This is a genomic window from Acidaminobacter hydrogenoformans DSM 2784 (genome assembly GCF_900103005.1).
GTDB lineage: Bacteria > Bacillota > Clostridia > Peptostreptococcales > Acidaminobacteraceae > Acidaminobacter > Acidaminobacter hydrogenoformans.
This window is the reverse complement of the sequence record NZ_FMWL01000011.1, coordinates 1-57,671: the sequence shown is the minus strand read 5'-3', so window position 1 is coordinate 57,671 and position 57,671 is coordinate 1. Positions and strand designations below refer to the sequence as shown.

Annotated in this window: 44 protein-coding genes (1 of these 44 running past the window's edge); 14 read left to right on the top strand and 30 right to left on the bottom strand. The window is 46.3% G+C overall.

Annotated elements, in window-relative coordinates; translation table 11 throughout:
* From BLP63_RS10695 to BLP63_RS10685, 3 genes are all read right to left on the bottom strand, one after another.
* On the bottom strand, nucleotides 1-337 hold the beginning of the coding sequence (locus BLP63_RS10695) for a nucleotidyl transferase AbiEii/AbiGii toxin family protein (protein ID WP_170829414.1). Its footprint begins 497 nt before the window's first position; the window shows 337 of its 834 coding nt (coding positions 1-337); it begins with the start codon at nucleotides 335-337; its stop codon lies off the left edge, out of view.
* Nucleotides 334-924: a type IV toxin-antitoxin system AbiEi family antitoxin domain-containing protein gene (locus BLP63_RS10690; RefSeq protein ID WP_170829413.1), complete on the bottom strand. Its 591-nt coding sequence runs from the start codon at nucleotides 922-924 to the stop codon at nucleotides 334-336. Before BLP63_RS10690 ends, BLP63_RS10695 begins: the two co-directional genes overlap by 4 nt.
* A gap of 179 nt (nucleotides 925-1,103) precedes the next feature.
* On the bottom strand, nucleotides 1,104-1,448 hold the full coding sequence (locus BLP63_RS10685; protein WP_170829412.1) for a hypothetical protein: 345 nt from the start codon (nucleotides 1,446-1,448) through the stop codon (nucleotides 1,104-1,106).
* Nucleotides 1,449-1,616: 168 nt separating this feature from the next.
* Here BLP63_RS10685 and BLP63_RS10680 point away from each other — a divergent pair, with 168 nt between their 5' ends.
* Nucleotides 1,617-1,892 (top strand): metal-sensing transcriptional repressor, encoded by a 276-nt coding sequence (locus tag BLP63_RS10680; RefSeq protein WP_092591383.1) that lies wholly within the window; start codon nucleotides 1,617-1,619, stop codon nucleotides 1,890-1,892.
* Nucleotides 1,867-2,772 carry a DMT family transporter gene (locus tag BLP63_RS10675; RefSeq protein ID WP_092591381.1) on the top strand — a complete coding sequence of 302 codons (906 nt, stop codon included), beginning with the start codon at nucleotides 1,867-1,869 and terminating at the stop codon, nucleotides 2,770-2,772. Before BLP63_RS10680 ends, BLP63_RS10675 begins: the two co-directional genes overlap by 26 nt.
* Before the next feature lie 125 nt (nucleotides 2,773-2,897).
* On the opposite strand, the gene BLP63_RS10670 is transcribed toward BLP63_RS10675, so the two are convergent.
* The 3 genes from BLP63_RS10670 to BLP63_RS10660 form a co-directional block, all read right to left on the bottom strand.
* Complete coding sequence (locus tag BLP63_RS10670) at nucleotides 2,898-4,673, bottom strand: alpha/beta hydrolase-fold protein (RefSeq protein WP_092591379.1); 1,776 nt, start codon at nucleotides 4,671-4,673, stop codon at nucleotides 2,898-2,900.
* A 604-nt stretch (nucleotides 4,674-5,277) separates the two neighbouring features.
* Nucleotides 5,278-7,188 (bottom strand): PHB depolymerase family esterase, encoded by a 1,911-nt coding sequence (locus tag BLP63_RS10665; RefSeq protein ID WP_170829411.1) that lies wholly within the window; start codon nucleotides 7,186-7,188, stop codon nucleotides 5,278-5,280.
* A 525-nt stretch (nucleotides 7,189-7,713) separates the two neighbouring features.
* Nucleotides 7,714-9,297 carry an alpha/beta hydrolase gene (locus BLP63_RS10660; RefSeq protein ID WP_092591375.1) on the bottom strand — a complete coding sequence of 528 codons (1,584 nt, stop codon included), beginning with the start codon at nucleotides 9,295-9,297 and terminating at the stop codon, nucleotides 7,714-7,716.
* Nucleotides 9,298-9,684: 387 nt separating this feature from the next.
* Here BLP63_RS10660 and BLP63_RS10655 point away from each other — a divergent pair, with 387 nt between their 5' ends.
* Together BLP63_RS10655 and BLP63_RS10650 are read left to right on the top strand one after the other, a co-directional pair.
* Nucleotides 9,685-12,027 (top strand): helix-turn-helix domain-containing protein, encoded by a 2,343-nt coding sequence (locus BLP63_RS10655; protein WP_170829410.1) that lies wholly within the window; start codon nucleotides 9,685-9,687, stop codon nucleotides 12,025-12,027.
* A gap of 4 nt (nucleotides 12,028-12,031) precedes the next feature.
* Entirely contained in the window at nucleotides 12,032-13,600 is a 1,569-nt protein-coding gene (locus BLP63_RS10650; protein ID WP_170829409.1) for an extracellular solute-binding protein, read from the top strand.
* A 125-nt stretch (nucleotides 13,601-13,725) separates the two neighbouring features.
* On the opposite strand, the gene BLP63_RS10645 is transcribed toward BLP63_RS10650, so the two are convergent.
* From BLP63_RS10645 to BLP63_RS10635, 3 genes are all read right to left on the bottom strand, one after another.
* Nucleotides 13,726-14,118 carry an HIT family protein gene (locus BLP63_RS10645; RefSeq protein WP_092591369.1) on the bottom strand — a complete coding sequence of 131 codons (393 nt, stop codon included), beginning with the start codon at nucleotides 14,116-14,118 and terminating at the stop codon, nucleotides 13,726-13,728.
* Nucleotides 14,119-14,197: 79 nt separating this feature from the next.
* On the bottom strand, nucleotides 14,198-16,531 hold the full coding sequence (locus tag BLP63_RS10640; protein WP_170829408.1) for a DEAD/DEAH box helicase: 2,334 nt from the start codon (nucleotides 16,529-16,531) through the stop codon (nucleotides 14,198-14,200).
* Nucleotides 16,532-16,806: 275 nt separating this feature from the next.
* On the bottom strand, nucleotides 16,807-20,070 hold the full coding sequence (locus tag BLP63_RS10635; RefSeq protein WP_092591365.1) for a DUF3427 domain-containing protein: 3,264 nt from the start codon (nucleotides 20,068-20,070) through the stop codon (nucleotides 16,807-16,809).
* Nucleotides 20,071-20,492: 422 nt separating this feature from the next.
* On the opposite strand from BLP63_RS10635, the gene BLP63_RS10630 reads away from it, so the two are divergent.
* On the top strand, nucleotides 20,493-20,780 hold the full coding sequence (locus BLP63_RS10630) for a hypothetical protein (RefSeq protein ID WP_139159811.1): 288 nt from the start codon (nucleotides 20,493-20,495) through the stop codon (nucleotides 20,778-20,780).
* Between the two features lie 245 nt (nucleotides 20,781-21,025).
* Here BLP63_RS10630 and BLP63_RS10625 read toward each other — a convergent pair whose 3' ends face one another.
* The 7 genes from BLP63_RS10625 to BLP63_RS10595 all read right to left on the bottom strand — a co-directional run bounded on the left by BLP63_RS10625 (nucleotide 21,026) and on the right by BLP63_RS10595 (nucleotide 29,438).
* Complete coding sequence (locus BLP63_RS10625) at nucleotides 21,026-22,795, bottom strand: MBL fold metallo-hydrolase (RefSeq protein WP_170829407.1); 1,770 nt, start codon at nucleotides 22,793-22,795, stop codon at nucleotides 21,026-21,028.
* 271 nt (nucleotides 22,796-23,066) lie between these two features.
* Nucleotides 23,067-23,369 carry a type II toxin-antitoxin system RelE/ParE family toxin gene (locus BLP63_RS10620; protein ID WP_242870879.1) on the bottom strand — a complete coding sequence of 101 codons (303 nt, stop codon included), beginning with the start codon at nucleotides 23,367-23,369 and terminating at the stop codon, nucleotides 23,067-23,069.
* Nucleotides 23,362-23,625, bottom strand: coding sequence for a type II toxin-antitoxin system Phd/YefM family antitoxin (locus BLP63_RS10615; protein WP_092591357.1), 264 nt, complete (start codon nucleotides 23,623-23,625; stop codon nucleotides 23,362-23,364). Before BLP63_RS10615 ends, BLP63_RS10620 begins: the two co-directional genes overlap by 8 nt.
* 248 nt (nucleotides 23,626-23,873) lie before the next feature.
* On the bottom strand, nucleotides 23,874-24,170 hold the full coding sequence (locus BLP63_RS10610; protein WP_092591355.1) for a hypothetical protein: 297 nt from the start codon (nucleotides 24,168-24,170) through the stop codon (nucleotides 23,874-23,876).
* Nucleotides 24,171-24,251: 81 nt separating this feature from the next.
* Nucleotides 24,252-25,850 (bottom strand): HAL/PAL/TAL family ammonia-lyase, encoded by a 1,599-nt coding sequence (locus BLP63_RS10605; RefSeq protein WP_242870878.1) that lies wholly within the window; start codon nucleotides 25,848-25,850, stop codon nucleotides 24,252-24,254.
* Between the two features lie 54 nt (nucleotides 25,851-25,904).
* The gene (locus BLP63_RS10600; protein WP_092591353.1) at nucleotides 25,905-27,470 is read right to left on the bottom strand and encodes a BCCT family transporter; all 1,566 of its coding nucleotides are present in this window, start codon (nucleotides 27,468-27,470) and stop codon (nucleotides 25,905-25,907) included.
* Nucleotides 27,471-27,758: 288 nt separating this feature from the next.
* On the bottom strand, nucleotides 27,759-29,438 hold the full coding sequence (locus BLP63_RS10595) for a sigma-54 interaction domain-containing protein (RefSeq protein ID WP_092591351.1): 1,680 nt from the start codon (nucleotides 29,436-29,438) through the stop codon (nucleotides 27,759-27,761).
* Between the two features lie 367 nt (nucleotides 29,439-29,805).
* Between BLP63_RS10595 and BLP63_RS10590 the strand changes: the two genes are divergently transcribed.
* Complete coding sequence (locus BLP63_RS10590; protein ID WP_139159810.1) at nucleotides 29,806-30,888, top strand: NAD/NADP-dependent octopine/nopaline dehydrogenase family protein; 1,083 nt, start codon at nucleotides 29,806-29,808, stop codon at nucleotides 30,886-30,888.
* Complete coding sequence (locus BLP63_RS10585; protein ID WP_092591347.1) at nucleotides 30,885-32,798, top strand: cobalamin-binding protein; 1,914 nt, start codon at nucleotides 30,885-30,887, stop codon at nucleotides 32,796-32,798. The genes BLP63_RS10590 and BLP63_RS10585 overlap by 4 nt, the downstream gene beginning before the upstream one ends.
* An 87-nt stretch (nucleotides 32,799-32,885) precedes the next feature.
* Here BLP63_RS10585 and BLP63_RS10580 read toward each other — a convergent pair whose 3' ends face one another.
* The gene (locus BLP63_RS10580) at nucleotides 32,886-34,523 is read right to left on the bottom strand and encodes a CotH kinase family protein (RefSeq protein WP_170829406.1); all 1,638 of its coding nucleotides are present in this window, start codon (nucleotides 34,521-34,523) and stop codon (nucleotides 32,886-32,888) included.
* 119 nt (nucleotides 34,524-34,642) lie between these two features.
* On the opposite strand from BLP63_RS10580, the gene BLP63_RS16875 reads away from it, so the two are divergent.
* The 4 genes from BLP63_RS16875 (at nucleotide 34,643) to BLP63_RS10565 (ending at nucleotide 38,152) form a co-directional block, all read left to right on the top strand.
* Nucleotides 34,643-34,798 carry a hypothetical protein gene (locus tag BLP63_RS16875; protein ID WP_170829405.1) on the top strand — a complete coding sequence of 52 codons (156 nt, stop codon included), beginning with the start codon at nucleotides 34,643-34,645 and terminating at the stop codon, nucleotides 34,796-34,798.
* A 329-nt stretch (nucleotides 34,799-35,127) separates the two neighbouring features.
* Nucleotides 35,128-36,255, top strand: coding sequence for an IS200/IS605 family element RNA-guided endonuclease TnpB (tnpB, locus tag BLP63_RS10575; protein WP_092591343.1), 1,128 nt, complete (start codon nucleotides 35,128-35,130; stop codon nucleotides 36,253-36,255).
* 107 nt (nucleotides 36,256-36,362) lie between these two features.
* A complete protein-coding gene (locus BLP63_RS10570) occupies nucleotides 36,363-36,653 on the top strand; it encodes a hypothetical protein (protein ID WP_092591341.1) in 291 nt (96 codons plus the stop codon).
* A gap of 335 nt (nucleotides 36,654-36,988) precedes the next feature.
* Nucleotides 36,989-38,152 carry a M20 metallopeptidase family protein gene (locus tag BLP63_RS10565; RefSeq protein ID WP_242870877.1) on the top strand — a complete coding sequence of 388 codons (1,164 nt, stop codon included), beginning with the start codon at nucleotides 36,989-36,991 and terminating at the stop codon, nucleotides 38,150-38,152.
* Between the two features lie 209 nt (nucleotides 38,153-38,361).
* On the opposite strand, the gene BLP63_RS10560 is transcribed toward BLP63_RS10565, so the two are convergent.
* Nucleotides 38,362-39,744: a tryptophanase gene (locus tag BLP63_RS10560; RefSeq protein WP_092591337.1), complete on the bottom strand. Its 1,383-nt coding sequence runs from the start codon at nucleotides 39,742-39,744 to the stop codon at nucleotides 38,362-38,364.
* Between the two features lie 136 nt (nucleotides 39,745-39,880).
* On the opposite strand from BLP63_RS10560, the gene BLP63_RS10555 reads away from it, so the two are divergent.
* Entirely contained in the window at nucleotides 39,881-41,212 is a 1,332-nt protein-coding gene (locus tag BLP63_RS10555) for a winged helix-turn-helix domain-containing protein (RefSeq protein ID WP_092591335.1), read from the top strand.
* Between the two features lie 88 nt (nucleotides 41,213-41,300).
* Here BLP63_RS10555 and BLP63_RS10550 read toward each other — a convergent pair whose 3' ends face one another.
* A complete protein-coding gene (locus BLP63_RS10550) occupies nucleotides 41,301-42,191 on the bottom strand; it encodes a LysR family transcriptional regulator (RefSeq protein ID WP_330387140.1) in 891 nt (296 codons plus the stop codon).
* A 123-nt stretch (nucleotides 42,192-42,314) separates the two neighbouring features.
* Between BLP63_RS10550 and BLP63_RS10545 the strand changes: the two genes are divergently transcribed.
* Nucleotides 42,315-43,196 carry a DMT family transporter gene (locus BLP63_RS10545; RefSeq protein ID WP_092591333.1) on the top strand — a complete coding sequence of 294 codons (882 nt, stop codon included), beginning with the start codon at nucleotides 42,315-42,317 and terminating at the stop codon, nucleotides 43,194-43,196.
* A gap of 64 nt (nucleotides 43,197-43,260) precedes the next feature.
* Here the strand turns inward: BLP63_RS10545 and BLP63_RS10540 are convergent, their stop codons facing one another.
* The 7 genes from BLP63_RS10540 to BLP63_RS10510 all read right to left on the bottom strand — a co-directional run bounded on the left by BLP63_RS10540 (nucleotide 43,261) and on the right by BLP63_RS10510 (nucleotide 50,396).
* Entirely contained in the window at nucleotides 43,261-44,064 is an 804-nt protein-coding gene (locus tag BLP63_RS10540) for an REP-associated tyrosine transposase (protein WP_330387141.1), read from the bottom strand.
* 341 nt (nucleotides 44,065-44,405) lie between these two features.
* Nucleotides 44,406-45,107, bottom strand: a complete 702-nt coding sequence (locus BLP63_RS10535; RefSeq protein ID WP_092591329.1) for an RraA family protein — start codon at nucleotides 45,105-45,107, stop codon at nucleotides 44,406-44,408.
* 22 nt (nucleotides 45,108-45,129) lie between these two features.
* Entirely contained in the window at nucleotides 45,130-45,999 is an 870-nt protein-coding gene (locus BLP63_RS10530) for an NAD(P)-dependent oxidoreductase (protein ID WP_092591327.1), read from the bottom strand.
* Between the two features lie 85 nt (nucleotides 46,000-46,084).
* Nucleotides 46,085-47,575 carry a tripartite tricarboxylate transporter permease gene (locus tag BLP63_RS10525; protein WP_092591325.1) on the bottom strand — a complete coding sequence of 497 codons (1,491 nt, stop codon included), beginning with the start codon at nucleotides 47,573-47,575 and terminating at the stop codon, nucleotides 46,085-46,087.
* 16 nt (nucleotides 47,576-47,591) lie between these two features.
* Nucleotides 47,592-48,065 (bottom strand): tripartite tricarboxylate transporter TctB family protein, encoded by a 474-nt coding sequence (locus BLP63_RS10520; RefSeq protein ID WP_092591323.1) that lies wholly within the window; start codon nucleotides 48,063-48,065, stop codon nucleotides 47,592-47,594.
* Nucleotides 48,066-48,219: 154 nt separating this feature from the next.
* Nucleotides 48,220-49,236 (bottom strand): tripartite tricarboxylate transporter substrate binding protein, encoded by a 1,017-nt coding sequence (locus BLP63_RS10515; RefSeq protein ID WP_092591321.1) that lies wholly within the window; start codon nucleotides 49,234-49,236, stop codon nucleotides 48,220-48,222.
* A gap of 26 nt (nucleotides 49,237-49,262) precedes the next feature.
* On the bottom strand, nucleotides 49,263-50,396 hold the full coding sequence (locus tag BLP63_RS10510; RefSeq protein ID WP_092591319.1) for an amidohydrolase family protein: 1,134 nt from the start codon (nucleotides 50,394-50,396) through the stop codon (nucleotides 49,263-49,265).
* A gap of 335 nt (nucleotides 50,397-50,731) precedes the next feature.
* Here BLP63_RS10510 and BLP63_RS10505 point away from each other — a divergent pair, with 335 nt between their 5' ends.
* Nucleotides 50,732-51,709 (top strand): LysR family transcriptional regulator, encoded by a 978-nt coding sequence (locus tag BLP63_RS10505; protein ID WP_092591317.1) that lies wholly within the window; start codon nucleotides 50,732-50,734, stop codon nucleotides 51,707-51,709.
* Nucleotides 51,710-51,820: 111 nt separating this feature from the next.
* On the opposite strand, the gene BLP63_RS10500 is transcribed toward BLP63_RS10505, so the two are convergent.
* From BLP63_RS10500 to BLP63_RS10485, 4 genes are all read right to left on the bottom strand, one after another.
* A complete protein-coding gene (locus tag BLP63_RS10500; RefSeq protein WP_092591315.1) occupies nucleotides 51,821-53,026 on the bottom strand; it encodes a hypothetical protein in 1,206 nt (401 codons plus the stop codon).
* Nucleotides 53,027-53,066: 40 nt separating this feature from the next.
* Nucleotides 53,067-54,476 (bottom strand): M20 family metallopeptidase, encoded by a 1,410-nt coding sequence (locus tag BLP63_RS10495; RefSeq protein WP_170829404.1) that lies wholly within the window; start codon nucleotides 54,474-54,476, stop codon nucleotides 53,067-53,069.
* Nucleotides 54,477-54,805: 329 nt separating this feature from the next.
* Nucleotides 54,806-56,878 (bottom strand): sigma-54 interaction domain-containing protein, encoded by a 2,073-nt coding sequence (locus BLP63_RS10490; RefSeq protein ID WP_170829403.1) that lies wholly within the window; start codon nucleotides 56,876-56,878, stop codon nucleotides 54,806-54,808.
* Between the two features lie 232 nt (nucleotides 56,879-57,110).
* Nucleotides 57,111-57,671 (bottom strand): group II intron maturase-specific domain-containing protein (locus BLP63_RS10485; protein ID WP_278278130.1); only part of this gene is annotated, 561 nt, incomplete at its 5' end.

Here is a 57,671-nt window from a genome sequence, read left to right as displayed (position 1 = left end):
CATCCTCTAAGCGAATTCGTTCAAGATTGTAAATTTCACAGACAACTTCAGGGATAGCCCCTGACAAACAGATCTGAGAGGCTATCTTTCTAACGTTTACCTCTGATAGCTCCAATCCATGTATCAGCATATCAATATCTACGGTTGTTCTGGTATTCACCCCAATCACATTCGATAATAGAAAACCACCTTTAAAAATCAAATTACATTGAACATCCTCATAAACCATTTTTTTAAGAATGGTTTCTAAGAAGAAATAAGTTAAAACAGCATTAAACGAAATACCAGTTCGTTCAGTAATCCCATGAGCTTTATACGTCACAGCCGCCTTGTTCACAAAAGCACCTCCATGATTTCCTGAACTTTTTTTAGGCATTTCATTTTTTTTGCATATGAAAAAAGTTTGTTCAAATTTAAATCATTTTCTTTCACACATGATTGTAGCGTTTTTGCAAAAAGCTCAGCATCTACTTTATTCCGATTACAGATCAAATCACAAACTGTTCTTTCCATGTCATAGCATTCAACTGAATTTCCCAAAGGCGTCTCAACAAAGATTTTCCCAAGATCGAGCAGTTCCTTTGTAACATAATGTACGATTACATCATCTGGAAAATGAGCAGCATTATATCCTGTGTAGACCGATACCTCGATCAAATGAGGGACAAAATCAGTTCTGCCAAGCAAATAAAGCGAACTGCTATAGGAAAAAATAGCTGCTTTATTCTTCAAATGGAATATATTAAAATCATCGTAATCATATTCACTTAATGAATAGATGCCGCGTTCAACTCTATGGAGTTCTCCATCTTTCACCATGCGTGAAAGATATACCGTTGGTATACCTTCTTTAACACACCAATTAGAAGTTACAATACCATTATTATCGTCAGCATAGTCTAATATTATCTTTCTGTAACCCATTCCCTCACCTCCATTTGTAACTTTCACGCTTAATTTTATCATTTCAAAAGCGTAATTGCAACACGTGTTCAATTCCACTTCTACCAAAATAAATACCAAGACCATTTTTGACAGTGGTCTTGGCTCTATTACTTTTCCAGATTATTCTCAAAAGCCTTTGAAACTTCTGTAGCCTACCCTTAATTCATACCCTTACCCACATCCAGCTTAAACGCCACATACTCAATAATCATGCCATACAGCACACCTGCTAAAAAGCTTACCGTATCCGTAAAACCAATTGAACTATAAAAAGCAAAAGACACCACCAGCCCCAGCGCCGCCCCCCGAACTACTGAACCAGGCAGGTTCAAACCTCTTCCAGTCAGTCCAATAACCAGCCCCAGGATCACCCGGTTATACCACAAAGCAAACAGAAAATAAACCTCACTCTGAAAGCCCGACCTGACAGAGGCGCCAACAATACAAACCACACCCAGCAGTGCCCCCGTAATTAGACAGATTTTCATGCGTTTCGACAGCATGTGGATCACCTCACTTATAAAATGTCCTTCTATGCCATCTATACCCAATTTCGTGATGATGACAATCTTTCCCTGAAACTATGCCTTTTACTCCAAACTATGTTAGAATAGAATTATCCCCCCCAGGGGGTTGTTGCCTAACACCCTATCAATAAAGGAAGTCATATTATGCAGCTCGAGCACAAGCACACCGAAACAAAAAACGTCGTCAACCGACTCTCCCGGGCCATAGGACACCTCGAAGCCGTTAAAAAAATGGTCATTGACGGCAAAGACTGCACCGACATCCTCATCCAGCTCTCCGCGGTCAACGCAGCGATCAATAACACAGGCAAAATCATTCTGGTAGATCACATTAGACACTGTGTGGCAGACGCAGTGGAAAAAGAGGATCACACCGTACTGGATCAGTTAGAAGATGCCATCAACAAATTCATCCGCTAAAAGCCTTAAAGCTGAAAAAACCAACCAATCTGCCATTCTTTTCGCTTTTATTGCCGCAGCCTTTTACGCTTTGAGCACACCGTTCTCAAAGCTGCTGCTTACTAATCTCGACGGCACCATCCTCGCCGGACTCCTCTATTTAGGCGCCGGCATTGGGATGCTTGCTATTTTACTGGTTTATAAAGCCTTCAACCTCGACTCAAGCGAAATCTCCCTTGGAAAGTCAGAGTTGAAGTACATAATCGCTATGGTCATCCTGGATATAGCCGCGCCTATTTTTCTGATGGCTGGCCTGAAAATGTCCTCCGCCGCCAACGTGTCGCTCCTCAACAACTTCGAAATTGTCACCACCACCATGATTGCCTCACTGGTGTTTCATGAAAAGATCTCGAAGACCCTGGGTACAGGCATAGCCCTCGTCACCCTGTCCACTATGATCCTGAGCTTCCAAAGTGAAGGCAGCCTTTCTTTCTCCGTAGGCTCAGCCTTTGTCCTCATGGCCTGCCTCTGCTGGGGCCTTGAAAACAACTGTACCCGGATGCTGTCCAGCAAGGATCCTAAGCAAATTGTAGTAATCAAAGGCTTCGGATCAGGCCTTGGCGCCCTTGGCATAGGCCTGATTATAGGCAAAACCCTGCCGGAACCAAAGCTTCTGATCTCTGCTTTAATCCTCGGTTTTATTGCTTATGGCTTCAGCGTGTACCTTTATGTTCTGGCCCAGCGGACCCTTGGCGCGTCTAAAACCAGTGCCTTTTACGCCGTCGCGCCGTTTATTGGCGCCGCAGCTTCCATTGTGGTTTTCAGAGAGCTGCCAGGCCTTAACTTTTGGGTAGCGCTCGCAGTCTTAGCAGTGGGTACATATTTTACGAACAAGGGTTGATACCGGCGAAAAACATCGCAACGGACAAGCCCCTGAATTTTCCCCCCAAAAAAACCTAAAGAGCCAAGACCAGTCTATGCCGATGGTCTTGGCTCTTTCACATTATCCCTATCTAACTGTGATCATCAATTAGCTGCCCTGCCTTCAAATTCAATATCTCCATTTTCATTACGAATGTACTTGCTGAAAAACTCGTCCCATAACATCCAGGCTTCAGACGGCAAACAGAGATGCCCTTTCTGATCGACGACTGAATAACGGACCATTGGTGTATTATTGTCGTTGACAAACATGAAGTGATTATAGGCGCCATTTTTATAATAGGAGCCTTGATCCACGGTGACGGTTTGGTTCCGCTCAATCCAGTATTCAACTGTCGTTTTAGCAGCTGCGTTTTGAGCCAAGGACCCACCACCTATGTCATTCTGTCCCATTATAATCCAAACAGGAATTTCATAGTCAATGTTCACATCTGTCAGTTCATACATAGCAGGATTTATTATGACACCTGAGGTCGAGCCTGAAGCCGTAAAAATGTCAGGCAATGCCATTGCGGCGCGCAGGCTCATCATGGAGCCCATAGACTGTCCGGTACAGTATACTTTGCCTTGATCCACGTTGTATCTGCTTTCCACATTTTCGATCATGCTTTTAGTAAATTCAATATCATCCGGCGCTGTCGGAACAGCCGCGACATTCCATGATGGATGCGGAATGCCGTTGCGCTTCAGAGGGTAGCCCTGTGGCATGACCACAATGAAATTGCGCTCTTCAGCGATTTTATACCACTGCAGGTAATCAATATAAGCAGTGCTGGTTTGGGAGCCGCCGTGGTAGACGACGACCACGGGAAGAGGCTGATCTGGATTGCTTTGGGCTGAGGTCGGAACATACTCGTACCATGTCCGCTTGTAGCCATCCACAACCAGTCTTTGCTCGGCCATGCCTGCGCCCTCTTCGCCAAGGAGCGCACGAAGATTCGTGTTGGTAATGCCTGCGAATCTGCCAACTTTGCTCAAAAACTCATCCCAGACTTGTTCGTTGAATTCAGGGTCATATTTAACTGTATTTTTCTTGGTAAACTGCACCTTTGCAACCGGTTGGGTGTCGATCATTCGGTCGACTGTCGTCAATTCAGGCATATAAACGAAAGTGTCGTCAAGCGTATAAGCTTGATCGCTGACATTGTTCGCAGCCATCCAATACGCCAAAGTCGCTGACGCCGAATCATTAAGCTTATTCGAGATCATCCACACCGGTACTGGCACTTCAGATAACGCCACTTGCGGATCGTTGGAAGCCAAGCCAGCGGTCTCCATCATAAACGCCTCAGTAACATTGATTTCTCCAAACGTCGCAAGGCCCGCCCAGGAATTTGGCGTCCTCATAGCAGCCTGTTGCGCCACCGTGGCACCTTCCTGATATCCCAAAATATACATATTGCCAGGGTAAGGATTGTAATAGATTCGCTTCGCGGTCTCAGCCACAACGGCTTTAATATAGTCAACTTCTGTGCCATCTTGCTTCCACTCGCCTTCAAAAGGTTCAGGAACAAACAAATAGAAGCCATTTTTATCCGCGATCTCCATCCAGCCGCTGCCCTCAATAAAGTCGGCGGCAGTTTCACCATTCGGCGGAAGAATAAAGACACTCGAAGCGCAGTGGACGCCGCTTTCAGGTATGTACGCCTTAAAAGTTCTGGTAAGATTGCCGATGGTCACCGTCTGCTCATATAATCCCGTATAAGGCAGCTTCATGGGATCCAGCGGATCGAGCTGATTCGTGACTTCCTCAAAGTTCGTTGGAAACGCCGGAACCGTAGAATTCGCCAAATTTGGAATGCTGACGAGTGAAATTGCAATGACACAAATCATTAGGAAAGACCAGAAACGTCGCTTCATAAAATGCCTCCTATTGTCATAATTGTCGGTCGGCCTGCTTTCAATAGCAAATGCGCATTTTTACTATTTAATATAAGATGATAATTTTGGATTCGTAATCAATGTCACCTCCCGATTTAATATAAAACACATAATACGATCATTCGCTATCTGCAGACGCGCACTGCTCTTATGCCTAAATTTAAAGCATTTTGAGCGTTGTAAATAGTGACAAAGCCTGTTTCGATGTTTCAATTTGGACTTGGTCATGTTTCATTTGAAGTCAAACTGTATCAACTTTCTGGTTTTTGAGCAATTTCAATTCATGACTATTCAAAAGTATGTTATGCCAACTGCGCTTTATGCTATAATATTTATAATATTTAAAATTCCATCTAATGAAATAACGTGTCTTCAATCGGAATAAACGTCAAGCAAGCGGAATTTCAAGCAACTTATTGGAGAATCACTTTTCCGTTTTAAGCGTTTAAGGGTTACCCTCATAAACCGCAAATAAAAAAGGAGCAAAACAACGCTGTTTTGCCCCGGCTCCACTTAGGAGCAGTCTTGGGTAGGATTCGTCAACGTAGATCAGGTGCGAATTCGGAAGTTTTCAGATCCATAATTACTCCTGTGAGGAATAGATTTGAATTTGGTCATTAGGAACTGTGAATCCTGATGGGCTATAGAATCGAACGACGTTGCCATCTTGATCCATAGTCATGCTATAGTGTTCGAGGAAGTCCCAAAGCACCGGCATTTCTTCGTGAATGCAATTGTGGGAACGATAAATGTTTTCAGTCACTTGGAAGATTGGCACCTCTTCACCACTGAATTCTTTAGACCAGGTCCAGGTTTTGAAACGGTCCATCCAGCCGCTGATCGAAGCGCTGTCGTAGTTATGCTCGTCGAGTGAGAAGTCGTTGACGGCGAGGTGGTGAGCCGCAACGGCATCCAGATTGTTGTCGAGCTCATCCCAGAGATGGCCTTTAAGGAATGACAGATCACCCGTGCCATAGATCAAATAGTTTGGAATCATTTGAGTGCTGACATCATACGGTACGGTATCAATGGTAATCTTGCCATCCGCACCAATTCTGGCATCTCCTGAAGTTGAGGCAACCGCAGCAAAGAAGTCTGGAAATACTGCTGCAAAGCTCTGGCTGACCATACTGCCGGCAGACTGACCGGTCGAGTAGATTCTAGCCGGATCGACTTTATAATCATCCAAAAGCACTTCTTTCAGCTGCTCATAGAAAGTGATGCTGTTCTTATGACTCACCGTCACAGAGTTGGCGACATACTGTTCACAAATAATAGCCAGTACAAAGCCTTCCTCTTGAGCGACCTTCCACCATTGTGTGGCATCCAGGAAAACCTTGTCCGTCTGGGTATTGCCAGGCCATACCATCACTACCGGCGCTTTGTCGCCCCACATTTTCTTTGCGGAATCCGGGACATAAACCATGTATTCTCTGAGCTCGCCTTCGACTATCATGGTTTTAACTTCAATGCCAAGCGCCTTGTAATCCGCGCGCTCGACAAGCTGGTTGCCATAAGCTATGACGTTCTCATAGCGCGTGTAGAAGTTCATAAAATCACAAATATCTTTTGTGACGCTTTTTTTCAGAACATTGACTTTTTTATTTAGCACTGCGACCTTTGAAATAGGACCCGAGTACGAGGTCATCCAGCTTTCTGAGTCATTGGATTGAGGATAGACCATTCCAAAGACCTTGTCCATTTCCGGAACAGCATCACAGTCATTGGCATTCAACCAGTAATCAAGACTATCATCAAACTGTCCCTTGACTGGATTAATATACCAGGTTGGTAATAAGGCTTCCGAGACTGCAATGTAGTCAAAGTCTTCAGGGAAAAGGATTGGGTTGTAGCCACCATTTATGCCACCAAACTCCATTTCCTCGAATTGCGTTAAATAGGCTTCATCAAGACCTTCTGAATCCAGGTATACTTGGCTGATCACTCTTAGAGGATTGGCTGCCGCCCAAGCTTCAAGTGCCGGCGCGCCATCACCATAGCCTACAAAATAGTGTTCACCATAAATGGAGAAGTATCTGTTGCCGCTGTAAAAACCAAGTGCCGCAGATATGTAAGCGGCCTCTTCTGAGTAGGTGCCCCAACCATCGGCACCAGGCTCCAGGATAAAGAGCCCTTCAGCTTTTTGATCCGCAATTTCCTTCCAGCCTGTCACGTCTAGAAATTCTTCTGTATCCATACCGCCCGGAACTGCTATGACAGTGAAGTAGGAACGAATTGGAGCATCTTCAGAAATATAGATTTTGGCCGTACGTTCTATGCCTGAAATGCTGAAATTGTAATTAAAATAGCCTGTTAACGGCAGTTGGTTTGCCTGAGAGTAATCATAATCCGGAAAATCCGTTCCATTCAACGTGACAGCTTCCATTTTCTTCGAATTGTTGTCTGATGCTGCCCATCCCGTCATTGGAAGCATAAGTAATGTCATACTGACAATCAGCAGAATACAGAGTCCGCTTGAATATCTTTTCTTCATTTCGGCACCTACCTCCATTTTATGTGTTATGGGTGCTTTACAGCTTAAATCAATCACGCATCTACGCAAAGCACAGCAATTGGGACTTAAACTCCAAATAATCGACTTTTTAAAACATTGAGGTTAAGCAATTCAACATTTCTTAATTCAATCATTGATCATCTCCTTTTCAAGGTTAATAATAGCAGCATCATTTTTTTGTTGACGATCCACCACTTCATCAGCCATCTCTGTCTGTCTGGCTGATGGTTCATAGGGATTAAGCTAACCTATGTTAGCCTTACCATATCTCATTGGCCTGTTTGGTATAAGAACCAAGTTGCCGCTCTTTGTTTCATTTGCCGAACATTGATGTTACATTTTAGACCGGCATGTTTCACGAATCTGGATTAAAGAATCGAAAAACAAACTGGATGACACATGATTAATGCGCCATCCAGTTCAAATTGCTTAATTTCAGCTCGTCTAAATGATTACTTCTCGCAGTATCCGACCCGGACGTTTCCTTTGGATAATTTATGCCTGTTAATCTCTGGTCAGTACCCAATCACAAAGTGTTTCGCCATAAATTATATAGTCAAATCCATCCTTAACATAGTCTCCATTAGTGAGTTTTCCTTTAAGTTGATAAGTATCACCCACTTCAAGCTTTGAGTTATAAACCAATTCTCCGTCAACAATCTCAACGTCTGGTCCATAATAAAGGTTGTCGTAGAAATACCAATAGGTCATTTTTGTGGTAGAGTGATCAGTTTCTCCCCAGTAATAATATAACTGAGTCGGGAAGCCAGTGAGTCGAAGATTTTCTGCGATCCATTCGTCTGACCAGCCTGCTGCTTCGTAATAGGCGATTGCTGTTTGGTATAGCGCTATATTGTTGGTGTCCAGTTCACCGTCAAACGCCCAAATGCTCATGCCATTTTCAGCGGCAGCTTGCCATTCTTCAGCTCCCCATACGCCTGCAAACATATCCAATCCAGCGATCCCGGTTCCCATTGAACCGTTATTGAGAACCAAAGTATTGATCAAGCCAGGATATTCTGAAGCAATGGTGTTTGCTGCGATAGTCCCGCGAGAGTTGCCGCTCAACGTGATCGCTTCCGGATCAGCGTTGTATTCATTGATGAAGTATTGAATCACATTATAATCATCTTCCCAGAACTTATACTCTGAACCGCCGCCCGTGCTGCGGTCGTGAATATTCAGGACGATTGCGCCGCTGTCCATCCATCGGAATCCGGAACCGTCAAAGTTCAGGCCGGTCCCAAAGTTATTGGTGCCATCAGGCAATCTCCAGTAAGAAGTGCCGCCGCCAGTTATAGTTATAATCAAAGGGTATTTTTTACTGCTGTTCTCTGAGTACCCTTTTGGGAAATACGCCCAGCCTTTGACAAAATCATCACCGTCCGTTGCAGTCGTTGGCACTTCTATACCGAGGGCCTCGAAGGACTGGAATCCTTTTTTTCCATAGTTGGCATCCATCGTCGGAAGCCACAGACCGTTTTCATTGTAGCTGCCGTCTTCGTTAGCCAGACAAGCGGCTTCCGCTGAGGTCTCACCCGCATGGAAAAGCTTAAGTTCAAGTGATTCCCGAGTTTGATAGCCTTTGCCTGTTGTATTGTTTTCATACTGGTCAACAGCACTATTTCCAAAATAAATGACACCCTCCACATCCCTATACCAAGGACCAGTGGAATATAAACCGACTGGATTCTTAGCTCGAGGACCATCAACAACATCACCAGTATAAATATAACCGTTATTTTCCAAGGCTTCTGTATCCACATTAATATTTAGAGTCACTGTCTTGCCTTTGACATCTACTGAGTCAATTGTAACTTCTGTGAAATCCGGATTTGAATAGCCCCGGTCAAGCAGTGTATATGTATCAGCAGTAACATTGGTGAGGTCTACGTTGCCACTATATTTGATCTCCACCTTGGTCAGCTTCTGACCATAGAAGGCAAGATCACTATAGGCTTGAATACTTTTAACATGACTTAAAGCTGGCTCCATTTTCGAATTATCCGTTGCAGCCAGGGATGACAATGGCAAGCCCATGATCAGCATACAAACCATCATTACTATTGCAATCATTTTCTTACTCATATCACAGTGCTCCTTTCGGTAGATAGCAGCCCTTCCGCTTTGAGATAATGACTCAATGCGTCGACCCGTGATCGATAACAGACCTATCATTTTATGACTGAGATCTCTTTTTAAGACATTCATCTTAGTTTATGAGCTATCCTTAAAAATAAACATTTCCAAACCTCCTCGCAATGTAAGTAGGTTGAATCGAAATCGAAGCTTCATTCCGTTATTATTTCCTTTCGCTATTAACATAGTCTATGACGGTTTTTAACATAAGAAACAAGATGTCGCTCTTTGTATCATTTGCCGAACATTGATGTTACATTTTAGACCGGCATGTTTCACAAATCTGCATCGCTCCAAAACACAACTATTGAGGTCATAGGAAAAGGCGTGATGATCATGATGAAGAATCTCAACAAGTTCATTAAAAACAGGCTGTTCATAAGGATGTTTCTGTATTTCAACGCGCTTCTCATCCCAGTCATTATAGTTGGGAGCATTTTCTATATCTACTCAGTACAAAATTCAAAAAATGAGACAGGTCATGAACTCACCGGGAATCTGGAATTCTCGAAGGAAATTATTGAAAATTCTATTCAAATGGCTGTAGACACAAGCTTGAACCTGATGTTGGATGATGCTTTTGATGCGCAAATATCCCCCTCGGAGTCACTGAGCGCGGATCAAAAAAAACAGTTTGAAAGCATGTTCCAAGCCATCACCAGAAGCCAGAACGTTTCAAACTATGTCATAGACAATCTTTTTGTATTTAAGGACGATCAGTGGATTCTCCGAAGCGCAGGGGCTGAAAATTTCGACACCTTTTTCAAATCACTTTATCAATTTGAAAGGTATCCTATACCATTTTGGAAGACATTTCTGACCAATCCCTCCACGGTTCAATATTTAGAGCCTACCTTAGTCACGACTTCAAGCGGCAATACCAAAACCATCATTCCAACGGTCTCTGTCAAGCAAAGTGATCAGGGCAATATGGCGGTCGTGGTTTGCCTATCCACTGAAGCAATTTATGAGATGGTTAGAAAGAACATCGTCTTTTCGGGCACGGAATTTATTGTCTTTGATAAAAAAGGGAACACGGTCATTGCCAGTCGACCGGAGCTGATGGCACTTGAAACGAATACATTAATTGGCGTCACCGAACAGACAGAAACAGATGAAATGAGTGAAATTGATTGGAATCAAACCTCATATTTTGTGACAAAGTCAACTTCAGACCGTCTCGGATGGGCTTTCTTCACACTCACGCCAAAACACTATTTTTATGTCGAGGCTGAAAACGTACTTCGTGTCACGCTCTGGTCCTGCATTTTATTGTTTTTAATAGGATCAATTATGTCCCTCATCTTTAGCGTTAAACTTTACAGTCCAATCAGAAATATTCGCGATGTGCTGATCAACAGCTTTGCTGACGAAAAGAACAGCAATTTCGACATTAACTTTAATAAGAAAAATGAATTTGAAATCATAAATTCTTCATTGAGTCAGTTGATGGATGTCACATCAGCCACTTCTTCAAAAATAAGCCGCATATCAGATGAATATCTGGATAACGCCTTTTCACAATTAATCAAAGGGCACATCCCAGAACACCTGGCAGAATTCAATAAAATCATTCATGAAGATCTGGGTTTCAGCGGAGATTCCTACGTTTGCTGCTGTATCATATTCGATCTAAACAGCAGCTTTTATAGTGAATTTCAAGATACTGAAAGATATGACATTTTAGAAGGGATCAGAACGATTCTGCAAAAGTCCTTTCTCTCTCATTTTAAAATGCATATTTTGGAGCCTGAGCCCGGTCATTTCGCGTGTATACTCAATTTGAAAGATGACGCTGAACGCGAAACAGTGATTGAAGCATGTGAGAACATCATTGAGTCATTCTCTTATGAAGTTGAATTCTACACTGTTAAGATTGGTATCGGCAAAGCACATCACGGTATCAACAAGCTTTGGATATCATATGCCGAAGCACAAGCTGCCATTGATCACGGCAATATTTCCGGCGAGCGGTGTGTATGGGATGCCTCAAATCTTCCAATCAGTCCGGCTCACTACTTTTCATTTAAAGATGAAGAAAAAGTGATCAATTGCCTTAAGGCTAAAGATTTAACCGGTCTCGAAAATATTATCGACACGCTTCTCGATCAAATGGACGCGGATCCAGCCAAGATGATCAAAAAAAACGCGCTATTTGATGAGCTGTATCGAACCGCTGTCAGATATGCCGCTGATCAGCAGCTTGATATCTTTACGCTCTTAAATCAAGATGACTATCAGGCATTTAAAAAAAGAGGGCTCATTCAGGATGAGACCGTTGACAGCAAGGCAATGATCATGAGTTTATTTGGCGCGCTGCTGGAATCCGCTCAATCCGGCGCAGACCACTCTCACCAATTAGTTCAAGACGTCATACAATACATTGAGGCTCATTATTTTGAGGACATCTATCTTGAACGCATCGCAACAGACCTCGGAATTTCGGTCAAGCATCTGTCCAGATCCTTCAAAACACACACTAATATCAATTTGACCAATTACATCAGCGCTAAACGCATAGAGATTTCGAAAGCTCTGCTTGCCGATTCTTCAATGACCATTGATGAAATCTGTCAAAAGGTCGGCATTCATAGCAGAGTCACCTTCTATAGGCTTTTCAAAAAACATGTTGGTACCAACCCAAGCAATTTTCGAAAATCTGAAGAACATGCGAGGTGAGTCAATGAGTCGGATGCCAACGTCTATAATAGCTTTAGCAGTACTATCATTTTTATTATTAACAGGATGTCAAAGCCTCACAGATACGGAATCCAATAAAGAAACCGCGGATCCCGCGCCAGTAAAATTGAGAGTTGTGAGACGAGAATCCGTCTTTCAACCTATCAATTTGAATCCCGAAACCAGAACTTCGATTCGTGACGCTATTGGTATTGATATTTTAATTGAACCGGTCCCAAGCAACAATTTCAGCAGCAAACTGACATTAATGCTGGTTTCTGAAAATGTCTCAGACCTCATTGAGCTTGGTTATATGGATTTGCTTCGTTATGGATCAGAAAACCATTTCGCGCCTCTGGATCAGTGGATTGAGACCAGCGCGCCAAATTTTAAAGCGTTTGTGGAGAAACACCCTGAACTAAACCGTCTTAAAATTGATGATAAGTGGTTTGGCTTCCCTATAACGTCAGTTAACTCTCTGCCTTCAGCGGCATATCCTGTCATTCGTTCTGATTTACTTGAGCAGCTCAACTTTAATGCCCCAGGTACCTGTGAAGAACTGCTGGATTTATTGATCGCGCTCAAAGCCGCATATCCGGATCAAGCGATTTGGGTCAATCAAGGTGGTACTCGGGGCTTGATCTCTAACGTCTCCTATCCCCTTGGTTCAGGATTCAGCCTGACAACCTCCTACTACTTTGAAGATTCAGTCAATCCAGGGCGTTACAAGTACGGACCAGCTCACCAAGAGTTCATTCATGTCCTTCAGTTCCTAAGAAAAGCCTATCAGGAAAAGGTCCTTGATCCCTTCTATTCCATTTCCACCGTGGATGAATGGCAGCAAAAACTGAGCTCTGGTGAGGCGCTCTTTTATTATGATTTCCCGGTCAATATTGAAAACTTTAATCTATCGCTGCGACAACAAAATCCAAATTATCATTTTGCGCCGCTTCTCAATCTAAAAAATATCACAGGCGAGTCAAGAGTGAGTTATCAGTATCAAACCCATGCCATGCACCGGTATTATGTAGTTCCAGCCAAGTCTGAGAACATCGAAGCCGCAGTTAAGCTTATTGACTGGCTCTATTCAGAGGAAGGCACCGCGCTATTCAACTATGGCATCCAGCAAAACGCCTACACCATAACAGAAGGTAAAATGACTATTAATCCTGAGTTGTTTCAGCGTTATCATGAGCTTCCATTTGGTTTTAGACTTATGCAATATGAACGTGGAACGGGCCAAGGCTTTTTTACGCCAAGTCTGAACATGTCCTATCAATATCAGATACAGCCTGAATTGGAGCTCATCATGAAAGAGATTGAAAACAGCCCCGCTAATAGAACGTCACCACTTCCGCCTCCACTCACAAAAGAGGAAGCCAAGCGCGTAGCTGCTCTGGTGACAAAACTCGACCAGATCTTGTTCAAAGAAATTGATCAGTACATTGTGGGCGAGAAGTCACTTGACGCATATGACACCGACCTGAGACAGAAGCTGATCAACACAGGCTCCGAGGAGCTTGAGCAGCTGCTGAATCAAGCCCATCAGCGGGCACTTGAAGTCCAAAACTGAAGGAAGAACACTTTAGAGAATGAGACATTGATAAAATCAGCAAAATTTGAATAGTCGATCCAATTAAAAATAAAGAGCCAAGACCAGTCTATGCCGATGGTCTTGGCTCTCACAATTTTCAAATCTTACTTCATTTTGTGTCTATATTTCTGCTTCTCAGGAATCACACCTCTGACGCCACCTTCTGGATCTGCCATATCCCCTTCGTACCTCGGGATAATATGGAGATGCAGATGCGGAATGGTCTGACCCGCACTCAAACCTTGATTGACCCCAAAATTAAATCCTGCCGGGTTAAATTTCTTCTCAAGAAGTGCTTTACCATCTTCAATCAGCTCAAACAAGAATTTTCTTTCGTCTGAGGTCAACTCAAACAGAGTCTCCGCATGTCGTTTAGGAATAATAAGCATATGCCCTTCCGTAACGGGATATTTGTCAAAAAGGCCAAAAAAATAATCGTTTTCAACAACATACGCAGAAGTCGGCATCTCGCAAAACACACAACCTGACACTTTCATACGTTCACCTTCAATCCTATGATATAACTGAATTCTATCATACTCAGCCCAAAAGCTTCAAACCAAGTTCCAATTAATATTAAAGCCCGCCAAGCGGCTCATAATAATTCTTCAAATCTTCAAGCATTCTACTTCTCAACCGCTCGAGTCCATCACCCTGGGTCAACGCATCCCATATTCTGTGATGAAATGAAATCTTCTTCAGATCCTTGGCATAATACATGAAACGCTTGCGCTCAAATTTTTCAAAAGGATTTGAAAGGATGCTTTTAATCAGCACCTTGTCATCCATAATATAGGCCATATTGCCATAAGGACAATTTTCCCGGTCAACCATCAACCCTTTTTCATGACGCTCAAGGTAATATACCCTATACCGCTCCATCAGCCCCTGAATATCCGCGTCACCTGTGCTGTCCACGTTTTCGAGCAGCGAAAGCATGAAATACATCTTATAGCTGTAGGTATAAGTCCGCTCATCAATAAACGCCCAGAAGTCATCGACCAGCGTTTCCTCTGTATGCTCACTCAGGCCTTTCAGCTGACGGATCTCAACGACCTGAGCCGGACGGAATAATTTGATCGAACTCCTCCCCATAGGAATCGTAACATCCGCCTTGATCTCACCCTTAATCAGCCAGCTGTTCACAGTGCCCGTAGAAACAAAAAGTTCTCTGGCCAGCATCTCAACAGAGAGATAGTCTTCATAAACTTTTTGCATTGTGAAAAGTTCAAAAGGCTGCAGCTTGACCAGGCTTTCGTGAGTTGTCTCCAATAAGACAAGCTCCTCCGAAGCATCCCCAGTGCGCATAAAAAGATTTCCAAAGACCTGATAATCCTCAAGTCCAAATAATCCATGCACTGACCATGGGCGATTGCTGACCTGCCCAAATGAACCATACTGATCCACCACGTCAATGACGTAAAGCGCCTCCTTGCCCTCAGCAAGCCGCGTCCCTCTTCCCAGCTGCTGCGTGTATAGAACCTTTGACAGCGTTGGCCTTGCCATGACAATGACTGAAGTATGCGGCGCATCCCAGCCTTCGCTTAGCAGGCTGCAGGTGCACAGGAACTGAATTTCCTGTTTCATATACTTCTCAATTTTTTGTTGCCGATGGTAATCCTTCCCATCCACCGACTCCGCCCCAAACCCTCTCGCCTTCAATAGTCTCGCCATTTCTTTCGCATGAGCGACACTGACGCAAAAAATCAAACCCGACTTTCCAGGCAGCTTTGTATAGAAATATTTATGTAGGACATCCACTATGAGCTCGTTTCTTGAACTTACTCGGATGCGTCGCTCAAGATCCGCTGATACATAATCTTTTCCATTAAATCTCACTTCTGAAAGATCAATATTGCTTTCAAGCCTAAAGGCCCGGATCTGACACAATAGTCCTTTTTCAATAGCTTGCCTCAGGTCCAGCTTCTCCTCATAGCTCCCAAAGACACTTTCAAGCTTTCGAGCATCCAACCGTTTGTCTGTTGCCGTTAATCCCAGCATGAAATCCGGCTGATAGTGCTGAATTGCTTTCTTGAGAACAGGCGCGACACCATGATGCGCCTCATCCACTACCACATAGTGGTATTTGCCTGGCGCGTCTTTGTAGTACTGTCTTGCGGCACTGGCATAGGTAACCACTTCAATTTTTCCGACCTTATTCTGATAGTGCTTGGCTTCCCTCTCCCACTGTCTGGTCAGATCCAAGGTTGGTGCAAGTACCAACGCGTTAAGTTTTCCTTTGCTATCCGCCAACCTTTTCATATCTTCCAGCGCGATAGTGGTTTTTCCTGTCCCTGTTGGCAGAACTACAAGCGCAGAGCCTTTACCTTCACTTCTGTCCACTGAAAGATCATTTAAATAATCCGTCTGGTGTTCATGCAAAACGAAGCCTCGCTGAGAGACCATAGCATATTGAATCAAATAGTCATTGATGTCACCAATGAATTCCTTCAGCTCATCAACAATTTTTTCGCGGTTCGCGAGACTCTCCGTGTCCCATCTGAAAACAATGCCATTGGCGGCAATCACGGAGTTTTGTTTCTTCAATATCTGCCGGTATTTCGCTTTACCTATGATATTCGGATGATGATACATGACGCCATTTTCTTCAATAGCGATCCAAGTCCCATCCTTTTTAAACAGGGCATAATCCACATAGGCAGTCCTACCCTCTTCAGTGATAAAGGCGTATTCCCGTTTAATGAATTTCAAAGCTTCTTCTCCATAGGCTTCCGCAAAGCATTCCTCAAAGCGGTATTCGAGGGGTGTGGGGTCTGCTATAACGCCTTCTCTGTTAAAGGTTCTTCCAAGCTGATATTCCGCTTCCTCTTCAACAAAATGATCATTCAAAAACCTTTCCAGTTCAATGTCGCCTTCAATAAATCGATAGACCCTTTTATGCTGGCGCATCCATTCATTTTGTTTTTGACAGTAGCGTTTGTAGGGGAAGGGGGTTGAGAAGATTTCGTTATTATCAACTATTACTATGCAATCATTGGATTGATTATAAGCGCGCGAAAGAACAACCTCATTGTGCTGCAGTTGGTCGAAGTAGGCTCCTTGTTGAAGTTGTCCATAATCTTGCACCATGAAAAAAATCACTCATTTCATAATCAATGATATTTAGATAGTTTTTTCAACAAACCAATTACTACGCCATTGTAGGTTTCATCAAATCCGTTCCCCTACATCACACTCTTATTCGCCCTAACCACCAGACTGGCTGGCATCTCCTGCTCAAGCTCCCAGACAAAGCTGATAGGCTTTGATCCTTCGTGCTTGATGTAATTCGCCTTCCCAAGATAAATAAATGGTGCGGTCAGACCATTAGCTTTCTTATATTCCCGGACAAACAGCAGGATCTGATGACCGTTTTTCCTATGGTGGATATATCTTTGTCCTGTCGCACTTTCCACACTGGTGGTGCTTTGGCTCTGCCAGTGGAACAACCTGCTGTTGATGGCATAGTCCTCATACATGGTGGAAGGTGAAAAATCCTTTTCGGACTTGTTGAGGTTGATCAGGAACAGGTCCAGCTTCTGATCCTTCAGGTATTTGACGCCCTCCCTGAATTCCTGGCTCGTTAGCGCATCAAATGCGCCAAGGCCTGCCATCAGCTGATCTCTGGAGTAGGCGCAGTGAAGATCTAAAGGGCACTCGAAGCCCAGGTCCACGGGCGCGTCTACAAAATCGATTTTTTCGAGCAGGTAGGTGCAGATTTGGGAGATTTCGGGGGTGGTGGGACCATCGGCAAAAACTGTCTTTAAAGCGTCTTTAAAGTTTTTATAACCAAGCTTCCCTGGATATTTTGAAAAGAAGGTGTAGTACAGCATGGCTTCCAGCCTGGTTTCCATGGGATTATTCCGCGACTTCTTCTCCCAGCCTTTCTCCTCAATGTAATTCAAGATGAAGCGGAGAAAGCGCCTGGAATTCAGATGAAAGAGATTCCTGAAGCGTTTGACATTTTTCAGGTAGGCCTCTGAGGGTTCAAAGCCCTCCGGAGGGAGAAGCGTATAAAGGCTGCGAGGCTTGCTTCCCGTGCCATAGAAGTCGTGCAGGGTGAGCTTATGGTGATCGAGAAAGGCGCTGAGGGTGAGCGGCTGTTTGGTGTCCGCCTCAAAGTTCTGGAGCTTTTGGGTCAGGAAGCGGACATTCAGCGTGACCTGCTTCAGACCCCGCAGGACATAGTCCTTCGCGACTTTTTCAAACTGTAAATAGCAGCCTCTTGGCAGCTTAAAGACGTTGTATTCAATCTGGTGAGCGAGTCTGTGGCGGCTCTTCTCAAAGACGGCCCGGTACTTTTCCTCAAAGCGGGTTTGATAGTTTTTATGCGCCTGGCCTATGAAATCCAGGACAGTGAGGTGCTCTTTTCCCGGACTGAGGCGCAGCCCCCGGCCCAGCTGCTGAAGAAAGACCGTGAGGCTCTCCGTAGGACGCAGAAAGAGTACGGTGTTGAGCTCCGGGATGTCGACGCCCTCGTTGTAGAGATCCACGGTGAAGATGAAGTTGGTTTCGCCGCTGGCTAAACGCCTTTGGGCGCCCTCTCGGGTATCTGCGTCCGTATCCGCCAGGACGACCTCAGACTTCAGACCGCGCTTCTGGAAATAGGCGTTCATGTGTCTGGCGTGGGACTGGGACACGCAGAAGCCAATGGCTTTTACCGCGCTGAGGTCGCTCAGGTATTCCTCTACCTTCTGGTAAACCAGACTGGCGCGGCGGTCATTGGCCGTGTATTCGGTCGTCAGTTCCTCGACGTTATATTTGCCGTCCCATTTCATTTTGGAATAATCCACGCTGTCCGCGAGACCAAAATAGAGGAATGGGGCCAGGAGCTGGCGGTCAATGGCCTCTGGCAGGCGCAGCTCAGATGCAACGTAGTGATTGAAATATTTGAAGACATCCTTGCCATCCATGCGCTCTGGCGTTGCGGTTAAACCCAGCAGGATCTTGGGCTCGTAGTGGGCCAGAAGTCTCTGGTAGGAGCTGGCTGCAGCGTGGTGGAACTCGTCTATGATGATGAAGTCGTATAAGTCAGGTTTTGTCGCCTTGTGGAAGGCTTTGGCATTAAAGGTCTGGATGCTCATAAAAAGGTGATCCAGCTGCGTGGGCTCCTTACCGCCGTAGAAGACTTCGCCAAAATTCTGGTCTTTTAGGATGACCCGGAAGGTTCGAAGGCTCTGATCCAGAATCTCTTTGCGGTGGGCAATGAACAGAAGGCGGGGTTTCATGACTTCTTTGTGTTCTTCTTTAACGCTCTGGACAAAGCGGACGTAGTCGAAGGCAGATACCACCGTTTTCCCTGTCCCCGTGGCAGCGATTAGAAGGTTCCTGTAACGGCCGTGAATTTCCCGTTCTGCCTGGAGGTGATCCAGCATTTCTTTCTGGAACGGGTGGGGGGTGAGATCGAAGAGGAGTTCTTTGTGCTGGGCGCCCGTTTGTATGGTCTGATTCTGGAGTAGCGCGGTCCTAACGCGATCTGCGCTTTGTGGATCATCCAGACGGACGGTTTCAAATTCAGGGTCGTTCCAGTAGCTTTCAAAGGTCGCCTGAAACTTTCTGATGATCTCAAAGGAATCCCGTTCTGAGAGCTTTACGTTCCATTCCAGACCATTGGTAATGGCGGCTTTTGAGAGATTTGAGGAGCCTATGTAAGCCGTTGAAAAACCAGTCTGGCGTTCAAACAGATAGGCTTTGGCGTGAAGCCTGGACTGGTCGGTGTTGAAGGACATTTTCACTTCCACCTTGGGGATCTCGCTGAGGACCTTTAGAGCTTTATAGTCCGTAGCACCCATATAAGAGGTCGTAATGAAGCGGACTTTGCGGTTAGGACTTTCTGAAATAAAGGTTTTGATTTCCTCAAGGATCAGCAGCAGACCGCTGAGCTTTATAAAAGACATCAATATGTCGATCCTGTCTGAGGTCAGAATCTCTTTTTTAATTTCGCTGACCATATTGGGCTCAACGGAAGCCCCTGTAAACAGCGAGCTCTCTGAAAGTGGCGTCAACGGCCTGAGGGCTGCTTTTTCTTTATTAAGGGCCCTCATGGTATTAATTTTTATGTAAAGGGACAGCAGCAGCTCGTGCTGCTCGCTGATTTTATAGGTTAAAAGATCATCCTGCTTCGTCACTCTTGAAAGCAGCTCAATGATCTCGTTGCACAGCGCCACTTGCCGGGCAAGGGTTTTGTTGTCTTGCTTGTCAGAATGATCAGGATCGGTGTCATGGTTGTCGTGGTCATCATGGTCAATGATACTGCTGGATCCGCTTTTTTCTTCGCGCACCAGACGAAGGGCGCGTTTAATCACCTGTCCAGTGTATTTGGAAAGGATCAGATAAGCCTCCGCAGGATCGATTTTCTGAGTTTCTTGTTCGTAAGCCTGAAGGGTTTCCAGCTGAGACCTCAGGGCTTCAGAGATCACTTCTTCGTACAGGCCTGTTTTAGGCTCCATGCGCTTATGACACCTCCCACATTCTCCACAATATAACATTCGAGATTATTTCCAGGAATCCTTCTATAGAATTGGAAATTGTTGTGTCTAATAATGTCGAATGCATTGGCAGAGAAAATCGAATGACAATTTACACACAGGGAAATGTACTTAGGATTCTTAGAGCTTGCTTAAAACAATCGGCATCACTATTACCTTATTTTGTTGTTATTATAAGAAATCCATTCGAATCGATTTTTCCAAATAGATCAAACAGCACGATCACCGCCAGGCAACCCATATTAGCGTATCAAATATATATCGTTTTCAAACCCGCACAACAGTAAAATTTAAGATATGATGGACTGATACAACGTATAAGCGTCACAATCCATCAAGAGAAGGTGTCAATAATGAAATACTGCGCGACATGTGGCACTCAAATGGCTGCAAAGAATAGGTTCTGCAGCAAATGTGGCGATCCTGCTACGCATGAATCCAGCCAAAATGATCTATCACTTCATGATTTAATCTCCAACAAAACCCTTAGCAGCGGCACAACCTCTCTGAAACACGGCAATAAAAATCCGAGAACGAATATCAGCCGTTATTTATTCTTATTCTTTTGGATCTTCTTTTTTCCATTTATGGTGTTAAACAAATTGGTGAACAGCGAGATCCTGATTCGGCACTTTTCGCGGAAAAAGGCTAAACGAAAAAGAAATGGTTAATCGAATAAACTCGGAGCCAGGAGAGAATCAAATATTTTAAACACCAAAATTAAACAGCCCACACCGCTTAAAATGGTGTGGGTTGTTTAGCATTTATGATAATATGCCTCTGGTCAATGTGTTTTCAAACTGCACCGTATATCCGAGTTTTTAAAAATGGTCTAGCCGTTGTGGTGATATTATAACCTCTTAAAGTTTATTTTACTTTTGTTAGAGGCAGCCTGTAATCCTATGAATTGCTGGCCTTATTTCACTACCCTTGACACCAGCACATCTTTGCTATCGTATAAGGCTGCCGGATCCGGATCGGAGTTGTTCCACACATTCTGTGTGGTCCATTTGAGGTCTCCGGTGGCGTCTCCACTGGCAACTTTGACAGAGGCGCCGGCTTTTAGGAGGTAGTTCGGGAAATCGTAAATCTGATTGCCTTTCTCTGAGACCAGAATGTACCCTTGCAGATTGACGTCTGCCGTGGTCGTGTTTTTGATGGTGACAAGCTCGGTGCCCTTTTCCAGCAAGCTGATGATAATGCCATTAGGTACAACGGTGCCCGGAGCGGCTGGCACAGGGCTTACAATAGGAGCTGGAACTGGCGCTGGGGTTGTCGTGGAAGTCGTGCTCGTGCCCGGAAGCCAAGCCGCAGCGGTAGGGACTTTGTCAAAGCTGATGGTGATGCCATCACTTTTCGCCACTATGGTGCCAAGCTGATCGGTCCTATAGAGCTTCACGTTCATGGAGGCAAGGCGGTTAAGGACGACGAGGGATGGCAGGCCATAGTCGTTGCCGGTACCTGCGCTGATCACCGCATATTTAGGAGAGACCGCATTGAGGAAGTTTGTGCTTGAGGCGTCGTCGCTGCCATGATGGGAGACTTTGAGGACTTCTGCACTGAGGTGGCTTCTAAAGCTTTGAAGCATCTCGTTTTCTGAAAGCGCCGTCGCGTCTGCGGTAAAGAGGAAGTCATTGACGCCGTCTGTGAGCTTCAGGACTATGGAATGGTCATTCAGATTGTCATAAATGCCTTGATTTGGCGCCAATAAGGTAAAGTCCGCTTTTCCCAAGGTGTAGCGTGCCCCCGCCTGGGGACTGAGCGGCGTGAGACTTTCCGTCTTCAGCGCGCTGGTAAAAGTCGCAAAGGTCGGTGTATCCTGGGTGACTTCTGGCATGATCACTTTGTCGACTTCAAAGGTTTTCAGCACGCTGTCCAGACCGCCAATGTGGTCCACATGGGGATGGGTGGCAATGAGGTAATCCAGCTGTGTCAGGCCCTGAGCTCTCAGGTAGTTGACGATCACACCGTCGCTCTGTGGTGTGCCACCGTCAATCAGCATGGTCTGATCGCCTTTTATGATGAGCGCCGCATCCCCCTGCCCCACATCTATAAAGTGGACTTCCATGACAGGGTTGTCGCCGCGGAGCCGCGTGGCTTTGTAGAGCATGATCAGGGCTTCTTCTCTGGTGGCAGTACCCGCTGGGTTGAAGGTGTTCGCCCCCACGCCGCTGACTATGCCGTTGGCCTTTGCGGTGTAGACGGAGGCTTTGGCCCAGGTTTGAATGCTGGTATCGTCCGCAAAGCGGTTGGTGTCAGCGGGTTTAAAGGTGAGGTTTGTGGCTTTGAAAAGATTCACAAATAGCGTGGCCAGCTCGTCCCTGCGGATCTGGTTGTTGGGACGAAAGGTCCCATCCTCGTAGCCGCTGACTATGCCGGCGTTTTTTGCCGCGAGTACATATGGATCAGAGGTGTCGGTGAAGCTCGCCTGACCAGCTTCCGGTGTGTTTCCTGTGTAGTAGTCGTAGAGGGAGACGGCCAGATAGGCGAACTCGCCTCGGGTGATTCGGTTCTGATAGCTATTCAGCAGTCGTGTGACGTCGAGACCTGGCTCTTTGGTGACTGCTGTGACGTAGGGTGCGGACCAGGATGAAGGAGCGGTTGACGCGCTTGTGATTGCTGATGAGGGTAGTGTCAGGCTGGACAGTACCAATAGAAGGATGATAGGCAGGCATGGTTTTTTCATGTGACTTCCCCTTTCTTTTGCGATGCTGATTGAACTCGGGTGATTTGAAGAATGGGATTGAGGGTGGGTGGCGTGGGTGTGAATTTTTGTATGGTTGGTGGCCGCCCAGTACCCTGCTGACATGATTTTACCATTTTTGGCGGTGGGCGTTACATAATGCAAAAGAAAAACCATCGGCAGCAGCACTTAAGGCTTTTTAGGGCTTTGGGTGCTTGGGGCGATGGTAGTTGTATCGATTTATATAATTTAAGCATTCTTTATTCTTGTCTGATTACAATCTGCTTCTCATGGATCTGATCGCAACAACAACTATTTGTTTATTAATTGGATCCACTCTATAAAGAACAATGAAATTCTTAGCAAAAATTTGTCTATAACCTTTTTTCGCATAGGCTCCGACTCGACGTTGAGCCCCTCGAAACGGCATTGTCTCAAGAGTTAAAATTGTTTCCTCTATCTTGTCAACGATGCTAAGTGCTGCTTCTTGATTGTTCAGTTCTCTTGCAATATAAGTGTAAATATTGTCGAGATCTCGAATTGCTTTGGATAACAACTTAATGTCATACTTATCCAAAATGCTTCCTCCGGAGGGTTTTTAGTGTTTCCCTTGCATCATACAGTTTACCGTCAATTTTATATTCCGCTTCAGCTTCTGCAATAGCCTTGTCTATTTCCTGCTCGTCAATCATTGCTTCATAAGCCTCAATACTCATGATCACCAAATCACCATATCCGTTTTTTGTAATGAAGACGGGTTCTTTTTTTGAATGACACAAATCCGAAATCTCGTTCGTATTTCTAAGGTCCGTAATGGGTCTGATAATTGGCATTCTGGCACCCCCCTTATGTTCATTATTATAACATTTTTATGTACATTTTAGAATCTGTTTCATTTGGATTTAGCGCTGAAAAGTTTGCGTTTGTTAAAGTTTTGGAAGTTTAACCTACAAATCAATTTTTTTTAAAATTGTAGGTTAAATATTCTCCCCAATAAGAAAAACCATCGGCAGCAATCCTAAAGCATAAGCGCTTTGAGATTGTGTACTGATGGTTTACTTTGTCGAAGAATCTATCCACTCTATTTCTGCTTGAGATATTCACCTTTCCTAAACTTATACCTCAAAAAAACCATCCAGCCCCAGGAAAGGCTCGCAGCTGGCAGCATAGCGGTAAACGCGGCTTCAAGCGGCGGCACCTGAGAAAACTTCAATGGACCAAAGAATATCATAAAGGTCACCACCAGCATACCAAGGAGAATCGCACGCTCGCTTAGTTTCCTTGGGGGCGAGAGAAAAATCTTTTGAACATCCACCGCCACTTGCTTTTTAGGTGTGTTTTGACGCTCTCTTCTCACTTTTGATGCTGATGATGCCATAGGTCTATAAACTCCTTTCAAATCAGGAAGCCGGGACAAGGGTTTCTTCCCCCTGGCCCCAAGCTTCCCACCCTGTTTATTCTACGCAAGCGGTCCAGCGACCTCTTCCGCGAGCTCAACCAACCGACCTGAATGTACAAGACCTTTCAGGTACTCAATGTGCGGATGGAGGAACTGATCCTGGGTCATGGTTGGGATATGTTTCTTAAGCTCATTAAACAGGGCCGCTGATACAGATGCCGGTTTGATCCCCGGATCAAGAAATTGATGTGCCTGATAGATAGACAGCAGCTCAATCGCAAGGATATACTCGAGCTTCTCTGCGAGAGATAACGCCTTTTTTGCTGCGTTGTACCCCATGGCGACATAATCTTCCTGGCCGCCGCAGGTTGGAATACTGTCCACGGACGAAGGATGTGACAGAGTTTTCATGTCGTTAAGAAGTCCAGCCTGGGTGTATTGAGGGATCATGAGCCCGGAATTGAGACCTGGATTCTGAATCAGAAACCAGGGCATACCGGAAAGATGCTCTGTGATGAGGCGGTAATTTCTGCGCTCTGACATCTTGGCCAGCATGGTAGCGGCAATGGCGGCGGAATCCATTGCCAGGCCTACATAGGAGGAGTCGCAGTGACAGCCGGACATGGCGTGACCATCGGCACCTTCCGGCCAGATGATAGGGTTGTCGCTGCAGGTGTTCATCTCTTCTTCAACAGTTCTCACGGCATCATTAATTGTGCGTTTGACGGCGCCGTGGAGCTGTGGCATAGCCCGCAGTGACAGGGCGTCCTGGAGGCGGCGACCTTCGCTGTCTTTAATAATTTCGCTGTCTTGAAGCAATGTCCTGACATTGGCAGCAGTATTGCCCTGCTCTGCATAAGGTCTTGCCCGCATCAGCCGTTCATCAAAGGCTTTGATGTTGCCTTGGTTGACCTCCAGAGACAGAGCGCCTATAATGTCCGCGCTGAGGGTAGACACCTTCATGTCAAAGATCGCCAGCGCCGCCAGGGCTGTAGGACTGGTGGTCCCGGAGATCAGGGCCAGGCCTTCCTTGGCCCCAAGCACGAAAGGCTCAAGACCATGCTTGCGCAGGACCAGTCTTGACTCCACCGCAACACCGTTTTCAAAAATCTTTCCAAGACCAATAATGGCCATCCCAATATGGGCTTCAACGCTGAGGTAACCGACGGAACCTTCCCGGGGAGCAAACGGAATGAGATCCAGATTCAGCATGAGACGGATTCTTTCCAGAAGCGCCAGACTGACGCCGCTGTACCCCTGCCCCATATTCTGCAGCATCATGAACATGACCGCCCGGGTCTGTTCAATGCTGAGGGGCTCTCCGACTGAAGTCGAATGGGATAAAATGATATTTTTCTGAAGCTGCGCGGTTTCTTCCTCTGAGATCACACGATCACACAGAGCGCCAAAGCCAGTAGTGATGCCATACATGACCCTGCCTTCGCGAATCCATTTTTCAACGAGAGCTCTCGAACGGCTGACCCGTTCGCAATAAGCATCTGAGAAAGCAACTTCCGTTTTGTGCCTCGCTACTGCGACCAACGCTTCTAAGGTGGCTGTGCCGCCAAGCTCGACAATCCTGCGACTCTCACCTTCTACCATTGCAGTATCCTCAAATCTGTCTTCTTCTAATTTCAAATTGGTTTTCAAACTTTTCATCAGGGTCGTGCCTCCAATGTCTTAGGTTTAATTCTGTCTGGCGCGGACACCGAATTATTTTACAATTTCATCAATAAAGAACATCTTGATCGCTGAGATGACTTGAAGGACGAAGATGAACAGCACTGTGGTGCCGCCAGCTGCCGCCAGATACTTGACGCCGTCAACGCCTTGGGCGCCTCCTGCATAAGCGACCATGAAAAAGGCAATTGAGCCTATAGAAAGGCCCCACACCAACTTCTGCCAGGTCGGCGGCTCTTCATCGTGCTTCATGTTTTCGGTACAGAGAGAAGCGATCGTGCGGGTCATGGAGTCCGCCGCCGTGGAGAAGGACAGGATTAAAGTGATCATGACGATCGGGATAAAAATCATGCCCAGCGGCATGTGCGCGAGAAACGCCCAAAGTCCTGAAACCGCGCCGTTGCCCTGAATGGTGCTGATCAGGTCAAGTTGACCTTCCTGCTGCCAATAAAGCGCCGTTGATCCCCATACGCCGAACCAAACGATACTGAAGACAGATGGTAAAATCCAGTTGATCATCATAAATTCACGGATGGTTCTGCCATAGGAGATAATGGCAAGGAAAATACCCATAAGTGGCGCATAAGCGATCCAAATTGCCCAGTCGTAAAGCGTCCACCACATGACGAGGGCTTCACCGCCCACCTCGCCAGCATCAAGTCCCCAGCCCCAGAAGTTCTGAAGCCACATGGAGAGTCCTGCGGTCGACATTTTAAGCATATAGAGGGTTGGACCGACGACAATGAGTATGCCAAGCAGGACATAGAACACTTTCGCATTTATATCAGACAGATGCTTGATGCCTTTGTCTATACCCAGAAGCGAGGATAGGGTAAACGTCGCTGTGATGATGAGGGTGAGGACCAGCCAGACCATCGGCCCTTGCTCTATGCCAAAGGCGGATTCTACACCGGAACCCACCAGCGCCAAGCCTGCGCCCAGAGAGGATGCCAGTCCAAGAGCAATTGCAAGAAGTGACAGTGTATCAATGATATTTGCCCAAATGCCTTTGGTGACTTTTTCCCCAAATAACGGCACCAGAGATGCGGTAACTGAGAGGGACTGTTTACGGTTGAAATAGACATAAGCTATGACGAGACCACAAAGTGAGTACATGGCGTAAGGGATAAAGGTCCAGTTATAAAAGCTGCGTGCTATAGAGAAAATCGCGGCCGTTGCTGTGCCCGGCTCAATACCGGTCTGAGCCATTTCGCCGTAAATACTGCCAAAATAGATGATAGGTTCATTGGCACCGTAGGTGACGACGCCGGTGGCGATCCCGCCGGTCAGTGCCATGGCAAACCATGTCATGAAGGAATACTTTGGTTTGGCGTCATCTCCGCCAAATCTGATCTTGCCCAGCTTTGAGAAGGTAATGATGGAAACCAGGATGAGTGCGACAATAGAGATAATTTGGTAGAGCCAGCCAAAGGTTCTGAGAGAAAACAGGAAGTTATTCAGCGCGACTTCAGTGAGCAGTGCGTTATTGACGGTGCCAAGGATGGCAGCCCCGCCAACGACGAGGATGGATGGCCAGAAAACACCCTTTCGGATCCCTTGCTTCTTAACTTTCTGTTCTATTACGGATTCAACAGACATTTGAAACCTCCTAGGTATTTATTTTGGTATCTCCCTATATTGCAAGCCTCGTGCCAAGGGCGCGTAATTATCTGAAATTTGTGTGAATCTTTCTGTAATTGTTGCTATACGGGGCTTCCAGCGCCTATGAATCCGCGATGTATTTTTTCATTACAATCTGGCAGAGTCTAAAGTGCAAATTATTTTTGCGATTTTCGTTAAAATTCTCCATTATTAACAAAATTGCAAAGAAAAAGCGCCAATTTTTTTGGCACTTTACGCAAAATTATTTTGCTATATTACATAAGATTATGTCTGTTCTTGATCTTGTTCATGAGATAATGCTTCGAATTTTCGTATTCGATATTGCAGATTTTGCCGGCTGAGCCCGAGTGACTTTGCCGCCCTGGAAATGTTGCCATTACACCGGTTCAGCGCTTCACGCACAACGTTTTGCTCGTAAGCATCCAGTAAATCGTTCAGAGTTTGGCTTTGGGGTGGGAGCTGTGGGATCGAATGACCATCGGCAGAGTCACTGATGGCAGTGTGAATCACAGAAACACCCTTTGTCAAATAGACGGGAAAATGCGCCAGACTGAAAACTTGCTCTTCTACATTCGCCTGGTGAACGGCATGCTCAATCACATGTCGCAGTTCCCTGACGTTTCCGGGCCAGTCGTGATGCGTGAGGATATCAAGCATGTCTGGCGTCAAGGTCAAATTGGGCTTGCCGTACTCCTCGCAGAGCCGCTGGGCGAAATGCGCTGCGAGCATGGCGATGTCTTCTTTGCGGTCTTTTAGCGGTGGGATGTGGACAGAAAGGGCAGAAATGCGGTAATAGAAATCTTTTCTCATCATTTGCTGGTCAATGAGGGACTGAGGGTCCTCATTGCAAGCGGTGATGACCCTGACATTGCACTGATGATACTGGCTGCCGCCAATCCGCTGGTAGCGCTTTTCCTGGAGGACCCTCAGGAGTTTGGCTTGCATTTCCATGCTCATGGCGTTGATCTCGTCAAGGAACAGGGTTCCACCTTCCGCCAGCTCGAAAAAGCCTTTTTTTGTCATGCTTCCTGTAAAAGCGCCTTTTTCGGTTCCGAAGAACAAGCTCTCCACCAGATTGGAAGGTACAGCGCTGCAATTAACGTCCACAAAGGGCTTGTCAGCTCTTGGACTGAAATTGTGGATGCTCTGTGCAAACATTTCTTTACCAGTACCGGTTTCTCCCGTAATCATGACGTTCACATGTGTCAGCGCGATTTTTTTTGCGAAACGGATGCACTCTGCCATTTTTTCTGATTGGTGAATGATTTTTTTGAAGGTGTACATATTTTGGTTCAAAACGGGCTGCTCATTTCGAATGAAAGCTTCCAAATTGAAAGACCTGTTTTTGATGTTGTTGATGACGGACAGATCACTTTCAAACGCGCACGCACCATAGATTTCGTCTTGAATCATCAACGGAAAGCCCGAATTAATGGTCACAAGCTCTTTGTTGTTCTTTGCTTGAAACCTGTCACAACGGTTGATGACGGGTTTCTTTGTCCTGATGACACTGAGCGTGGTGCTCATTTCCTCTGAGAGATCATAGAGGTCAAGTAAGTGCTTGCCTTTAAAATCAATAGTGTCGTAACCTTCCAATGCTTCACTTGCAGGATTTCCGTGGATGAAATAACCGTTGCGGTCAAAGATCTGGATGCCTTCAGACACTTTGTCTATGGTTTCTTTGAAGAGACTGAGCATGAGGCTGTCCTGGCTGAGGAGGAGCTGCTTTTGAGTGCCCAGTTTCACGAACTGGACTTTGAAGAGTTTGGTGTTGAGTTCAAGGATGTCGTGGTTTTTTATGTCTCCGAAAGCGTCGAAGAGCTTTTCATTGAGGAAGCGTTCACTGCCCAGCTCTTTGAACCACTCAAGCTCATCACCCAAGTAATCGATTGCTATGATTTTGTCATCCTCACTGTACTGGATTATCAAATCCGCGATGGCCATGGTATCACATCCGTTGTTTTTTTCTTAATGATATCATAACAAGACGATTATTCAACTTGATGACTTGGTCAAAAGTCCCATCACAGATCTAAAATTAAAGGAAACGAAGCCAAGCTCCATTTCCCGGTAGTATAGGTGTGATTGGTATGGCGTTTACAAGATCGTTAAGCGGCTGTATTTACCCATTAGCTGGGTTGGGGAACCATCGGCAAAAAAAAGGGCATGGCTTTGAAGTCCAGAGAAAAAAGGTGCCAGACGCAGGTTTCTATGCCGAAGTTTATATTTGAACGAAATTTAGGTTATAATAAACAAAACCTCTAAGAAAGTCAGGACATATGAAATTCATTTTGAAAGGCAGGTGAACGGTGTGAAGATCACTGTAATTGGCGCCGGTAACTCAGGCATGGCAATGGCAGCGCACTTAAGTAAAGAGGGTCATCAAGTAACCATTTGGAACAGGTCGCGTCGGTCTATAGAGAAACTGATAAAAACGCACAGCATTCGCTCAAGCGGAATCATCAGTGGAAATTTTTCAGTCCACTGTGTGACGGATGTAATTTCTGAAGCTTTGAAGGACCCGGATATTGTATTAGTCACAACACCCGCAAATTCACACAGGGCACTGGCTGAGTTAATCGCGAAAAACATTAATAAATCTACGGCTATTGTATTGAATCCCGGGCGAACCTTTGGCGCTTTGGAATTTAAAGCAATCTATGAAAAGTTTAATAAGACGCATGAGCAAATAGTCGCTGAAACGCAGACGATCATATATACTTGCAGAAAAACGGATGAAGATGCCGTCAATATTATTGCATTCAAAGAGTCAGTGCTGATCGCTTCACTTGACTTACCATCAAATTTAGAGATCTTTGATTATTTGCCTGAGTGCCTACATAAATATTTTACCCCTGCGCACTCTATGATTCAGACGTCAATTGGAAATGTCGGCATGGTGCTTCATTGCGCGCCTTTGCTGCTGAACACCGGATGGACCGAGAGCAAGAAAAATATTTACAAATATTACTATGATGGGATTACGCCAACGATCGGCAAATTCATTGAAAAAATTGACCTTGAACGCGTCAGGGTCTCCGAGGCATTAGGGTATAAGGTTGAATCCACCAGAGAATGGATGATCAGGACGTATCATGTGACGGGAAATACACTTTATGACTGCATTCAAGCCAATGAAGCTTACAAAACTATTGAAGCGCCAGGCTCTTTAGAGCATCGATATATTTTTGAAGATGTCCCTTGTGGTCTGGTGCCTTTAGAAGCTATTGGTCTAAAGCTCGGTCTGGACATGAATCACACCACCCTGATTATTGATTTGGCGACAAAGCTGTTATGCGTTGACTTCAGAAAAAATGGTCGTAATCTGGCGCATCTGGATATTTCGTCCATCAACGACGGATTTAAAGAGAACCTGAAGGAGGCCTTGTTATGAATAATTCCATAGGCGTAAAATATGGATTCATAAAACCGGCTATTGACGCGCATACAATGGGAATTAACGCCGCAGCGGAGCTGCTGCGTGACTGTGGTTATGAGGTCGTTATGGCGGACGATTTAATTGCAGCTGCTATGAATGACTACAAACATGAATCGCGGCGAAAAGTTGTTGTCGACTGGCTGAGATCCAACAAGATCGAGCGTTTGGGGATCAGCTACCGGCTGGATCAGGAAGATGCCGTCAACATGATGGGCTACCTTATTGAAGAAATAAAGCAAGCACAGCTGATGAAATTTCAAGGCGGCCAAATTGAGGCCCTATTCTTTGGCGGTCTGCCTGGAGCTTGTGCCGCAATTGAAAAAGAGTTTAACGGCATGGTTAAAACCTTTATAGGTGGCGAATCCATTCGAGAGACGCTCGAAAAGATGGGTGTTTCTGAAGACAGTATTCCGACTGATCTGTATGAGGGCAGCCATTATGATGATTTTTTGATGTCTTTCGGTAAGGAAATCATAGATTCTCAGGATTACCTGAATTTTAAACCCATTGACAGATCAAACTACCCTGAGTTCGGAACTATTCGCGATTCCATCACAAAACGCATTCATGCAAACATGAATGAAAGCTTCACGCCGTTAATGAGAGCGCATGTCGGACCGTATTCTTCTGGATTGACGCGTCTTGAGTCTGTAAATGAGTTCATGGCCTGGGCAAAGGCTTTGGCCAAAACTCAGTACCTCGATATCCTTTCAATTGGAAGCTCTCAATTAACACAGTCCAACTTTGGCGAGGATTGGGAGGACAAAGCCAACGGCGGCGGCGTCCCTGTCAATTCACCAGAGGAATATAGAATGATTTGGGAGGCCGCAAGACCACTCCTGGTCAGGACTTATGCAGGTACAAAAAATATCCCGACCCTCGCACAAATGCATGAGCAAACCCTGAATATCTGTTGGCATGCATTGTCGTTGTGGTGGTTCAACAAGCTTGACGAACGCGGTCCATATGATGTCTATACAAATTTAAAGCAGCATTTTGAGACCATTAAATATATTGCGACCACAGATAAGCCGTTTGAAGCCAACGTCTCACACCATTTTGCCTTCAGGGGCGCGGACGATGTCACCTATATCGTGTCTGCTTATTTGGCAGCAAAGCTCGCAAAAAAATCTGGCATAAAAACTTTCATATTGCAAAACATGCTCAATACGCCAAGGTTTACCTGGGGGATTCAAGACTTAGCGAAATCCCGCGCCATGATTAAGCTTGTCAAAAGTTTAGAAGACAGCAGCTTCAAGGTTTTGTTACAACCAAGGGCAGGACTGGACTACTTCAAACCTGACCTTTATGAAGCAAGAATACAATTGGCAGCGGTAACGGCATTGATGGACGATATTGACCCCTATAATGAAATGAGCCCACCCATTATTCATGTCGTAAGCTTTTCTGAGGCGTCTCATTTGGCTACACCTGAAATAATCAATGAAAGCATTCAGATCACACAGCATGCATTACGCAAATATCGTGAACTCAGGAAAATGGGAAAGATTGAGGATATGGGAAAAAATCCTGATGTTGATGAACGATCTGCAGCACTTTACCAAGCCTCAATTCAAGTGATTGCTGCGATAGAAAGTTCGATTCAAAATCCATATTCGCCAGAGGGGTTTTACATCATTTTTGCTGCCGGCTTCTTGCCTGTGCCCTACCTATGGGGTGAAACTGAAGAATTCAGGCACGCAAAAAACTGGAGAACGAAGCCCGTAAGGGGAAGCATGAAGATTGTCGATGAAAATAACCATGTGATGAAAACTGAGCAAATCATTGAAATTGCAAAGAGGAACCTGAAAGACGCTGCGTATAATTTGAATCAGCGACAGCTGAAGGTGGGGCGCATACTGTAAGGACAAGGGTGTCTGAACCCAATGTTCACCGCATGGATCTTGGGATAAGGGGACGATACGCACCAGCCGCTGGTTCCTTTTCCTCCCTCACCTTTCCCCCCTTTTCCCCGAGCCCATCATTGAGCCCAAAGCCTCAATCTGTAGGTCACCGGCAGGAACCAAAACGGATGGACTGGACTGCTGCCCTTCTGTGGTGGATGGAATGCTGCCGTCAAGCTGCCCCTGGATGCTCTGCGCTCTGAGGTTTCCCAGTTCTATCAGCGCTTCGACCGCGGTTTGATATGCCTCGTAGGTGCAGAAAGCGGTGGGGTCATTTTTAACGTCGTCGGAGATTAAAGTATGGAGGGATTGGATTTTTTGGGTAAAGTGACCATCGGCAAAATACTTCTGGAGGAGGGTGTTGAGGTGATCATGGTACTGTGCCAAATAGGTTTCATCTGATAAAAGCTGGTTCAGGAGCGGACGGTCTGACATGGATACGCCGCTGACAGGGGTATCGATTGGGAAGTTGATGACGGAGTCCGCGTCACCGCTCTGGAAGCCGCCCCAGGCCAGGTTATAGTCCCACGGCAGTACGGTGAGCTGGCCGGCGCGCTCATAGAGATAATAGTTCTGCGCCATGGAGGAGGAATAGCTGTCAAGATTGACGACGACAGTATGGGCGGCAAGGTAGCGAAGGATCGCGTCTGTGTCAAAGTAGGTGTCAAGCTCGGTGCCAGAGTAGAGCGCTTTCAGAGCAGTGATGACGCGCTGGTTGGCCGCTGTGTCTACATCACCAACCACGTTGTCGAAGATGTCACTGTAGCTTTCGGGGTTATCATCCGTATAGGCCAGACTCCCGCCATTCCTGGCGCCCATGTTGCCGACTTTGCCACCTGGAAAGTCGCCGGGCGTACGGTCTTCTGGTAAGTCGCTTGGGATTTGGGTGGGTGACGCAGACGCTGTGGCGCCTGTGTTCGTCTCGGGTCGTTCGTCAGTGACAGGCCTGTCCACCATGGGCATCCTTCCCTCTCCTGGCATTTGATCCTGGCCCATACTCATCTTGACGTTGAAGAGCGCACCGGTAGTGTCCCCGTAGACTCGTTCTTCATAGCTGTCATTATACAGCTCCACCGCCAGGTAAAGGCCCCAGGGCTGCCCATTGACCGTTATGTCCGTAAATCCAAAGTAAGGGGTGTCCACACCTATGGTCTTCATGAGATCATAGGAAATGTATTCCTTCATATAGGAATTGTCTCCCATCATGTTGTTGACCACCATTTGATCGAGGCCAAAGCAGGTCTGCCCCTCAACGTATTTGTCAAACTTGATGCGGAAGCTGTAGCGGTCGCTGTCCGAGGAGGCCACCTGCTTAAGGCTGGAATTCCCTTTGGGGCGTATGCCGACATCCTTTAAAGTCGTTCCATTGATCACCACATCCACTTTGATGTATGCCTCTTCCGTGGCGTTGTCGAGCATAGTCTGCCACTGCGCTTCATCCGCAAGAATCTCCAGGGTGATGATGTCTGTGCCAAAGATTTTTTCAGCGTATTCGGGTGCGGAAGGATTGATTTCTGCCGTGCTGATTTCGGGTGAAATGGTCAAATTGGTGTTGGTGCTGGTGTTGGTGCTGGTGTTGGCTGCTGTGTTTAATGTGCCTGTTTGGCCACAGCCAGTCAATGCCCCTGCCATCAGAACGGACGCGAGCAGTAATGATAGTGCTTCCGCAGCTGTGCTATACTTCAATTTTAGATGCCTCATCAATTAATTCCACCTCATGTTCGAATTTTTTTCTTTTTCGTACGGACGGCACAGTGTGCCACACCTAAAGTATGGCATTCGAAGCTTAAAGGGGGCTTAAAGTTATGAAAACACTCGAATTCAAAATAACCCTCTCCACTCCCGTCAGCCTGGTTTGGGAAACCATGCTGAGTCCCACTACTTACCGTCAGTGGACCAGCGCTTTTATGATGCTCAGGGAGAACACCCGTGACTTCAGTCATGGGATGAATCCCACATAAGTGCTTGCATTAAAGTCATGATTAACAAAATAAAATAGTGAATGCACCCTTGATCATTTGCCTATTTTCTCGATATTCAATTAAGGGCGCTAATGGAAATGCAGTAAAATGACTAAATATTTTTCTCGATTTTTCTTTGAAAAAGAACAAACGTTTGATAGAATAAAAGCATAAGATTAAATTCAAATCAAAGCAAAGTCCCTAAATCACTTAAAATCTATGACTGTCGGCAGACTGATGAAATGAGATTCCTGCCGCTTGTTAATGGGTTTGAGTGATTTTTTTGTTTTGCGGGAGTTAATATAGCCATTTGCGTGGAGGTGAAAAAAGTGCTGGTTCATAAAGCCTATCGATTTCGCATTTATCCAAATGAGGAACAGAAAGTATTGATCTCAAAGACAATAGGATGCAGCCGTTTTGTATTCAACCACTTTCTGAGCGCATGGAACAAATTCTACGAGGAAACAGGCAAAGGGCTCACTTACAACACTTGTGCCGCGCAAATGACTTTGTTCAAGAAAGAAAAAGCATACGCGTGGCTGAGTGAAGTGGACAGTATCGCCCTGCAGTCATCACTGAAGTGTCTGGATGACGCGTTTAAACGATTTTTCAGAAAACAAAATGACCGACCCCGCTTCAAGTCGAAAAAGAACAAAGTCCAGTCCTACACAACCAAATTTACGAATGGGAATATTGGTATTATTGGCAGCAAAATCAAACTGCCGAAGTTAGGTCTTGTTAAATTCGCAAAGTCAAGAGACGTTGAAGGAAGGATTCTGAGCGCTACGATCAGATGTCATCCGTCAGGCAAATACTTTGTATCTATTCTCGCCGAAACAGAGGTACAAGCATTTCAAAAGACAGGTTCAGCCTGTGGGATCGACGTGGGCATCAAGCACTTCGCCAAAGTATCAGATCACACAGAACGCGAAAACCCAAAGTGCTTCAGAAAATATGAGGCTGAGCTCGCAAAAGCCCAGCGCGTGCTCTCGAGGCGCGTCAAGTACTCAAAAAATTGGGAGAAACAAAGGGTCAAGGTCGCTAAAATCCATGAAAGAATTGCCAATGCGAGAAAAGACAACCTGCACAAATTTTCATACGAAATCGTCAAAAATCACGACGTGATCGGAATAGAAGATTTGCAGGTCTCCAATTTACTAAAGAATCACAAATTGGCAAAGGCTATTGGGGATGTGTCTTGGTCACAATTCAGAAGTCTGCTTGAATATAAGGCAAGATGGTATGGCAAGCAAGTTGTTGCTGTGGGGAGGAACTTCCCTTCAAGTCAATTGTGCTCAAACTGCGGATACAAGAATAAAGACGTTAAGGATCTTGCTGTTAGAAACTGGACTTGTCCAGAATGTGGTGTATGCCATGACAGAGATCTTAACGCAAGTATCAATATTAAAAACGAAGCCCTAAGGCTTCTAACCGCCGGTGCGGCGGGGCTAGCCTAATAATAAACTGTTCGATAGAACGGTGTTCTTAGGAATCCCGTGACTTAAGTCATGGGAGGTTCAAGGAAGGCTCTTATTACAACGGCTCTTGGGAATAAAGCTCAAAGATGTATTTTCTGAATCCCACTGAGCTTGGCATGGTAGCTAAAGTGGCCGAAAACAAATGGCACGAGCTCATTTCCATCCTGATGCTCGGTTTTGTCTCCCAAGGCATAGAGGATATGGACAGCGAGGACGCCAAAATCTGGACCCCGGCTTATGAATATTATTATTTCAAAGCTGCAAATAGCGGTACTGAGCTTCGAGTCACTGTGGACGTACCACCAGAGCATGAGGATATGATGACACAGTCTTGGATGAAAGCGCTTGAGCACTTGAAAGCTCTATGCGAAGGGTAAAACTCGACAAGCTTAAGTGTCGTTGACCTCGCTTTTATGCATACAAACAGTCCACAACGAAAATTCAAAGGGAGCCAGAACAGTGCAATGCACGCTGTTCTGACTCCCTTTCCATTTTCTTATCTACACCTCTTCACGGCTTTGTTGCTTTCCAATAAGCACCTGCGCTCACGGAGGCAATAGATCCACATTCCTTTTCTCTTTGCTTTCCGCTGATGGACTTATAAAAAAATCTCAAACCCTCAGTCTTCTTTCACCCTAAGCCGGGTATCTAAACAATACAAGGTTCCACACAGCGCCACACCCCCAGAAAAACTTGCAGGGAGGTCCTGATTATGAACGTGATAGAAAAAGCGAAAGAGTTTCAGGATTATGTCATTAAAATTCGCAGGGAATTACACGAGTATCCGGAGCTCAGCCTTCAGGAGTTTGAAACTCAAAAGCGCATCATGCGCGAGCTGGACGCCATGGGCATTTCCTATGAGAAGGCCGGCACCACTTCTGTCGTTGCAAGGATCAACCCTGGAAAAGGCGATCAGGTCGTTGCCCTACGGGCAGATATCGACGCGCTCCCCGTCACTGAACAGTCTGGTCTCCCCTTTTCCTCGAAGACTCCTGGCGTCATGCATGCCTGCGGCCATGACAATCACACCGCAATGCTCCTTGGCGCTATAAAAATCCTGACCGGCATGAAAGACGCACTCCCGGGCGAAGTCCGCTGCATCTTTCAGGAAGCGGAAGAGCTGTGCGTTGGTGCCAAGAATGTGATAGCGGAGGGTCATCTAAATGGCGTCAGCGCCATCCTGGGCCTTCATGGCATGTCCAATCTCCCCATTGGCTTCTACGACATCAATCCAGGCTACAAACTGGCAGGCAGCGACACGATCCACGTCAAGTTCGAAGGGATCTCAGGACACTGCGCCACGCCACACCTTGCCAAAGATACCATCTACCCGGCCTGCATATTCGTGGCGGATCTCCAAAGTATTGTCACCAAAAATGTAGCCCCTGAAGAATCCATTGTACTTTCAGTAGGCAAAATCAGTGGCGGCACGAAAGCGAATATCATTGCTAAATACTCAGAGCTTGAAATTTCCATGAGGTACTTTGATCCTGAAGTCAGGAAGACTGTCCACGACGCCATCCAAAGACATGCCAACGCCCTTGCCCTCGCCCACGAAATCAAAGTTGAGGTCATCATTGAGGAGACGGCCATTTCCCTCTGCAATAGCGAACGCGTCACCGCCATCGCGCAAAAGTCAGCGGAAAAGGTGTATGGACCGGATCGAAATATCGATCTTTTCCGACTGATGAATTCCGAGGATATGTCCTACTACTTCCAGAAAACAGAAGGCACGTTTGCCATGCTCGGCTATTTTAATGATGAGAAGGAAAGCATCTATTCCCCACATCACGAAAAGCATACCATTGATGAGGACATGCTGATCTATGGCACTGCCCTGTACGCCCAGTTCGCGTTGGACTATTTGAATCCGTAAGCTCTGAGCAGATTTCGGTTGGGGACAGGGACGCGTGGTTGGGGACAGGGACATACCAAAATGGAACCAGACCCCATCCCTCACGCGACCTTTTCCCTTTCCTGTTCTCACATCTTCAAAAAATTTAAAAGGGAGGAAGAACAGCGCCGCAGCGCCGTTCTTCCTCCCTTCCATGTCCTAAGCTCTTATATTTTTTCCCAAAACCACTCTTACTTCTTAATTGGCTCCAGCTTCGCCGTAAAGTGGCGCAGCACTGGCGGCTGCCAAAGAATCTTGTAGCCTGTAATTTCGTGCGCACGCTTCTTGATATTGATCAGCGCCTCGACGACCACGTCAAAGTGCGCCTGAGTATACACACGTCTTGGAATCGCCAAGCGCGTAAATTCCATTTCTGACTGCAGCTGCTCCCCGGTTTCTGGATCCAGATCCAGCAGGTAGGAGCCAATATCGCATGAACGGATGCCCGCCTCCAGATAAAGCTCGCAGGCCAGCGCCTGACCCGGGAACTCGTTATACGGAATGTGCGGCAGCAGCGCTTTCGCATCCAGGAACACGGCATGACCGCCCACCGGATACTGGAACGCAATGCCCTCTTCCATCAGCCTGCCGCCCAGGTATTCGACCTGGCCAATGCGGTAGCGCAGGTAATCCTTGTCAAGACCTTCGTAGAGGCCAATTGCCAAAGCTTCAAGATCTCTGCCAGCGAGGCCGCCGTAAGTGACGAAGCCCTCGTAAGGAATGGTCCAGCCTTTGACTTTCGTGTAAAGCTCCTCGGAGTCCTTGATGCCTATGAGACCACCCATGTTGACAATGGCATCTTTCTTCGCGCTCATGGTGAAGGCATCCGCGTAGCTGAACATTTCGCGCACAATGTCGATGATCTCAACATCCGCATAGCCCTCTTCCCTTTGCTTGATGAAGTAGGCATTCTCCGCGTAGCGCGCAGCATCAATAATCATTGTAATGCCATATTTGTCTGCTACCGCTTTGGTGGCTTTCATGTTGGCCATGGAAACCGGCTGGCCGCCTGCGGAGTTATTGGTAATGGTCATGATAATGAGACCTACATTTTCCGCCCCAACTTCATTGATGTATGCTTCCAGACGTGGAACGTCCATATTGCCCTTGAACGGCATGTAAGTTTGCGTGTCCTTGGCTTCAGGAACAACGATGTCGACCGCTCTGGCACCAATCAGGCCCACGTGGCCGCGCGTGGTATCGAAGTGCATGTTGGAAATACATTTCTGACCTTTCTTCAATAAACACGGCAATAGCACCTGCTCCGCCGCTCTGCCCTGGTGCACCGGCTGGGCATATTTATAGTTGAAGATGTCCTGGGCTGCTTTCAGCAGCCTTCTGTAGCTGCGGGCGCCGGCATAGGACTCATCCCCGGTCATGATGCCCGCCCACTGGGTGTCACTCATGGCACCGGTGCCGCTGTCTGTAAGAAGGTCGATATAAACATCATCAGAATCAAGGCCGAAAACGTTGTAGTTGGCTGCTTTCAACTTTTCTTCCCGGTATTCTCTCGTTGTCATTTTAAGAGGTTCAACCATCTTGATCTTGAATGGCTCCGCGACGTACTTGACCATTATATTACCCCCTGTGATTTAGTAATTAAAGCATACCATTTCCTGCGGTCGCTTTATAGTGTCTTTAATTTGACTTTAATACGTCAGCGACGTAAAATGAACATAATCGTGAAAAACACAAATGGGGGTGTGGGTGGTGAAGACCATCGGCATAGTAGGGCATGTGGATAATATAAAGAGAATTCAGCGCGTAATCGACAAAAGCTTCTCAAACCTTAAGGGCGTGGCCATTGAGATCCACGACATGCGCCAGGTGGAGACCACCGTGAATTTCCTCAAGGAGCACATCAACGACTTTGACGGCATCATTTTTACCGGCAAGATCCTGTATGACATCATGAACCACCGGATGCACTCCCAGAATCCCTGGGTGCACCTGGACAATGACGAGAGCCAGCTTCAGCGGATCTTTCTGGAGGCGACGCTGAAGCAGGGGCTGGACATCCGCCGTATCAGCATTGATTCTTACACCCCGGAAATGGTACAGACGATTTACGGCGACTTTGGCTTTGAACCCGGCGACTATGAGGCCGCGGTGTCTGATGTTGACATTTTCCGCGACACTCTGATTGAGGATCTGGTGGACTTTCACAAGCGCCACCTCCGGACCCAGCCTGGCGCCATTGCCATCACCGGGATTTCCACCGTTCACAAACTGCTTCAGACTGAGGGCGAGTCCAGCATATTGCTCGTCTCCAACGAAAACTACATCAAAAACAAACTTTATGACCTCCTCCGAAAGATCAAATTCAAGGACATGTCGGTCAGCCAGATCGTGGTCATGTCCATGGAGATCGACCTGGACAACGAATACGACCTGACCTCAGAAAACGAATACAGCGTCATGCTGGAAAAGACCCGCATCACCGAGGAAGTCTACAAGTTTGCCCAGCGCATCCAGGCGGCGGTGGTGGAGACGGAGAAAAACTACCTTCTTTTTACCACCAAGCAGATTCTGGAGTTTGAGACTAATAACCTCAGGGAGCTGCCTATCCTCGGCTCCATTAACCAAAAAACAGCCCACACCCTCAGCGTGGGCATAGGCTTTGGAACCACGGCCAGGGAGGCCAAGTCGAACGCGGTCATTGGCAAGAACAAGGCCTTCAAGATGGGCGGCAACCAGTGCTTCGTCGTCTATGACCGCAAGCGCCTGGAGCGTATCACGGCATTTGACAAAGTGGATAATAGCGAGTCCCTGTCCCCCACCGGACTTGAGTTGCCCTTCAAGGAAGTCTCTGAGAAGAGCGGTGTCAGCATCAACAACATCTATAAGCTGAAGTCCATCATGGACCTCTATAAAAAGGACACCTTCACCAGCCTGGAGCTCGCCCAGGAGTTCGGCAACTCCCTCAGGAGCATGAACCGCATGATCGAGCGGCTGGAACGAGCGGGGTACATTGAGGTGGTGGGCAGCAAGATTATTGGGAAGGCCGGGCGGCCCAGCCGGATTTTGAGGGTGGGGATTTAGGGAATCATTAGGGACGGTTCCTTTTGATTCTTTTGATTCTTTTGATTCTCCGATCCACTACCATCGGCATAGCTTTGTTTGAAGTTGGCTATACGCCCTCGATCTCATGCCTATGGGACAAATACTCCAAAAACCGCTTCACCCCATGGGAAGCGGTCTGCCTGCTTCGAAGCGCCAGGCAGATCTCTCTGTAAGCTGGCACGTCCAGCTCTTTCGCGACAATGCGGTAGGGTATCCTCTGCAGGATCAGCTGCGGCAAAATGCTGACCCCAAGCCCGCTTTCAACCATGGACATAATGGCGTAATCGTCCCAGGTTGTAAATTTCACTTTTGGGACGATCCCATAGTGACTAAAAATTTCCTTGACTTCAGACCGGCCGCCACGGTCCAGAAGCATGAAGGGCTGCTCGCACAGTGCCTGAATAGGCACCCGGTCGAATTCCGTCAGCGGATGATCAATCGGCAAAATGGCCAGCAGCTTGTCCTGCCCCAGAAATATCGACTCGAGGTCAGGGTGAGCTGGCTCTATTAAAAATCCACAGTCGACGCGGCCTTCCATAATCCATGCTTCAATCTCAGAATAATCTCCCAGCAGAAGCTCATAATCAATCCCGGGGAAGTCCTTTTGAAAGGCCTTGATAATCCCAGGCAGCCAGTGTGTCGCGACACTGGAGATGGTACCAATACGGATCAAGCCGGACTGAAGCCCATTGAGCTCATCGACTTGATTCTGAAGCTTCTGATATTCATGGCACAGCATTTTGGCATGAGGCAAGAGCAGAATCCCGTCCGATGTCAGTCTGACCCCGGCCCTGCTGCGCTCCAGCAAAGCGGTATTCCATTCTTTCTCAAGATCCTGAATCATCCTGCTGATTCCAGACTGGGTGTAATTAAGGGCTTCAGCAGCCTTTGTGAAGCTGCCGCACTCCACGGTTTTGACGAATGCCATCAGCTTTTGCAGATTTAAATTCATGTCCATTTATCATTACACCTCTTGCATGATATTTTGTCATACTTTTCATGATAACAATTCGCTTTTGTGATCCATTTTTGAATGTTATATTATTATCGAATTGTCGTCAAGCAGGAGGATTAGATTAGAATGAATAACCCTTATTTCAAATACGTGCTTTCACTGCTTTTATTTGGTTCCAATGGCATAGTGGCCAGTATGATCTTGCTCGGCAGTCACGAAATCGTCTTTTGGCGGACCTTGGTGGGCAGTCTCCTTCTGTTGATATTTTTTCGGGTGGGCGGGGGAAAATTTACCGCGCTTCGCCATAAGAAGCATCTGGCTTATGCAATGATTTCTGGTGCCGCACTGGGCGTCAGCTGGATTTTTCTCTTTGAGGCCTATTCGCGAATTGGTGTCAGCGTTGCAACCCTCGCCTATTACTGTGGACCCGTTCTGGTCATAGCCATCTCACCCCTGCTGTTTGAGGAACGACTAACGCCCGCCAAGCTCACCGGTCTGAGCGCAGTCATACTTGGCATGGTCTTTGTCAACGGCCTCGGTTTGCTGACAAACGGGCTCTCTTGGGGTTTGTTCTGCGGGTTGTCCTCCGCGGTCATGTACGCCGCCATGATCGTTTTCAACAAAAAATCCACCCAGGTAAAGGGACTTGAAAACGCCTTATATCAGCTGCTCATGAGCTTTGTCACCGTCGCTGTATATACCTTCTTGAGACAAGGTGGGCCCAGCCTCGCTGTCACAGATTATATCTTTCCGATTCTGATTTTTGGATTGATCAACACAGCCATAGGCTGCTACCTGTACTTCGCTTCCATTGACCAGCTGTCAACCGGTTCTGTGTCCATTATTGGCTATTTGGAACCCTTATCCGCGCTCGTCTTTTCAGCCGTCTTCCTTCACGAGCAGCTGACCGTACTACAGGTGATTGGTGCTGTCATGATCCTGAGCGGTGCCGCCTTCAGTGAACTCTACCGCGAGAAGCCACGCACGCCCGTTGGTCAGGCTGCGTGAGGTGGGTTTGAGAAAAGAGCAAAGGCTTGTCCAATGGTCATTGAAACCACCATCGGACAAGCCTTTAATCATTAGGGACGGTTCTTTTTGATTCCTTTTTTGCCGCATTCCGAACCCTACTGAACGACACACCCGTCAGCGACGCAATCGCCCGATATGGGAGATGACTCTTTTCAATCAAGTCTTTCAACAACGCCATCATTACTTCCGGAAACGCCTGCAGTTGGCAGGTTTCAGCAACACCACATTTCTCACAATAGTCCGTAATGATCCTCCGGGCATTCTCTTCTCTGATCTTCGATCGATCTTCATCAATTTCAAGATGCTCTGCATCATCTTCCATCCGATGAAATTCCCCAAAAGCTGCTAAATCTCCATTGAACAGGTCCATTACGAAATCATGCTGATCTTTGTCAATGGCTTTCTCTTCAAATACAAAATTTGAAAAGCTACTCCACTTATAGTCCTGAGGATGCTTGACTATGCCGGCTTTGACGGGATTGCAGTGAATATATCTTATCGCCTTCATTAAATAGTGTTTGTCTTCAATGCACTGGCTCTTAAATCTGTCCTGAAAAACGTGGCCGCAGGTGCTTTCCCGCTGGTTATATCCCATGGCGAATCGAGTGTTAATCTTCTTAAATGCTTGTGTCAATTGTTCCTTTTGTGCCTTCACAATAAGATGCACATGATTGTCCATGACGCACCAGGCTGCAGTTCCAATAAGACCTTCCCTGTTCTGCTCCTCAATCAGCCTGATACAGCGTTCTTTTTCCTGATCATTTTGATAGATCCATCGCCTGTTGTTGCCCCTCATGATCACATGATAATATCCCGATTTGCTTTCTTTTCTTGCCTTTCTTGGAATGTTCTCACCCCCGTTTCCACATTGTACTTTTTCTTATCACATTTGTCAATATTTGTAAATTCATTAGGAACCGTCCCCTTTGTGTCTCCATTAGGAACCGTCCCCTTTGTGTCCGTTTTGTGTCCAACGAAAAAGACTTTGCCGATGGTGGTTTGACGACCATCGGCAAAGTCTTTTACTTTTTTTTGGGGGGGGAATCATTTGGAATCATTAGGGAATCATTAGGGACGGTTCTTTTCGATTTTCTCGTTGCCCTACTTCTTTTTTGAAGTAGAATCATTAGGAACCGTCCCCGATGTTCCCCCCAACCGGCTCAGGGGATGAAGCCGGTCGGGATTTTTCTATCGTCTGTAAACGTCGTCTATGATTTCAAACTCTTTCTCTGCCAGAGATTTATCCACCCAATCCCTGTTCGCCGTTTCATTTTTGGCAGCTGCCAGTTTTTTCTCATCCTCTGCCTTGAATTTCTTCGCAGCTTCGAGAACGACCGCAGCCTCACCCTTTGGAATGATCGTCACACCGTCCGGATCACAGAGCACAATATCGCCCGGTTCAACGGTGACCTCGCCACAGGCAATGGGTACATTGATCTCACCCGGCCCCTCTTTATAAGGACCGCCAGGTGTGGTTCCAGTTGCATAAACATGCATTTTCATGTGTTGAATTGCGTCAATATCCCGAATTGGGCCGTCAAAAATAATGCCTGCGACTTTTTTTGTATATTGTGCATAAGCCATCATAACTTCACCAACTAATGCACGGGTCATATCGCCTTCATTGGAGACGACTATAATGTCACCTTCCTGAGCCATATTGAGTGCTTTGTGAATCACAAGGTTGTCACCTGCCCTCGCCTTGACCGTCAGTGCCGGACCAACAATGATTGGTTCATCTGGGCTGCTCATCAGATTGATCCGTGGGTGCATGGCACCTACACGGTTCATGACATCTGCTGTATTTGAGGCCGGGATCTCCTTAAACTGATTCATGATTTCAAGATCCGGCATTTCTCTTTTCAAAAAAATTCTTTTGCCTACTGCCATTTCTTCACCTCATCTTAATGTATTATTTCATGATGCTGAGAATCTCCTGCCACTGCTTGGGATGGACGCCATGGAATTTCTCCGGAAATTCATAAGACGCCAATAAATCATGCTTGTCTTTGGAAGCGACCGTCATTGGACAGTCAATTCCAGCCTCACTGCATAGCAGTATTGAACCTTTAATTTCTGCTGCCCTGCGCTTCGCGTGAATCGCCGTTCCCGTGATCAGCCTGTCAAGATGGGACTGGAACGCAATACCATCAAGGGATTTCCCAATTGACTTCACGACCTGATCAGAGACCTGATAGTGCTCTGATGCCTGAAGCATTTCAAGCATCAATCCCGCAAGGCCTTTCATAAAGATGCTGCGAATTAATTTAATGGCTGACGCATCCCCGGCTTTGTCACTGGCACACGTTATTCTCATGCCGTAAGGTGTCATGGTTTCATGTAAAGCTTCGGCACCGTTGCCACTTGCCATAATTGGTACCTTATGTTTGTCCAGAGGCAGGGAGCCCAGCATAGCGGCGTCTACAAACAGAACACCTTTATCTTGAATACGTCCCCATACCTGTTGTTTGATTGTTGGCGTCGAGGCGCTGACATCTGCATAGATCTGCCCGACCCTCAGGTCATCATAGATCTCGTTGCAGACGTCCATGGCGTAGCTGGACGGAACCGCAACGAAGAGGAGCTCTGCTTGGCGAACGACCTCAGCGTTCGACCCAAGCAGCGTTACGCCGGCCTCAGCTGCCCTGTTTTCAATAACTTTACCCACTTCAGGATGGGTTACCATGACATCGTAGGCCACGATGTCATGAATCCCTTCCTCTCTGAGACCGAGCGAAATACAGTATGCCGCTTCACCAAATCCAATAAATCCAATTTTCATCTCATCACCACTTTTACAGTTTATGTCGTTTCAGCCTATGCCGCTGCCATAATATGTTTCGCAGCGGCTGCCAAAATCATCTTTTTTATGCTGTAGCTTTTCTTGATGCCTTGTTCTTCAGAACAATCATGACAACAGAAATGACTGCGACGAGCAAGAACAGCGCTGAAATTGGTCTGGTAATAAACGGCATCAGATCACCCTTACTGACAATCAGTGCGCGTCGCAAATTTTCCTCAGCCATGCCGGACAGAATATAACCAATGATGAAGGGTGTCGTTGTAATCGACAGCTTTTTCAATATGACGCCGAGCATACCAAACGCAAAGATGCTCCATACATCGAAAACGTTGTTTCCAGTTGCGTAGGCACCGACGGCGCATAGAACCATGACAATCGGCAGCAAAATGTGCTTTGGAATGCCCATCAGTTTAACGAACCACTTCAGGCCTGCGTACTCCACAATCAGCATGTAAACATTGGCAACGAGGAGTGCGGTAAAGATCGCGTACATGAATACGCCGTTCTTTACGAAGATCAATGGACCCGGGGTAATGCCGTGAATGGTGAGTCCACCCAGGATGACCGCTGCAACCGTACTTCCCGGGATGCCCATGGTCAGCAGAGGGATCAGCGCACCGCCAACGGTTGCGTTGTTCGCCGTTTCAGAAGCGATAACGCCATCAATGATGCCGGTACCAAACTTCTCAGGATATTTTGAAGCATTTTGCGCCGCGGAGTAGGATAAAAGACCTGAAGTCGAACCGCCAATCCCCGGAAGAATACCTATACCCAGGCCAATCAGCGCCGAGCGCATCATATTGACAAACTGCGCTTTGAATTCTTTAAGGCTAATGCCAAAGCCCGTCAGGCTATACTGGATCAGCTTGCCCTTTTCAGCGAGCTTTTTACGGTTTGCACCTGTCTGAATAATGTCTGTGACGGCGAAGAGTCCGATCAAAACCGCGACAATATCGAAGCCATTTAAAAGGTTGATGGAGTCGAAGTTAAAACGCATGAAGCCATCAATCGGCGAAATCCCTACAAATGCAAGGGCCATGCCGAGAAGTCCACTCAGCAATCCGTTCAGGACAGATTTTCCGGACATACTGGCAATGATCGTTAGTGAGAACAGCGCTATGGAGAAATACTCAAACGCTGTAAATTTCAAAGTTATAGCGGCGAGATATGGGGAGATGAAGATCAAGGCAATCAAACTAATGATGCCGCCAATAAAGGAATAGAGGATTGAGATGCCGATGGCTTTTCCCGCCTCACCGCGATCCGCCATTGGGCCTCCATCAAATACCGTAGAAATTGAGGAGGGTGTGCCGGGAATTTTGAGTAGTACCGCAGATATACACCCACCGGAAATACCTCCTATGTACAAGCCCATCAACAGGGATATACCGCTGATTGGCTCCAGCCCAAAGGACATTGGCAGAAACAGCACCACTGCCATGGTTGCAGAGAGACCGGGAATAGATCCGAATATGATACCTACAATAACACCGAGTAAAGTGACTAAAAGACAGGCCGGCGAAAGGATTACTGCTAATATACCTTCTAAAACCATGAAATCATTCCTTCTCTTAAATTATGTCCAGCAAGCCCTCAGGCAGCATAAGGTTGAAGGCGTAGACGAATAGAAAATAGATCGCCAGAGTGGCACTTATTGAGATGATCCCAAATTTTATTGGCTTGAAATGGACTTTATCCGCCAGAATCGTCATCTGAAGCGTCAGAAATACTATAGAGGAAATAATGAAGCCAAGTGGTTCAAACAGGATCACATAAGCAGCCAGGTTAAGTATTGTCATGAGGCTTCCCATTTTGTCATCTTCAGATTGCCTTTTTTCTGTGTACTTGGGGCTATGATTTTTTAATGCGATCACCAGCTTGCTGACGGATACGATCACAATGGCGACTGCGACAACCTTGGGCATGAAAGCAGGGCCGACATCATTTTCAATGATCGATTTAACCGTGAAAGAAATGGCGAACAGGAAAATTCCAAAGATCAGGAATACAATAGAACCGATTAAATCTCTTTGTTTTTCACTCATAATCAATCTCCATTTAGTGACATAAAAAGCGGTGCCAAAGCTTTATGGCATTCATTTGGCACCGCTTTCGTTTATAGCATTCTGCATGTTCTATACAATTTGGAGCTTGTTAAAACGTGTTGATGTTTTGTCTACTATTCAATTTGCGAAATATTTACTTAAAAACGTCTCCCATGACTACTTTGAGAAGCTCAACTTCAGCCGCTTCATCTTTCTCAGTTGTTTCAGGATCCTTGTAGTATGGCGCTGCATGGAATTTCGCAAGCTCTGCAGCAAACTCAGGGTCTTCAGCGATTTCTTTGAGCGTTGTTGTGAATTTATCGATAATCGCTTGGTCAGTACCATTAGGGAACTTGTAAGAGTAACGCTTTGCCGCGACGACATCATAACCCTGCTCTACAAACGTTGGGACTTCAGGTAATGATTCTACGCGCTCAGGCGCGAGGATCCCAAGGGCTACAAATTGTCCGGCTTCAATATAATCCGCTACGTTGGCGTAGTTGACAACGAGGAGATCGACCTGTCCGCCAAGGAAGGCTGCCGTTCTGTCCGCAGCGGATGAACCGACGTCAATCTTGTCAAGCTCAATGCCTGCAGTTTCTTCAAAGAGCTTGGATACGAAGTGTGTTACCTGACCATTGACCTGTGAATAGGTAACCGTGCCTGGTGCAGCTTTGGCTGCTGCTACGACATCACCTAAGTTTTTCCATCCGCTTTCAGCTTTTGCAACCATGGTATAAGTATTGTCTTCTACAAGTGTACCGCCGTAAGCGAAGGACTCCGTATAAGAGAAATCTGCCATGCCGCTCGCTTCCTGAATCAGACCGCCAGTATGGCTGAACAGCAAGTTGTAACCATCTGGATCTTCGTTCATGATTTGCTTTGCTGCCAGAATCCCGCCGGATCCAGCGATATTGACGACGACGACTGTTTCGCCAAGCTTTTCGCTGAGACGTTCTGCAGCAAGCCGGCAATAGATATCCGTATCTCCGCCTGCGTTGTAAGGCACCGCTATTTGGATTGTTTTTTTAGGCCAGTCTGTACCTTGAGCTTCTGAGCCGGTTTCTCCCGCAGGCTCTGCTGCTGGCTCAGTGCTGCCGCCACAAGCTGCTAATGAAAAAACGAGGATGAGTGCTAACAGTAACGAGATGAATTTTTTTAACCCTTTCATATTGACCTCCCAAAATTGTATTTTATTTAAATTTCAACGTCTCTGAAAACCAACTCCCCCTCCTTTACGGTAATCATTGCCCTAAATTGCTGTGATCCATAAATGATGTCCCCATCACAATCACCAAATTCGGTTTCTGAATCCAGCAGCCTCAGTACTGCGATATCTGCTGCTGTACCCGCACTCAGCGAACCGAGTTCCTGTTCTAAACCGAGGAGCGCTGCAGGCCGCTGCGTCGTTGCGCGAATGACCTGATCCAGTGTCAGTCCCATCGCTATAAATTTTGACATGACATGAAGCATGGTCATGACTGCTGGCCGCTTATACAGGCTTCTGACGGTCAGATCCGTACTGATCGTATCCGGCAGAAGCCCTTGTTCAAAAGCTTTACTGGCAACTTGATGTGAAAAGTGAACGTTGGCATGCGCCACGTCAAATATGACGCCACGTTCTTTGGCATTTCTGACTTCAGGAATAATGATGCCTTCCTGATCTAAGATCGTGCTCGCCTTACTTTGATAGGCATGGGAGAGAATGTCCCCAGGTCTTAACAGATCAACCAGCTCCGCCATTGCCGATGGTGGGTTGGAACAATGCACCATCACCCTGACACCAAGTTCTTCCGCAAGCTTTATAGTTTCTCTCAACGGTTCGAGCCCCAATTCTCCAACGATTTCAGCACCTTGTCGAACTTTGAGGCCAATCAACTCATGGCTGTATTTTCTGAACAATTTCTTGATTTTATCCCGGTTGAACTGTTTGGGATTCAGATTTTCCAGGTAACTACCCGTCGCCAGTCCGCCCGAGCTGATGTTGAGGAAGGATTTGACAGTCAGTTTTGTGCTGTTAAGAGCGCCACGGTGTCCCTCGAAAGTGCCTGCGCCTGAGCTTCCGGCATCCACTGCTGTTGTGACGCCTGACGGGAAGTAGGTTGCTTCGCCTAAAACCCCAATCTCTGCCAGAGGATAGATATGGGTATGGAAATCAATTAGGCCAGGCGTGACATGACATCCTGATACGTCAATGACATGAAGTGCTTTTTCATCAATATGTTCCTGAACTTTCTCGATAAGTCCATTCGAAATCGCGATGTCCGCAATTTTGTCCAGGTTGTTGTAAGGATCGATCACGCGTCCATTTTTAAGTAAAAGATCATACATTTCCTGTTCAACTCCAATGGATGATAAAATTTGTTGATTCTTTCGTTCAAATCACTTATGCGAATGCCATAGAGCTTTCATGTTCAGTTAGCTGAGATTTAACACTATCCGTCTTGTCTCGCGCTCTGATTAACTTATCTGAATCATATTCGAAATTGTATGAAAACTCAAACACAGAAAATTATGTCTGGTCAACAAATATTTTTTGTGGGAAAATAAAATAAACACAATTTTTATTTGTTAATAATTTGACTAACTTTATCCAAATAATCCCTTTGACATCCGTAATTAAAATGATTTTCTGTTAAATACAGTCATTCTGGAGGTGCTTTTTATTGAATCTCGTCAGTTACTACTACTTCGTTGAGGCCGCCAAAGACCTTCACATTACCAACACAGCAAAAAGATTGTTTATTTCTCAACAAAATCTAAGCAATCACATCCAAAAGCTCGAACAATACTATGGGGTTGAACTCTTTAATAGAAAGCCCAAGCTCTCATTGACCTACGCTGGAGAGAAGCTGCTTGAAGCTGCTGAACGAATTTTGGGCGAAGATGCTAATGTCATCAACCAACTCGCTGAGATTTCGGAAAAAGGCGTCGGTGTCCTTCGCGTAGGGATCCCCGCCTATCGGGCTCAAGTCTGTCTTCCATTGATTTTGCCAATCTTCTATCAAAAATGGCCTAATATCAAAATTCAGCTTACTGAAACCCAGTCCGCCAATATGGAGGAAATGGTGGCAGAGGGCCTGCTGGATGTGTTTATAGGGATTAAAAATGCTGATGATTCTGCACTGGAAGTCACCCCTTTACTCAACGACCACACCTATCTCATGGCGTCAGATACTTTGCTGCATAAATACTATGGTAAACGTGCAGACCGCTTAAAGCAAGAAGCGCTTAACGGCACAGATCTTAAGGCATTTTCGGAGCTGCCATATATGCTGGTCAAACTGCCTAACCGTCTGCGAAAAACGACGGATGAGTGTTTCAACGCAGCCGGTTATAAACCAAACGTCTTCATAGAATCCTCCAATACAGAGCTACTGATATCGCTTTATCCAAAAGATTTTGCCGCTTTTTTCGTCACTGAAATGCGTCTGCCACTGCTTGAGGACATCATGACAAACAGCAGCTGTTTTCCTCTGATGTCAGGTGGCGACTTGATCATGCACCGTCTGGTCATTGCCCACCGGGCTGAAAAGTATTTGACGCAGTATGTTAAGGACTTTATAAAAATTTCAATTGAGGTTCTTCAAGAAATAGAAATTTCAAGACAGAAGGCGCGGGGGAAGGCGGGGAAACGCGTTTAATGAAAAAGACTTTGCCGATGGTCGTCAAACCACCATCGGCAAAGTCTTTAACTTTTGGAGATTATATTGTAATGTCTGCCACGTTATTCCACTGTGGTTCTTCAGTTTAAATCAAATCATCGCGCTCAGCACGCCCGCCATCAGAACCGAGACAATGGTGACGCAAATGAAACCGGCAATCAGCATGGTTGGGAGCATGGTATCGAATAAAATCTCCTCTTCTTCAACATTCCCGGCGATCGCTCTCGCCGCCTCTTTTGTGATCATATAATTGAACGGAAATCCTAAGTAACAGTTATAGCCCACCGCCATGGACAGCCTGCTGGTGTAGCCAACGCCCCGGCCCACAATCCAGCTGAAAACACCTATGCCGATGGTCGCCATGACAAACGTCAGCACCAATGGCAGCATCATGGCCTTGATGGTCGCCACACTGGCGCCGGTCAGGAACGTCATTATGTAAGCATAGAAGCTGATATCCAAAATGCCGCTGGACATGGTTTTGCTCATGACGCCTTTATCCAGCAGACCGAGGTTGCCAAGCACAATGCCAATCACCAGTGCCACGATAGATTTATCCATTATAAGGGAAATATACTGAATTTTAGATGTCACATTGATATAGAGCGCGAGGTTTAATGTACCCAGGATCGCAAGGACGAGAAAATAAAAGGCTGGCGTTTTGTAAAGCTCAGGAAGCTTATCGATCAATTTTGTATTTTGTGAAGCAACAGACTCAGTTTGCACTTCGTTTGGATGCTTCAGCTCACCACTTCGCACTTTACTGAGAAGATCTCTCATTTCACCGCGGACGAAGAAAGCGACTATCGGCATGCCTACGAAGCTCTGGAGGGTGATGAGAAGAATTGGCCAAACAGCCAGATCGGTATATCCGCCGTTCGTCAGCGCCTGACTGGTCAAGATGCCGGCCATGCCTCCGCCGGCCAGTGGCGCGATCGCGGTCAGCGAGAGGAGCTTATCACCCAGTATTAAACCGCCAACGCTCAGGAAGATCAACGCTATGCCCGCGACGGCTGCCAGCGCAGTTGCGACTGTCTTCCATTCACGCTTGAGCTGCTCGAGCTCAAGCAGGGTGCCCATGTGAATCAGGATGATCATCATCATGATGTTTTTGACGGCTCCAAGACCTGAAACTTCGACAATATCCATCGGGATTACGGTCCAGTAACCAATGAGGGTGATGACTGTCATAAGAAACAGCGCCGGAATTTTGCCTTTAAGCTTCGCAGAAATGGTTTCAGAAACAAAAATAATAGCGATAACAAGGACAAAAGCGATTTCAAATCCATACTTCATTGAATAGCCTCCTCTTGATTTAAGTGGTTCACTGCGCAGACTAACCCTGTGCAATCAACTTCTGTTTGGACAACGTGAAAGCTTCTTTATAGTTCTCGACCATCTCCCGGTCCATGAACAGCCGTCTGGCTGCCAGCGCAATGACCGTACCGGCAGTGAGAACCGACGGAATAGATTCGGATGCACCGGAAGCAGCAAGGAATTCTTTGGTATGCGGCATAACACCTTCTGGGGTGATGCCAAACCAGAGATTGCAGGTTGGAAGCACGAATGACACATTTCCGACGTCGGAAGATCCAAGCACATCAAATGGTTTGACCAACCCTGAAGTCAGTGCCTCAGCCAATCGAATGACCATGGTGTCAAGGGCCTCGACTTTAACCGGTGCCCCATAAGTCACACTCCAGGAAATTTCCATCTCAGCGCCGGTAGCCAGTGCCCCTGCCCTTGCACAGCGCTCGATCATGTCTGCCAGTTTTTCCATGTAAACATTGTCCAGTGCCCGGACTCCCCAGTCCATCTCTGCTCTATCTGGCACAACGTTGGTGACTTTTCCACCGTCTCTGATAAAGCCGTGTACCCTGGCATCACTTCTTAGATGCTCGCGCTGAAGCTCTATGGCGTTGTAAGCAATCACCGCAGCGTCCAAGGCACTGATGCCCTTTTCGGGTGCAGCAGAAGCATGTGACGGCACACCTTTAAAGACAATCGTTGCAGTTTTGGTTGCCAGAAAATCGGATCCAGTTGCCCAGCGGTCTCCAGGATGCGTAGCTAAAGCCACATCCACACCATCAAAAAGTCCCGCTTCTACCATATGAGCTTTTCCTGCTTTTCCCTCTTCGCCAGGTGTTCCATAGACGATCAACTTCCCTGGCAGGGCTCCCATCTGCTTTGCCAGCATCAATGCCGCGGAAAGGCCAGCAGAAGCGATTAGATTATGACCACAGGCATGCCCATCCGGAAGCGCGTCGTATTCCAATAAAATGGCAATGGTTGGGCCACTCGCGTTGCCCTTCAATGTCGCCGTAAACGCTGTGTCCATAATCCAGGCATCCTTAGTGTCCGGATTGACACCTCTAAGATTACGTTCAACCTCAAAGCCCTGTGAGGATAGTACCTCGCACAGCAACTCACACGCGTAGGTTTCAGTGAAGGCCATTTGCGGGTGATCGTATATTTTGCGCGCAACCTCAGAAATCAGCTCTGTAAACTCAGCTGCCATTGCGGCGAAGGCAATTTCTTCCCCACTCAGTACGACATGGCCTTCTTTGATCTTTGTCAACGTCCCTACAGTGCCGTCTTCTGACCACTGGATTATAAAACCAAGCTCTTTCAATGCCGCCTCATTCAGTTTAATATCTCCATTTCCAGTAATGCTGAGGTTTCCATTTTGTTTCATTTCAATGCCGTCTGAAAGCTTTAATGTCTTATGCGCGCTGCTGAACTCCACTGACATGACCTCCCCAGTTTTTCTTGCCACTTATGATGAATATTGTTATTGATTTTTAATAACGCAAATATTGAGCCAACTTTATTATTTTCAAGAAAATTGTTCTATATTTCTCTTAGCTTCTGAAAACGCTATATTTTGAACAAAAAAAGACACGCATAAAGCGTGTCAATTTTATGATAATAGATCGTCAAAATGGTGTGAATTTCTATTTTGTGTGTTTTGGTTCGTTGTTTAGCTCGTATTTGGTTTGTTATTGATTTTTTGGTGTGGTATGGTGCGTTTTGACTTACACCAAATTAGTTTCTCTCACAACTGTTGACTGTGAATCACTTCAACTTACGACCTGCTAATAGCAGTTTTTCTTTTCCTGCTAATGTGAGTCTGGTACCGCCCCTGCCCTTGACAACCTGGATGAAGCCAGTCATTTTTAACGTATCGAGTATGCCGTTGATTTTATACTCTGTCACTCTTAAGCCTCGGTCCCTAAGCCTCGTCAAGAGTTTTCTGCGACCACTGTAGCCATGGTCAATTTCCAGGAGCACCAAGTCTTCCAAATCCATTTCCGACTCATCCTCCTCATGATGAACCACCCCATGAAAATTAGCCATCAAAGTCGGTCTTTCTTTAATATAATTGGATAATTCTGATTCTAATGTTTCAGACTCCGAATGTCCATGAAGCCACTTTTGATATTTATCCGGCAAGTGTTTGACTTCAAGTATCCTTGAGTCAAAGCTTAGCATATACTCGGCGCATCCCTTAAGCTCTCTAACGTTGCCTGGCCATGGGTAGTTTACAAAAAACTTCTTTAATGGCTCGCTTAAGTGATTGGTATATTGGCCAAGCGCGTCCATCAGGATGGGTTCAATATCCTCTATCCGCTCGCTTAACGGTGGTACTGACAGCGTCACCGTGCTGATCCGGTAATAGAGATCTTCTCTGAAGTCTCCGGTCTGCATGGCTACTTCAAGATTTCTGTTAGTCGCGCATATAACCCTGACATCCACTTTTCTCACGGAACTGGATCCAATAGGTTGAACTTCTTTTTCCTGAAGAAAACGGAGCAGCTTGACCTGTAGCTTCAAACTTGCCTCTCCAATCTCATCCAGAAAAATGGTGCCGCTGTGTGCACTTTCCAAGAGTCCTTTTTTCCCGCTTCGAAGCGCGCCTGTAAAAGCACCGCTTGCGTATCCAAATAGCTCTGATTCGAGAAGCGACTCCGAAAAAGCACCACAGTTGACCGCATGAAATGGTCGCTGCCGCCTTGAAGACGCCTCATGAATGGAATGGGCCAACAGCTCTTTCCCAACACCAGACGGGCCCTCTATGAGAATAGTCGTATCCGTTGCCGAGAAGTGTCTCGCAAGCTCGACAATCCGACTCATAGAACTGCTCTCATAAAGTATGTCCTTAAATTTATAAGCCAGTTGTCCCTGGGATTCATTTTTAACGACAGGCACCGCTTCAAGAAGAACTCTGTGATGGACAGATTGTCCGTAGCTTTCTATTGCTCTGGCACTAACCTTATAGTGTTGATCAGATGAAAGTTCAAAACTGCCGCTCCCGCCCCGGTCTTCACAGGCGCTTCTCATTTGGTATAGAAAAATATCCCTCGAGATTTTTTGACCGATCATCCTGTCAAAATCTTTTTGAAATTCGGTTCTTAAGCGTTCATTAAATCCCAAAACCACATCCTGATCGTTAAGCAGCAAGGCCGGCGTGTCAAGCAGATTCATGATCGCAAGGCGCTCCTGAGTAAATTCACTTAGGTAGGAAATTTCCACACAATCGTCGTAATTCAACAACGCAGTCGTGTCTTTAATATAATTAGAGATTTTTTCATCGAGAAAGCTTTCCGCGAGGCCCGCAGCATTACCAATTTTTAGAAGGACATAAGGATGAAGCACACGCCATCCCAAGTCAATGATGTGATCAATCTCTGGGAGCTCATAGGTTTTTATTCCCATATAAATAGCGTATTTATAAGCACTGGTATTGATACGCTGTCCATAATAGGGCACAAAATTGACATGCTCCATGCCATGAGCTTTTAGGGTCAACAAGGTGTCCCAAAGGAAAATGGTGCCCTCGCTGACTAATAGAACATCCGTGCCTCTGTTCAGCTGCTTGATGCTTTCGAGACATGAACCGTGAAGTGTGTTTGCCATATGTATGAATTCCGCAGCCGGATTCAAGCATTTTTCCACTAATACAGGCTTGAGAAATCCTAAAGTATACAGTACCAGATCCGCGCTGAAGGTCTCTACTGGCCTGAGATCGGAATACAATCTGACTTCTAAGTCTATATGGTCTTCAAAGATCCGTCTGAGAATCGTGGGATAATAATCCACGGACTCCTCATAGATCACAAATACAAAGACTTTGAGTTTAGAAGTCACTAAGACCGCCTCCATTCAATAAATATAAAGAAAAAACCGAAATGATACAGCCGAATTCAGCATTGATAAAAAGGTCAAACCAGACAAATCTGGTTTCATTATATCAGATTATAAAATCATATGGTTATTGGATAATGCTCCGTACAAAAGAAGATAATCGAGTAAGAGGCTACCCATTAGTTGAGTAGCCGTCCTCTCACACCACCGTACGTACCGTTCGGTATACGGCGGTTCAACCGCTTGAGTGCATTAAGCGTAATTGCTCGTACTGAGCCGGGAAGTCATAATACCCGGCCAGTGCGAGCTTTTCATTTGTAATGGAACGATTGAGTACAGCACTTCCGGCAATTCGCCAGTATCCCAGACGGGTATTGCCCCACTGGTATGCCTGCCACTCCGGAATACCCAGTTTCTTTAGATTCATGATTCTGGTTCTTGGCTTCTTCCATTGTTTCCAGATGTACATCCGAAGCCTCCGTCTCAACCACTCGTTCCAACTCATCAGCGTCCGCTTTATGTCGGCTACATAGTAATAACCGAGCCATCCACGGATGAAGCTTTTAACGTTTTCCATGACCATGCGCACATTTCTGCCCTGATTTCGGCGGGTCAGTTGCCTCAGTTTCCGTTTTGCCTTCGCCAGGGATTCCCGATGGGCGCGTATATAGACGCCTTTCTTGTTCTTCCCAAGGCAAAAGCCAAGAAATTTGAAGTGTTTTATTGCCAACACACTGACGACCTTGCTCTTTTGGGCATTCATTTTCAGTTTCAGTTTGCCCTCCAGATACCTCCG

What these genes read in the sequence shown, in the direction of transcription:
- BLP63_RS10635 (WP_092591365.1), bottom strand. Translation starts at nt 20,070, where the DNA reads ATGGAGCCTAAAACAGGCCTGTACGAAGAAGTGATCTCTGAAGCCCTG.
- BLP63_RS10530 (WP_092591327.1), bottom strand. Translation starts at nt 45,999, where the DNA reads ATGAAAATTGGATTTATTGGATTTGGTGAAGCGGCATACTGTATTTCG.
- BLP63_RS10685 (WP_170829412.1), bottom strand. Translation starts at nt 1,448, where the DNA reads ATGCTGTCGAAACGCATGAAAATCTGTCTAATTACGGGGGCACTGCTG.
- BLP63_RS10520 (WP_092591323.1), bottom strand. Translation starts at nt 48,065, where the DNA reads ATGAGTGAAAAACAAAGAGATTTAATCGGTTCTATTGTATTCCTGATC.
- BLP63_RS10550 (WP_330387140.1), bottom strand. Translation starts at nt 42,191, where the DNA reads ATGGACATGAATTTAAATCTGCAAAAGCTGATGGCATTCGTCAAAACC.
- BLP63_RS10675 (WP_092591381.1), top strand. Translation starts at nt 1,867, where the DNA reads ATGCCATCAACAAATTCATCCGCTAAAAGCCTTAAAGCTGAAAAAACC.
- BLP63_RS10500 (WP_092591315.1), bottom strand. Translation starts at nt 53,026, where the DNA reads ATGAAGTATGGATTTGAAATCGCTTTTGTCCTTGTTATCGCTATTATT.
- BLP63_RS10630 (WP_139159811.1), top strand. Translation starts at nt 20,493, where the DNA reads ATGGCTGCAAAGAATAGGTTCTGCAGCAAATGTGGCGATCCTGCTACG.
- BLP63_RS10535 (WP_092591329.1), bottom strand. Translation starts at nt 45,107, where the DNA reads ATGGCAGTAGGCAAAAGAATTTTTTTGAAAAGAGAAATGCCGGATCTT.
- BLP63_RS10670 (WP_092591379.1), bottom strand. Translation starts at nt 4,673, where the DNA reads ATGAAGCGACGTTTCTGGTCTTTCCTAATGATTTGTGTCATTGCAATT.
- BLP63_RS10650 (WP_170829409.1), top strand. Translation starts at nt 12,032, where the DNA reads ATGAGTCGGATGCCAACGTCTATAATAGCTTTAGCAGTACTATCATTT.
- BLP63_RS16875 (WP_170829405.1), top strand. Translation starts at nt 34,643, where the DNA reads ATGAAAACACTCGAATTCAAAATAACCCTCTCCACTCCCGTCAGCCTG.
- BLP63_RS10595 (WP_092591351.1), bottom strand. Translation starts at nt 29,438, where the DNA reads ATGGCCATCGCGGATTTGATAATCCAGTACAGTGAGGATGACAAAATC.
- BLP63_RS10640 (WP_170829408.1), bottom strand. Translation starts at nt 16,531, where the DNA reads ATGCGCCAGCATAAAAGGGTCTATCGATTTATTGAAGGCGACATTGAA.
- BLP63_RS10660 (WP_092591375.1), bottom strand. Translation starts at nt 9,297, where the DNA reads ATGAGTAAGAAAATGATTGCAATAGTAATGATGGTTTGTATGCTGATC.
- BLP63_RS10645 (WP_092591369.1), bottom strand. Translation starts at nt 14,118, where the DNA reads ATGAAAGTGTCAGGTTGTGTGTTTTGCGAGATGCCGACTTCTGCGTAT.
- BLP63_RS10690 (WP_170829413.1), bottom strand. Translation starts at nt 924, where the DNA reads ATGGGTTACAGAAAGATAATATTAGACTATGCTGACGATAATAATGGT.
- BLP63_RS10565 (WP_242870877.1), top strand. Translation starts at nt 36,989, where the DNA reads ATGAACGTGATAGAAAAAGCGAAAGAGTTTCAGGATTATGTCATTAAA.
- BLP63_RS10655 (WP_170829410.1), top strand. Translation starts at nt 9,685, where the DNA reads ATGATGAAGAATCTCAACAAGTTCATTAAAAACAGGCTGTTCATAAGG.
- BLP63_RS10680 (WP_092591383.1), top strand. Translation starts at nt 1,617, where the DNA reads ATGCAGCTCGAGCACAAGCACACCGAAACAAAAAACGTCGTCAACCGA.
- BLP63_RS10545 (WP_092591333.1), top strand. Translation starts at nt 42,315, where the DNA reads ATGAATAACCCTTATTTCAAATACGTGCTTTCACTGCTTTTATTTGGT.
- BLP63_RS10515 (WP_092591321.1), bottom strand. Translation starts at nt 49,236, where the DNA reads ATGAAAGGGTTAAAAAAATTCATCTCGTTACTGTTAGCACTCATCCTC.
- BLP63_RS10605 (WP_242870878.1), bottom strand. Translation starts at nt 25,850, where the DNA reads ATGAAAAGTTTGAAAACCAATTTGAAATTAGAAGAAGACAGATTTGAG.
- BLP63_RS10615 (WP_092591357.1), bottom strand. Translation starts at nt 23,625, where the DNA reads ATGCCAATTATCAGACCCATTACGGACCTTAGAAATACGAACGAGATT.
- BLP63_RS10525 (WP_092591325.1), bottom strand. Translation starts at nt 47,575, where the DNA reads ATGGTTTTAGAAGGTATATTAGCAGTAATCCTTTCGCCGGCCTGTCTT.
- BLP63_RS10625 (WP_170829407.1), bottom strand. Translation starts at nt 22,795, where the DNA reads ATGAAAAAACCATGCCTGCCTATCATCCTTCTATTGGTACTGTCCAGC.
- BLP63_RS10570 (WP_092591341.1), top strand. Translation starts at nt 36,363, where the DNA reads ATGTATTTTCTGAATCCCACTGAGCTTGGCATGGTAGCTAAAGTGGCC.
- BLP63_RS10610 (WP_092591355.1), bottom strand. Translation starts at nt 24,170, where the DNA reads ATGGCATCATCAGCATCAAAAGTGAGAAGAGAGCGTCAAAACACACCT.
- BLP63_RS10560 (WP_092591337.1), bottom strand. Translation starts at nt 39,744, where the DNA reads ATGGTCAAGTACGTCGCGGAGCCATTCAAGATCAAGATGGTTGAACCT.
- BLP63_RS10665 (WP_170829411.1), bottom strand. Translation starts at nt 7,188, where the DNA reads ATGAAGAAAAGATATTCAAGCGGACTCTGTATTCTGCTGATTGTCAGT.
- BLP63_RS10600 (WP_092591353.1), bottom strand. Translation starts at nt 27,470, where the DNA reads ATGTCTGTTGAATCCGTAATAGAACAGAAAGTTAAGAAGCAAGGGATC.
- BLP63_RS10510 (WP_092591319.1), bottom strand. Translation starts at nt 50,396, where the DNA reads ATGTATGATCTTTTACTTAAAAATGGACGCGTGATCGATCCTTACAAC.
- BLP63_RS10585 (WP_092591347.1), top strand. Translation starts at nt 30,885, where the DNA reads ATGAATAATTCCATAGGCGTAAAATATGGATTCATAAAACCGGCTATT.